At 61.0% G+C, this 56195-nt stretch carries 54 protein-coding genes and 4 pseudogenes (2 of these 58 only partly in view); 29 read left to right on the top strand and 29 right to left on the bottom strand.

Translation table 11 applies throughout. From position 1 onward, the window contains the following. Positions 1 to 1118: the 5' portion of a hypothetical protein gene (locus ACZZZP_RS14485; RefSeq protein WP_463383190.1), read on the bottom strand. It extends 58 nt beyond the left edge of the window; only the first 1118 of its 1176 coding nucleotides appear in the window; it begins with the start codon at positions 1116 to 1118; its stop codon lies off the left edge, out of view. Between the two features lie 241 nt (positions 1119 to 1359). On the opposite strand from ACZZZP_RS14485, the gene ACZZZP_RS14490 reads away from it, so the two are divergent. Next, a complete protein-coding gene (locus ACZZZP_RS14490) occupies positions 1360 to 2379 on the top strand; it encodes an NAD(P)/FAD-dependent oxidoreductase (protein ID WP_463536630.1) in 1020 nt (339 codons plus the stop codon). Here ACZZZP_RS14490 and ACZZZP_RS14495 read toward each other — a convergent pair. After that, positions 2376 to 2906 (bottom strand): SOS response-associated peptidase family protein, encoded by a 531-nt coding sequence (locus tag ACZZZP_RS14495; protein WP_463383193.1) that lies wholly within the window; start codon positions 2904 to 2906, stop codon positions 2376 to 2378. The two genes, ACZZZP_RS14490 and ACZZZP_RS14495, sit on opposite strands and share 4 nt — an antisense overlap. Before the next feature lie 303 nt (positions 2907 to 3209). Then, positions 3210 to 3899, bottom strand: a complete 690-nt coding sequence (locus ACZZZP_RS14500) for a GNAT family N-acetyltransferase (RefSeq protein ID WP_463383194.1) — start codon at positions 3897 to 3899, stop codon at positions 3210 to 3212. A 174-nt stretch (positions 3900 to 4073) separates the two neighbouring features. On the opposite strand from ACZZZP_RS14500, the pseudogene ACZZZP_RS14505 reads away from it, so the two are divergent. The 3 genes and pseudogenes from ACZZZP_RS14505 to ACZZZP_RS14515 all read left to right on the top strand — a co-directional run bounded on the left by ACZZZP_RS14505 (position 4074) and on the right by ACZZZP_RS14515 (position 5530). After that, a pseudogene (locus ACZZZP_RS14505) lies at positions 4074 to 4620 on the top strand (kinase inhibitor). Positions 4621 to 4625: 5 nt separating this feature from the next. Next, positions 4626 to 5282 carry a hypothetical protein gene (locus ACZZZP_RS14510; protein ID WP_463536631.1) on the top strand — a complete coding sequence of 219 codons (657 nt, stop codon included), beginning with the start codon at positions 4626 to 4628 and terminating at the stop codon, positions 5280 to 5282. 29 nt (positions 5283 to 5311) lie between these two features. Beyond that, positions 5312 to 5530: a helix-turn-helix transcriptional regulator gene (locus tag ACZZZP_RS14515; RefSeq protein ID WP_463536632.1), complete on the top strand. Its 219-nt coding sequence runs from the start codon at positions 5312 to 5314 to the stop codon at positions 5528 to 5530. On the opposite strand, the gene ACZZZP_RS14520 is transcribed toward ACZZZP_RS14515, so the two are convergent. After that, positions 5447 to 5848 carry a YkvA family protein gene (locus ACZZZP_RS14520; RefSeq protein ID WP_463383197.1) on the bottom strand — a complete coding sequence of 134 codons (402 nt, stop codon included), beginning with the start codon at positions 5846 to 5848 and terminating at the stop codon, positions 5447 to 5449. The two genes, ACZZZP_RS14515 and ACZZZP_RS14520, sit on opposite strands and share 84 nt — an antisense overlap. A 143-nt stretch (positions 5849 to 5991) precedes the next feature. Here ACZZZP_RS14520 and ACZZZP_RS14525 point away from each other — a divergent pair, with 143 nt between their 5' ends. Further along, positions 5992 to 7371: a hypothetical protein gene (locus tag ACZZZP_RS14525; protein ID WP_463383198.1), complete on the top strand. Its 1380-nt coding sequence runs from the start codon at positions 5992 to 5994 to the stop codon at positions 7369 to 7371. Between the two features lie 106 nt (positions 7372 to 7477). Here the strand turns inward: ACZZZP_RS14525 and ACZZZP_RS14530 are convergent, their stop codons facing one another. The 5 genes from ACZZZP_RS14530 to ACZZZP_RS14550 all read right to left on the bottom strand — a co-directional run bounded on the left by ACZZZP_RS14530 (position 7478) and on the right by ACZZZP_RS14550 (position 11097). Further along, positions 7478 to 7705 (bottom strand): type II toxin-antitoxin system CcdA family antitoxin, encoded by a 228-nt coding sequence (locus ACZZZP_RS14530; RefSeq protein WP_463536633.1) that lies wholly within the window; start codon positions 7703 to 7705, stop codon positions 7478 to 7480. 51 nt (positions 7706 to 7756) lie between these two features. Beyond that, a complete protein-coding gene (locus tag ACZZZP_RS14535) occupies positions 7757 to 8179 on the bottom strand; it encodes a hypothetical protein (protein ID WP_463536634.1) in 423 nt (140 codons plus the stop codon). A gap of 396 nt (positions 8180 to 8575) precedes the next feature. Continuing rightward, the gene (locus ACZZZP_RS14540; RefSeq protein WP_463383200.1) at positions 8576 to 9511 is read right to left on the bottom strand and encodes an NADP-dependent oxidoreductase; all 936 of its coding nucleotides are present in this window, start codon (positions 9509 to 9511) and stop codon (positions 8576 to 8578) included. A 117-nt stretch (positions 9512 to 9628) separates the two neighbouring features. After that, positions 9629 to 10054 carry a hypothetical protein gene (locus ACZZZP_RS14545; protein ID WP_463536635.1) on the bottom strand — a complete coding sequence of 142 codons (426 nt, stop codon included), beginning with the start codon at positions 10052 to 10054 and terminating at the stop codon, positions 9629 to 9631. A 149-nt stretch (positions 10055 to 10203) separates the two neighbouring features. Beyond that, on the bottom strand, positions 10204 to 11097 hold the full coding sequence (locus ACZZZP_RS14550; RefSeq protein ID WP_463383202.1) for a LysR family transcriptional regulator: 894 nt from the start codon (positions 11095 to 11097) through the stop codon (positions 10204 to 10206). Between the two features lie 103 nt (positions 11098 to 11200). Here ACZZZP_RS14550 and ACZZZP_RS14555 point away from each other — a divergent pair, with 103 nt between their 5' ends. After that, positions 11201 to 11968, top strand: coding sequence for a sulfite exporter TauE/SafE family protein (locus ACZZZP_RS14555; protein ID WP_463383203.1), 768 nt, complete (start codon positions 11201 to 11203; stop codon positions 11966 to 11968). A 9-nt stretch (positions 11969 to 11977) separates the two neighbouring features. Here ACZZZP_RS14555 and ACZZZP_RS14560 read toward each other — a convergent pair whose 3' ends face one another. Further along, positions 11978 to 12202, bottom strand: a complete 225-nt coding sequence (locus ACZZZP_RS14560) for a hypothetical protein (protein ID WP_122494893.1) — start codon at positions 12200 to 12202, stop codon at positions 11978 to 11980. 144 nt (positions 12203 to 12346) lie between these two features. On the opposite strand from ACZZZP_RS14560, the gene ACZZZP_RS14565 reads away from it, so the two are divergent. Together ACZZZP_RS14565 and ACZZZP_RS14570 are read left to right on the top strand one after the other, a co-directional pair. Further along, the gene (locus ACZZZP_RS14565; protein WP_463536636.1) at positions 12347 to 13141 is read left to right on the top strand and encodes an NYN domain-containing protein; all 795 of its coding nucleotides are present in this window, start codon (positions 12347 to 12349) and stop codon (positions 13139 to 13141) included. 13 nt (positions 13142 to 13154) lie between these two features. Beyond that, positions 13155 to 13934 (top strand): SDR family oxidoreductase, encoded by a 780-nt coding sequence (locus ACZZZP_RS14570; protein WP_122494889.1) that lies wholly within the window; start codon positions 13155 to 13157, stop codon positions 13932 to 13934. Positions 13935 to 14080: 146 nt separating this feature from the next. On the opposite strand, the gene ACZZZP_RS14575 is transcribed toward ACZZZP_RS14570, so the two are convergent. After that, positions 14081 to 14833 carry an SDR family oxidoreductase gene (locus ACZZZP_RS14575; RefSeq protein WP_463383204.1) on the bottom strand — a complete coding sequence of 251 codons (753 nt, stop codon included), beginning with the start codon at positions 14831 to 14833 and terminating at the stop codon, positions 14081 to 14083. A gap of 98 nt (positions 14834 to 14931) precedes the next feature. Between ACZZZP_RS14575 and ACZZZP_RS14580 the strand changes: the two genes are divergently transcribed. The 4 genes and pseudogenes from ACZZZP_RS14580 to ACZZZP_RS14595 all read left to right on the top strand — a co-directional run bounded on the left by ACZZZP_RS14580 (position 14932) and on the right by ACZZZP_RS14595 (position 17768). Continuing rightward, positions 14932 to 15873, top strand: coding sequence for a LysR family transcriptional regulator (locus tag ACZZZP_RS14580; RefSeq protein WP_463383205.1), 942 nt, complete (start codon positions 14932 to 14934; stop codon positions 15871 to 15873). A gap of 210 nt (positions 15874 to 16083) precedes the next feature. Further along, a complete protein-coding gene (locus ACZZZP_RS14585) occupies positions 16084 to 16386 on the top strand; it encodes an ArsR/SmtB family transcription factor (protein ID WP_122494877.1) in 303 nt (100 codons plus the stop codon). 62 nt (positions 16387 to 16448) lie between these two features. Then, positions 16449 to 17422: pseudogene (locus tag ACZZZP_RS14590) on the top strand (zinc-dependent alcohol dehydrogenase family protein). A 28-nt stretch (positions 17423 to 17450) separates the two neighbouring features. Beyond that, on the top strand, positions 17451 to 17768 hold the full coding sequence (locus ACZZZP_RS14595; protein WP_463383207.1) for an antibiotic biosynthesis monooxygenase family protein: 318 nt from the start codon (positions 17451 to 17453) through the stop codon (positions 17766 to 17768). Between the two features lie 108 nt (positions 17769 to 17876). Here the strand turns inward: ACZZZP_RS14595 and ACZZZP_RS14600 are convergent, their stop codons facing one another. Continuing rightward, positions 17877 to 18887, bottom strand: a complete 1011-nt coding sequence (locus ACZZZP_RS14600) for an aldo/keto reductase (protein ID WP_463383208.1) — start codon at positions 18885 to 18887, stop codon at positions 17877 to 17879. A gap of 91 nt (positions 18888 to 18978) precedes the next feature. On the opposite strand from ACZZZP_RS14600, the pseudogene ACZZZP_RS14605 reads away from it, so the two are divergent. Beyond that, positions 18979 to 19875 (top strand): annotated as a pseudogene (locus tag ACZZZP_RS14605) (LysR family transcriptional regulator). A 145-nt stretch (positions 19876 to 20020) separates the two neighbouring features. Here ACZZZP_RS14605 and ACZZZP_RS14610 read toward each other — a convergent pair. The 6 genes from ACZZZP_RS14610 to ACZZZP_RS14635 form a co-directional block, all read right to left on the bottom strand. Further along, positions 20021 to 20401 carry a hypothetical protein gene (locus ACZZZP_RS14610; protein ID WP_463536637.1) on the bottom strand — a complete coding sequence of 127 codons (381 nt, stop codon included), beginning with the start codon at positions 20399 to 20401 and terminating at the stop codon, positions 20021 to 20023. Between the two features lie 190 nt (positions 20402 to 20591). Then, entirely contained in the window at positions 20592 to 20984 is a 393-nt protein-coding gene (locus ACZZZP_RS14615; RefSeq protein ID WP_463383210.1) for a hypothetical protein, read from the bottom strand. Between the two features lie 118 nt (positions 20985 to 21102). Continuing rightward, entirely contained in the window at positions 21103 to 21495 is a 393-nt protein-coding gene (locus tag ACZZZP_RS14620; RefSeq protein WP_463383211.1) for a hypothetical protein, read from the bottom strand. 190 nt (positions 21496 to 21685) lie between these two features. Continuing rightward, the gene (locus tag ACZZZP_RS14625; protein WP_463536638.1) at positions 21686 to 22087 is read right to left on the bottom strand and encodes a hypothetical protein; all 402 of its coding nucleotides are present in this window, start codon (positions 22085 to 22087) and stop codon (positions 21686 to 21688) included. Then, the gene (locus ACZZZP_RS14630; protein WP_463536639.1) at positions 22059 to 22457 is read right to left on the bottom strand and encodes a polymorphic toxin type 44 domain-containing protein; all 399 of its coding nucleotides are present in this window, start codon (positions 22455 to 22457) and stop codon (positions 22059 to 22061) included. The genes ACZZZP_RS14625 and ACZZZP_RS14630 overlap by 29 nt, the downstream gene beginning before the upstream one ends. Positions 22458 to 22609: 152 nt before the next feature. Then, positions 22610 to 23146, bottom strand: a complete 537-nt coding sequence (locus ACZZZP_RS14635; protein WP_463536640.1) for a PAAR domain-containing protein — start codon at positions 23144 to 23146, stop codon at positions 22610 to 22612. Between the two features lie 210 nt (positions 23147 to 23356). On the opposite strand from ACZZZP_RS14635, the gene ACZZZP_RS14640 reads away from it, so the two are divergent. From ACZZZP_RS14640 to ACZZZP_RS14650, 3 genes are all read left to right on the top strand, one after another. Next, positions 23357 to 23761, top strand: a complete 405-nt coding sequence (locus ACZZZP_RS14640) for a hypothetical protein (RefSeq protein WP_463383214.1) — start codon at positions 23357 to 23359, stop codon at positions 23759 to 23761. Between the two features lie 103 nt (positions 23762 to 23864). Continuing rightward, positions 23865 to 25436: a gamma-glutamyltransferase family protein gene (locus ACZZZP_RS14645; protein WP_463383215.1), complete on the top strand. Its 1572-nt coding sequence runs from the start codon at positions 23865 to 23867 to the stop codon at positions 25434 to 25436. A 76-nt stretch (positions 25437 to 25512) separates the two neighbouring features. Beyond that, the gene (locus tag ACZZZP_RS14650; protein ID WP_463384724.1) at positions 25513 to 26205 is read left to right on the top strand and encodes a GntR family transcriptional regulator; all 693 of its coding nucleotides are present in this window, start codon (positions 25513 to 25515) and stop codon (positions 26203 to 26205) included. On the opposite strand, the gene ACZZZP_RS14655 is transcribed toward ACZZZP_RS14650, so the two are convergent. Genes ACZZZP_RS14655 through ACZZZP_RS14670 form a run of 4 tightly spaced genes read right to left on the bottom strand, consistent with a single transcriptional unit; the run spans position 26202 to position 31983 of the window. Beyond that, positions 26202 to 27431: an amidohydrolase family protein gene (locus ACZZZP_RS14655; RefSeq protein ID WP_463383216.1), complete on the bottom strand. Its 1230-nt coding sequence runs from the start codon at positions 27429 to 27431 to the stop codon at positions 26202 to 26204. The genes ACZZZP_RS14650 and ACZZZP_RS14655 overlap by 4 nt on opposite strands. Next, the gene (locus ACZZZP_RS14660; protein WP_463383217.1) at positions 27428 to 29920 is read right to left on the bottom strand and encodes a branched-chain amino acid ABC transporter ATP-binding protein/permease; all 2493 of its coding nucleotides are present in this window, start codon (positions 29918 to 29920) and stop codon (positions 27428 to 27430) included. Before ACZZZP_RS14660 ends, ACZZZP_RS14655 begins: the two co-directional genes overlap by 4 nt. Next, the gene (locus ACZZZP_RS14665) at positions 29917 to 30786 is read right to left on the bottom strand and encodes a branched-chain amino acid ABC transporter permease (protein WP_463383218.1); all 870 of its coding nucleotides are present in this window, start codon (positions 30784 to 30786) and stop codon (positions 29917 to 29919) included. The genes ACZZZP_RS14660 and ACZZZP_RS14665 overlap by 4 nt, the downstream gene beginning before the upstream one ends. 3 nt (positions 30787 to 30789) lie before the next feature. After that, positions 30790 to 31983, bottom strand: a complete 1194-nt coding sequence (locus ACZZZP_RS14670) for an ABC transporter substrate-binding protein (protein WP_463383219.1) — start codon at positions 31981 to 31983, stop codon at positions 30790 to 30792. Positions 31984 to 32160: 177 nt separating this feature from the next. Here ACZZZP_RS14670 and ACZZZP_RS14675 point away from each other — a divergent pair, with 177 nt between their 5' ends. The 9 genes and pseudogenes from ACZZZP_RS14675 to alaE all read left to right on the top strand — a co-directional run bounded on the left by ACZZZP_RS14675 (position 32161) and on the right by alaE (position 45504). Beyond that, positions 32161 to 32559: a nuclear transport factor 2 family protein gene (locus ACZZZP_RS14675; RefSeq protein ID WP_463383220.1), complete on the top strand. Its 399-nt coding sequence runs from the start codon at positions 32161 to 32163 to the stop codon at positions 32557 to 32559. 596 nt (positions 32560 to 33155) lie between these two features. After that, complete coding sequence (locus tag ACZZZP_RS14680) at positions 33156 to 34826, top strand: ShlB/FhaC/HecB family hemolysin secretion/activation protein (RefSeq protein ID WP_463383221.1); 1671 nt, start codon at positions 33156 to 33158, stop codon at positions 34824 to 34826. A gap of 40 nt (positions 34827 to 34866) precedes the next feature. Then, complete coding sequence (locus ACZZZP_RS14685; RefSeq protein ID WP_463536641.1) at positions 34867 to 39069, top strand: beta strand repeat-containing protein; 4203 nt, start codon at positions 34867 to 34869, stop codon at positions 39067 to 39069. After that, the gene (locus ACZZZP_RS14690) at positions 39056 to 41449 is read left to right on the top strand and encodes a beta strand repeat-containing protein (protein WP_463536642.1); all 2394 of its coding nucleotides are present in this window, start codon (positions 39056 to 39058) and stop codon (positions 41447 to 41449) included. The genes ACZZZP_RS14685 and ACZZZP_RS14690 overlap by 14 nt, the downstream gene beginning before the upstream one ends. Positions 41450 to 41623: 174 nt before the next feature. Next, a complete protein-coding gene (locus ACZZZP_RS14695; RefSeq protein WP_463383223.1) occupies positions 41624 to 42553 on the top strand; it encodes a hypothetical protein in 930 nt (309 codons plus the stop codon). Between the two features lie 167 nt (positions 42554 to 42720). After that, positions 42721 to 43116, top strand: a complete 396-nt coding sequence (locus ACZZZP_RS14700; RefSeq protein ID WP_463383224.1) for a DUF3302 domain-containing protein — start codon at positions 42721 to 42723, stop codon at positions 43114 to 43116. Between the two features lie 2 nt (positions 43117 to 43118). Beyond that, the gene (locus ACZZZP_RS14705; RefSeq protein ID WP_463383225.1) at positions 43119 to 44078 is read left to right on the top strand and encodes an HlyD family secretion protein; all 960 of its coding nucleotides are present in this window, start codon (positions 43119 to 43121) and stop codon (positions 44076 to 44078) included. A gap of 22 nt (positions 44079 to 44100) precedes the next feature. Continuing rightward, a pseudogene (gene ppk2 / locus ACZZZP_RS14710) lies at positions 44101 to 44924 on the top strand (polyphosphate kinase 2). A 115-nt stretch (positions 44925 to 45039) separates the two neighbouring features. After that, positions 45040 to 45504 carry an L-alanine exporter AlaE gene (gene alaE, locus ACZZZP_RS14715; protein ID WP_463536643.1) on the top strand — a complete coding sequence of 155 codons (465 nt, stop codon included), beginning with the start codon at positions 45040 to 45042 and terminating at the stop codon, positions 45502 to 45504. Between the two features lie 26 nt (positions 45505 to 45530). On the opposite strand, the gene ACZZZP_RS14720 is transcribed toward alaE, so the two are convergent. The 3 genes from ACZZZP_RS14720 to ACZZZP_RS14730 all read right to left on the bottom strand — a co-directional run bounded on the left by ACZZZP_RS14720 (position 45531) and on the right by ACZZZP_RS14730 (position 47613). After that, positions 45531 to 45851 carry a hypothetical protein gene (locus ACZZZP_RS14720; RefSeq protein ID WP_463383227.1) on the bottom strand — a complete coding sequence of 107 codons (321 nt, stop codon included), beginning with the start codon at positions 45849 to 45851 and terminating at the stop codon, positions 45531 to 45533. A 217-nt stretch (positions 45852 to 46068) separates the two neighbouring features. After that, the gene (locus ACZZZP_RS14725) at positions 46069 to 46872 is read right to left on the bottom strand and encodes a suppressor of fused domain protein (RefSeq protein WP_463536644.1); all 804 of its coding nucleotides are present in this window, start codon (positions 46870 to 46872) and stop codon (positions 46069 to 46071) included. A 129-nt stretch (positions 46873 to 47001) separates the two neighbouring features. Next, the gene (locus ACZZZP_RS14730) at positions 47002 to 47613 is read right to left on the bottom strand and encodes an LbetaH domain-containing protein (RefSeq protein WP_463383229.1); all 612 of its coding nucleotides are present in this window, start codon (positions 47611 to 47613) and stop codon (positions 47002 to 47004) included. 313 nt (positions 47614 to 47926) lie between these two features. Between ACZZZP_RS14730 and ACZZZP_RS14735 the strand changes: the two genes are divergently transcribed. Then, positions 47927 to 49462, top strand: a complete 1536-nt coding sequence (locus ACZZZP_RS14735; RefSeq protein ID WP_463536645.1) for a methyl-accepting chemotaxis protein — start codon at positions 47927 to 47929, stop codon at positions 49460 to 49462. 54 nt (positions 49463 to 49516) lie between these two features. On the opposite strand, the gene ACZZZP_RS14740 is transcribed toward ACZZZP_RS14735, so the two are convergent. Then, entirely contained in the window at positions 49517 to 49903 is a 387-nt protein-coding gene (locus tag ACZZZP_RS14740; RefSeq protein WP_463383230.1) for a nuclear transport factor 2 family protein, read from the bottom strand. 59 nt (positions 49904 to 49962) lie between these two features. Beyond that, positions 49963 to 50715 (bottom strand): 3-oxoacyl-ACP reductase family protein, encoded by a 753-nt coding sequence (locus tag ACZZZP_RS14745; RefSeq protein ID WP_463383231.1) that lies wholly within the window; start codon positions 50713 to 50715, stop codon positions 49963 to 49965. Between the two features lie 110 nt (positions 50716 to 50825). Here ACZZZP_RS14745 and ACZZZP_RS14750 point away from each other — a divergent pair, with 110 nt between their 5' ends. Beyond that, on the top strand, positions 50826 to 51752 hold the full coding sequence (locus tag ACZZZP_RS14750; RefSeq protein ID WP_463383232.1) for a LysR family transcriptional regulator: 927 nt from the start codon (positions 50826 to 50828) through the stop codon (positions 51750 to 51752). A 19-nt stretch (positions 51753 to 51771) separates the two neighbouring features. Here the strand turns inward: ACZZZP_RS14750 and ACZZZP_RS14755 are convergent, their stop codons facing one another. Further along, complete coding sequence (locus ACZZZP_RS14755) at positions 51772 to 53229, bottom strand: MFS transporter (protein WP_122494827.1); 1458 nt, start codon at positions 53227 to 53229, stop codon at positions 51772 to 51774. 120 nt (positions 53230 to 53349) lie between these two features. After that, the gene (locus ACZZZP_RS14760; RefSeq protein WP_463383233.1) at positions 53350 to 54144 is read right to left on the bottom strand and encodes an SDR family NAD(P)-dependent oxidoreductase; all 795 of its coding nucleotides are present in this window, start codon (positions 54142 to 54144) and stop codon (positions 53350 to 53352) included. Positions 54145 to 54340: 196 nt separating this feature from the next. On the opposite strand from ACZZZP_RS14760, the gene ACZZZP_RS14765 reads away from it, so the two are divergent. Together ACZZZP_RS14765 and arcD are read left to right on the top strand one after the other, a co-directional pair. Then, positions 54341 to 55087, top strand: coding sequence for a gamma-glutamyl-gamma-aminobutyrate hydrolase family protein (locus ACZZZP_RS14765; RefSeq protein WP_463383234.1), 747 nt, complete (start codon positions 54341 to 54343; stop codon positions 55085 to 55087). 186 nt (positions 55088 to 55273) lie between these two features. Next, positions 55274 to 56195, top strand: the 5' portion of a protein-coding gene (gene arcD / locus ACZZZP_RS14770; RefSeq protein ID WP_463383235.1) for an arginine-ornithine antiporter. It continues 506 nt past the right edge of the window; the window shows 922 of its 1428 coding nt (coding positions 1-922); it begins with the start codon at positions 55274 to 55276; the stop codon falls past the right edge of the window.

A 56195-nucleotide genomic window follows, 5' to 3' on the forward strand; every position in this document is an offset into this window, starting at 1 on the left:
GAGACGACGTTGGCAGGCACACCGCCTGAGTTGACCTCACTGCGGTAGTCCAGCGACGGCCGGCCTTCTTGTTCCTTGGGCACGTAGTCGATGCCATGGGCGCGCAAATCCACTTCGCGGGACAAGGTTTCGCGCACGAAATCGCGCTGGCTTTTGAACTCGATCATGCGTGGCAGCTCGCCGGCGAGCACCTCGGCCGGGTCACGGCGCTCGTATTTTTTAAACAGCTCGCAGGCCAGGTTGAGGTGGCCCAGTTCGTAGTCAACGAAGCGTTCCCAGAGCGCCTTGATGCGCGGATTTTCTTCCTGCTCGGCGCAGCTGGCGTAGGTGTAAACCTCCATCGCTTCGTGCACCAACCACTTCTCCATAAACGATTCGCTGGGGTCTTGCAGCGAGCCGTATTGGGTAACGTGCTGCTCTTCCACCGAGGCGATTTCGGCATACAACGCACGGGCCACCGGATCGGCAAACAGCGGGCCGATGTTCATGTAGTAGTCGTGGGTCTGGTACTCGGCGCCGGTGATCAACGCGGCGTGAATTTTGGTGATCAGCGCAGCGCTGTCTTTCTCATAGTTGTTGCGCAGGTCGTCGTCGGGCGCGCGGTGATGCTCGCTGGTGGGCCGGCCGGGAACCAGGTCGGTGTAGCCCTGCAAAATATTGTTGGCGTCTTTGCCCTCCAGCCGATCAAGCATCGCGGCGTAGCGATACAGGTGGTCGAAGTCTTCCAGCAGGCCGAAGCGGTAGGTTTGCGCCTGGTACGGATCCGGCTCGTTCTGTGCCACCGCAGCGGTTACCTCTATCGCCACCTGCTCATACGCGACGGTGGTTTCCAGCGGCGAATGGTCAGCCGACAACAGCCAGTTCACGGCGGTCATCTGATGCTGCTCGGCGCGGCGAACCTGGGCCAGCGGCAGTTGCAATTCCTTGTGGAAACGCGCGCCGAAATGCTTGAGCCGCAGCGCGTCAGACTCCACACCATTCATCAAAATCACCCTCACTCGGGTGAATGCATCGTCGTCCAGTTTGCTGATCGGTTTGCCGGCCAGGTCGCGCCAGGTGAAGGTTTGTTTGTCCAGGGGCGTTCCCCTGTTATCCAACAGTGAGTCGATTTTCGACATGGGTTGAAGTCCTCATCGGTGATCACGCAGCGCCTTCAGGGGCGCCGTAGAAAATCGACTGCGAGGTAAACGGCGGCATTCGGGGCGGGCGACGAATGGAGCGTGGGGGTGGCTTGTGTGGGAGCGACTTTAGTCGCGATGGGTTCGCACACCCAACGCTGAACAGCCGCTTGTCGTTTCGGCCAATCATGGGCCGCTAGCTGGAGGTCCGTTGCTAAGACGCAATGGCGAGGACCGGCTGATGAGCGCAGATGCACACGACTACACCGCCTTGTTTGATCAACCCGAATCCGCTCCGGTCGGTACCGGGCATGCCGAGCTGGATTGTTTAATCATCGGCGCAGGCCCGGCCGGGCTGACCACGGCGGTTTATCTGAGCCGCTACCACCGCCGCGTACTGGTGGCCGACGGTGGCCGCAGCCGTGCCAGCCTGATTCCGCTGTCGCATAACTACCCAGGTTTCCCGCCCGGCATTTCCGGTAATGAACTGCTCGCCCGTCTGCGTGAACAGGCCACGCGCTATGGCGCCGCCCTCGAAGCCGGCCGCGTGCACAGCCTGGAAAAAACCAGCACCGGGTTCGCTGCCCAACTCAACGGCCGCGCGATTACCGCGCGGCGCGTGGTGTTAGCGACGGGCATTGTCGATACCTTGCCGGACATGGACCGGCCCTACGACGGCGTGGCGCAGTCATCAATTCGGCTCTGTCCGATTTGCGATGGCTACGAGATTGATGGCGACGACGTGGCGGTGTATGGCGAGGCCCATTGCGCGATCAGTCATGGGCTGTTTCTGCGCAACTTTACCGACCGTGTGACCGTGTTGGTTCACGGTGACAGTCAGGCCTGCGAGGAAGCCGTGGCGGTGGCGCAGCACGCGGACATACGGCTGATCAGTGACCGTGTGGAGCATTTGGAAATTGCCGGCGAACAGGTGCGCGTGCTCACCTGCAAGGGCGAGCAATTTCATTTCGATATCGTCTATCCGTCACTGGGCTCACAGGTGTGTTCAGAGCTGGCCACTCACCTCGGCGCGCAGGCCACGGACGGCGGCTCGCTGCAGGTGGACGCACATCAACGCACCACGGTCGAGGGACTTTATGCCGTGGGGGATGTGGTGGATTCGCTGAAACAGATCAGTGTGGCGACCGGCCAGGCGGCGGTCTGTGCGACCGCCGTGCATAACAGCCTTGAGGTGCGTTTGTGGGACCGGGCACGGGACAAGAAAGCCGTGCCCGATCAGTGCGCTGGCATGCGCACTTAGCGCCGTGCCTGAAGCTGCCGGGGTGAGGTGAGAACGTGCTCCAGCTGCGGCTCGTCCACGGCCAGGTGCAAGGCCATATGTTGCGCCTGCTCCCATTGCAGATCCGGGTCCAGCCACTGCATGGCATGTTCGGCGGTGAAGGCCAGCAGCCGCTGGGAGTAATCATTGTGGCTGCAGGTCATAAATGCCATGCCATCACAGCCGCTGGGCTTCTCGCTGATTTGCGCAAGGCCGGCGAGGAATAACGGCGTGGAGCGGCGCGAGGTGGTGTAGCTAAGGCGCAGCGGCTGATCGAGCGGCGCGTCGGCGGGCAGGTCGTACCAACCGTCCACCGGCACCAACACGCGGCCATTGCTGCGCACGCGGTCGAACACTTTCGAGCGCATCACCAGGTGCAACGGCATCTGGGTACGCGGCGGCATCGTGCCCATCGCCCACACCGGCGACCAGCCCCAGCGCACTTTCACGCTTTCGATCTCGCCGTCACGCTGGCGTAAAACGCTGACCGGCATATTGGGTTTGATCACGCTTTTTCTGCCCAGATGTCGCGAACGTAGCCGCCGAATGCCGGCTGCCCATGGCTCTGGATTCGCCGCTGACCAGGCGAGTTTCGGTATGTGCAAATAACTCAGAAAAATCCGTGGATGAAGCGTGTTGAACAATACATTTACACATGGCGAAACTCCGGCAGTCGTTCGTAAAGACGTCGTCGGCATAGTCGCGCTTAGCGGCGGATGACGACGTTGTGTACGTACGAGCGGTTGCCTGCAGCGCCGGTTCGACACTTCCGACCAACAGCCGGTTGGCGAATGAACTTACCGCAACCCTGCTCAGTGAAACGTGGGGAACCGTTCTTTGACGAGCGCCTGCGCGTCATCGGCGAGCTGATCGAGCAGGCGGTCGCGCTCGTACTCCGCCTCGCGCATGGCCGTGTCGCCGTGCTGTTTAAGCAGATACGTGTGAATCTGCCGCACCTCTTTGGACTGATAGATGGGCGCCTGATCTTGTACCGCCACCATGCCGCTGGAGCGCTGCACGCGTGTGTTCATCAGCACCTGCGGGCCCTGAGCGGCCAGCACGCGAAAGCCCATTGCCTCGAAGGCCGGCACCTGGCTGGCCACGCACGCCAACTCCATATGCGGGCGCTGCTCGATGATTTTCGCCACCATGGCCCGCGCCATTCCGCGCCGCCGACCGTTGGCTTGTACTGCCATATACGCCAGGGTGCAGGCTTGGGCATCGTCATGGCTGGGCAAATACAAGGCAAAGCCCAACACCTGTGACGGGTCTTCATCATCCAGCGCCAACACCAACCGAGGCGCACTCGGTTGCGCCTCGCCCATGGCTTGCAGATACAAGTGCACCTCAAAGCCGATCACGTACTGGTACAGCTGAAACAGCGGATTTTCAGGCGTTAGCGGCACCGGACTGATATCGGTGAAGTAGTCGACCACCATTTGCAGCACTTGGCCTTTCAGCGACTCGGGCGGCGGGGTGTCCAGGTGTACAAGAGTGAACATGGGCGGCTGGGCTCCAGGGGCGGCAGGGGAAAAAACCGATGGGTCGCTATTGTAGCGTCGGCACCGCGCGCGCTCACAGCGAGCGTTTGCGCACAGGCGCCGAGCGTTTCGGCACAGTGCAGGTGGCGGCGCCATGTATTGATCGAGGCTCATCCAACGACCCTGAGTGAGCCTATGAACAGTCGTGTATTGATCGGCGCAATCGCCTTCACCGCCGCCAGCCTGGCCCAGGCCCAAGGCTTGACCCTGAGCAGCCCGGACATCGCCGACAACCGCCGCCTGGATACGCGCCAGGTGTACCAGGGCTTTGGTTGTGAAGGCGGTAACGTCTCGCCCGCATTGTCGTGGAGCCAGCGCACCGGCGGGCACCAAAGGCTTCGCCATCACCGTGTACGACCCGGACGCGCCCACCGGCAGCGGCTGGTGGCAACTGGACCGTCTTCAACCTGCCCGACTCTGTTAACGCGTTACCCGCCGCCGCCAACGCCAGCACCTTGCCGACCGGCGCTGTGCAAGGGCGCAGCGATTACGGCACCGCGCAGTTCGGTGGCGCGTGCCCGCCGGTGGGCGACAAACCCCATCGCTACCAATTCACCGTGTGGGCATTGAAGAAGTGGATAAACTGCCGCTCGACAACCAGGCCAGCGGCGCGCTCGTGGGCTACATGCTCAACGCCAATGTTCTGGAAAAGGCCACGCTCACCCCCGTGTACGGACGCTAACTGCCATGCCCTCTTCTGCCGGCATTCAACACCAGGAAAGCCGAATTTCTGCCTGCGTGATCAAGGCTCGCCAGCACCATGCGTTGCAGCGAGTCACCGTGTTCGTCACCACCTTGTGCCGCGTTCGACAGGGCGAAAAAGTGCTGCACTGGGACGGCAAAGAAATGCGCGGCGGGCCTCAGCATCTGGTGCTGTTGCCGGCAGGTTATGAACTGGCGGTCACCAATATTCCCGGCAAGCACGGCCACTACATTGCCGATGCCATCAGTTTCCCCACCGAGCTATTGCGCGATTTTCACGCGCGCTACCGGCAGCAACTGGACGCCCATCGCGGCTCGGCCCAGGACCTCAGCGTGCCGCTCGACGCCCACACCAGCCAAGCCTGGGATCACCTTTTACAGGCCGTGAACGCCGGCGCCCCCGATGCCCTGCGCACCTTATATGGCGAGGCGGTATTGCTTGGCTTGGGGCTAGCGGGCCTTGCCGGCCCGCTTTTCGAAAGACCGTCACGACCCGCTGAGCGAGCGCTTGCAGCACCTGATCATGAGCGCCCCCGGCAGCGACTGGACGGTAGAAAGCGCCGCGCGGAAACTGCACCTCGGCGCCTCGACATTGCGACGGCAATTGAACAGCGAACAGCGCAGCTTTCGCGAAATTCTTAAAGAAATCCGACCTCGGCACGGCGCTGCATTTGCTACAGACCACCAGCCGGCAGGTCAGCGACATCGCCGCGTGCAACGGCTACGCCTCGGCGTCCCGATTTGCCGTGAGTTTTCGCGCGCGCTTCGGCATTTCACCCAGGGATTTGCGCTCAGCCATCGGCCGCTCAGTTGACGAACCACTGCCCGCCATACCACCAGAGCCACCCGCCCAGCGCGAGCCAACTCAACACAATCACACCCGCCATTAACCAGCGACCCTTCAGCGCCAAGCGCTGCCCCGCCATCGCCTCGGCCGCGGGCCGACAACGCGCCTGCACAGCGGCCGGCGTCAGGCGCAGCGCCAAGGCAATGCCCAACGGCAACAGCAGCAGATCGTCCAAATAACCCACCACCGGCACGAAATCCGGAATCAAATCGATGGGGCTGGCCGCGTACGCCAGGGTGGCCAAGGCAACCAACTTCGGCAGCCACGGCATGGCCGCATCGCGGCAGCAGAGCCAGAGCAAAACCAGGTTGGTTTTCAGGCGATGGGCCCAGTGTTTGAGGCGAGTGACAAGGGCGTTCAAGGGAGAAGCCTCGGAGCGTGTTGATAGAGTCACCGATTTTTCCAGTTGGGTTGGGCCGGTGATCGGTGGGTAACAAACACTACCTGTCTCGGACGCCGTCTTGCCGATACAATCGCGCCTTTTTTCACCCTTGAGTTTTCAGCATGGACGCACGTAGTTCACTTCTGGCTGCACTATCGCTCGCTCTGGCGGCCTGTAGCTCAGCCCCGTCAAAACCCTCGAAGCAACCAGGTCTCACGGTCTTCGAGAGTGTGATCAACTCGGCGGCCAACCCCGATACGATCATGCGAGCCGGCGATCGCGTCACCTACCTCGTAATCTCTTCCGGCGAACACGCTGCATTGGCGCGCTTCGATGCCTCCTGCAGCGAGCCAACCGCCAGCATGTACTACCTGACATCTGGTGGTTACATGCACGCTTTTTCTGATGATGATTCGGCCCGCCTGCCTGACGCTCAGCTTCAGTTACTGCAACGCAGTGAACAACGTCGTGCAGCCTGTGACTATCGTGCGACACCAGACTGGCGAGCCTTGGATACAGCCGAGAACCAGGACTGGCTCTTGCTCGACCGCAACAGCGCGAAGACGGAAAACGGGCGCCTGATGCTATGGACCGCACGCTACCCGGCACGCTATCAAATGGGGGCTGAAAGAACCTTGGTAGCCCAACGGCATGAGCGTTTAGCCGTCGATTGCACACAACGCACATTCAAACGCTTAAGCCAGTTTTCAACCGATGCCAATGGCGCCGTGCTCACCGGCACGCTCTATGGCCAAGCCACGCCGCTGATCGCACCGCAGGGGCAAGATGACCAGCGCCTGCTCGACTTGATCTGTAAGCCGGCGGCCGAGTGGGCAATGCTGCCCAAGCCGCCGGCACGTACGCCACTGATGCCCCAATTGGATACCCCGGTAGCCCCGCCTGCTGTGTTAGCCGCAATCGACGCCCTTCAGCTTCCGCCACCACGCTTGACGTTGCAGGCTGTGGACTACCGTTACGATGCAACCGTGATGGCGAAGCACACAGTTACCGACGTCCATCGTGAAGACGTCTTCACTCACGATCCCCAAAGCGGCCAGCTCCTGGTGCAGCCCAACGATGCAGCGCTGGGTACAGAGCTGCGCCTGACCTTTCGCGGATTGATAGACCTCGCCAGTCGCTCGTTCGACCGCAGCACCGGCGAGCAAGTCAGCGACAAGTCTCCGGTTATCGGTTTGGACTTCAAAGGTGACTGGAAAAACCTGCCGCAAGGCAGTGAGGTCGCTTACTCGTTAACGCAAGCCACTGGCCCGAAGCCCTTCACCAGCACCGTGACCTGCCAGGTCGGCGCTGCGCGAGCGGCCAGCCAGATAAACGCGGCTCTGCAAGGCTCGGCTAAGCCGCTGACCTGCACCAAGATAAAAACAAAACGCATGGAATGGACGCAACGCTTCGACTATCTCGAGGACTACGGGGTGTTCGTGTTAGCCGCAGAGAACAGTCCGCTCGGTCAATGGACCTGGCGTGTGAAATCGGCGCGCTGAGCGAGCATTTTCAGCACGGTCGCCCCGCCACCCTGGCGGGATCGGACCGTCGGGGTTCGAACAAGGAATGGCGCTCGCCTTTATTTTTGCGTGGGGAACTGAGGCCTCAGAAGCTGCGCACGCTATCGCTGAACACGCCTTGCGCTTGCACGAATGCGTTGTAGGCATCAATAGCGGTGCGATTTTCGGCCGCCCCCTGTGGGAGCGACTTTAGTCGCGATGTTTTTTGAATCAAGGGCATCGCGACTAAAGTCGCTCCTACAGATTTGAGCTTCCCCGCTACCTGCGATGTCTTGTTCGCACTGTGTCTTGGCTGGCGCTTTGGCAGGCGCATGCACCAGCGTCGTGGAGATAGTGCTGTTCAATTCCTTGGCCTCGTCCATCGTCAAGCAGGCCCGAAGAACACAGGGGCGATCACGTACTCCTCGTACCCAACCCCAGCGCATCGCGTCGGCGTGAATACATACGAGCGCGCCACTTTGTAAGCGGCTTCGTCAAACCTGGAATCGGTCGATCCAACGACGCGCGCAGCCTTTGCCCGCCCCACCTGCGCCGGGGAAATCAACGCCACCCATACTTTTGCTTCTGCATACGCACTGACGCCGGCCGGGCGCAAGGCCGGTCCCATTGAGACAACAGAAAGAGACTCGCAGCCCGTTTCAGGACTGGGTGTCAGGGCAGTTTCGGGGAAGACCGTGCTGAGTTCGCAATCTGCGAATTTGCTGCATTGGTTTGCGTCCTCAAACAATCCGAAATCTTGTGTCAAGGGCTTCATAGGATTGGTGGGGCTGACTGAGTACATGTACATGGCGGGTGCTTCGCTTTGACAGCCGGGCAGTGCTGAAGCGAAACAAAAAAATGGCGATGGCGTGCATCGAACGCAGCATGGTTTTGTCTTCTTCGCGGAGGTGAGACACGGTAAGCGGTCAGGGCGCGTGAAGATGTCGGCTTTACCGGACGAAGGTGAAAGACCAATGTGCTGAGGTTGAATGATTCAAGTAAGAAAACGGAGTGTTCAACGCAGCGCAACGGCTTGAGCAGGCGTTTAGATGAGCGGACAAATCGGCACCGCAGCATAGGCATGGGTGAATGCCGCGGCAGTTGCGTGCCTTAAGTGTGGCGATGTGCACGCAACTGCTGATGCCGAAACCACCAGCCTGTTTGGCTAGTGCAACGAAATGCCTGAACGCAAGGAGCAGGAAGCTTATAAATCGTCGCCATTCACCCGCAACACCACCTTGCCATGCACATGTTCAGTAGCCAGGTAATCCAGCGCCTCAGCCGCCTGCGGCAGGTCAAAAACCCTGGCAATAACTACCGACACATCATCAGCCTCCACCAGCCCGGCAGTCTGCGTCAGCTCCAGGCCGTTGGGCTCGGCCATAAATCGCGTGCCGGTTTTACCGGCCGCATCGGGGTGATGGGCGTCGGGCATTTGCAGGGTCGACACCAGCCGCCCGCCCTCGCCCAGCACTTGCCACGAGCGCGCCTGGGTTTCGCCGCCGATGAGGTCGATGACCAAGTCGAAGTCTTGGCAAATGTCTTCGAAACGCTCCTGCTTGTAATCAATCGCACGGTCTACGCCGAGCGACTTGAGAAACGTGAGACTGTCGGTGGAAGCCGTCGCGTACACCTGCGCGCCCTTGATCTTGGCGAACTGAACCGCCAGATGCCCGACCCCGCCCGTGCCGCCATGGATCAACACTTTTTGCCCCGCCTCCAGGCTGCCGTGGGTGACCAATGCCTGCCAGGCGGTGTGACCGGCCAGCGGTAAGCCGGCGGCCTTTTCCCAACTGAGCGACGCGGGAATCTTCGCCAGATTTTTTGCCGCCACCGCAGCGAACTCGGCGAAGCTGCCGTCAGCTCCGAGCATGCCGAATACGCGGTCGCCGACGTTGAAATCGGTGACGCCATCGCCCAGTTGCTCGACAACTCCAGTGACTTCGCGGCCCAGCGTAAGCGGCAAGTCTTTCTCGGTAATGTCCGGAAATTCGCCTTGGCGAATCTTGTAATCAACGGGATTGGTACCCGCCACCACGACGCGTACCAACACCTCGCCGGAATTGGCCTGCGGCATGTCTACGTCTTCAAAAGACATGACATCCGAGCCACCGAATTGGGAGATTCTGATCGCTTTCATACCGTTCACCTTCTGGTTCGAGAGATCAGGTGTAGAAAGGCGGTGAGGCGCAGAGGTTTAGGGAGATTGCATTGGCCGCGACGGATGGCAGAACAGGCGCGCCGACCACCGTCAGCGCTATTCTCCTCGCGTCCGGTGCTGTTGCGTCTGCAACAAAAACCCGAAACAAGACGACAAGGTAAAAAGCACAACCGATTCGGCAATCCTGACCAAGGGATAGCCTATTTGAGCCAGCCGGACGCGCTCTGCATCGGGGTCAAGTTTCACCAGAACCAGTCCCAGCAAACAGAACAGCGATGTAAAAGCCGCGCCGGTGATGGCACCGTTTTGGATAGGCTTCTGGTTGCACACATATCCCGTCACAGCGCCACCTACTAGCCAGGGAAGCGCTCGCGCCAACTCGTACAACCCACCCATGAGGGTCCATGTCAGTTGCGAATCGATGTGTGAAATTACGGTGGTCTTAGTCGACAGAATCAGCCGAGCAAGGACATAAGCAACTGCCGCAGCTACAACGCCCATCGCCACTGCTCGCTTGTCCATAGACCCAGGCATATTGGAAAAAATTGGCACGATTCAAGAACGCATCCCCATCCAGATCACGGCTTGCGTCTTCGAAAGAAATGGATCGTGCCGTTTGCGTCTGCGGCGGCGACCATCTTGCCCATCTACACTCGAAAAAACACCCAGTATTACCCTGCCGCCATGCCTCGCATCACCGACACAAATCGCCCCACCATCTCCCCTTTTTCCTTGGTGCAGGCCAACGCCACGGTACTCGCCGTTCCCTCATCACTCAGCGGCACGAACACCACCGACTCATGTGCCAACGCGCGCATGCTGTGCGGCAGCAACGCCATGCCAAAACCTGCCTGAATCAACTGCAACTGCGTGGTCTTGCGCGACACCACTTGCGCGGCGCGCGGGAAGAAACCGGCTTGCATGCACAACGCCGCCGACAGGTAACTCAAGCCCCCGCGCTGGCCGTGGGGAATAGAGATAAAACGCTCTTCGCTGAGCTGACGCAGGTGCACGCTCTTGGCGCCCGCGAGCGGATGGGCAGCGGCAACGGCGAGGTACAGCGGCTCGTCGAACAGTGGGTGAATTTCTACACCGTCGCGCTGGCGAAGCACTGGCAAACGCAGCAGGCCCACGTCGAGCGTACCGTCCGCGATGTCCTGCAGTTGGGCTTCGGAAGATTGCTGGGCGATGTCCAGCGAGACGTCGGCGTTGTCGCTCAGGTAGGCGCTGATGCGTTCGAGCAGCAGGCCGGTAATCGGCACCGTGCTGGAGTGACTAAGCCGCACACTGCCGCGTAAACCCTCGCCAATTTGCTGGGCCAGGCGCTCGGCTTTCTCCAGCTCGGCCAGCACATGGCGCGTACGTTCATAGAAGGCTTGGCCCGCGGGCGTCAGACGCGGCTGCCTCGCCGTGCGTTCAAACAGCGAGGCGCCGAGGTGCTGTTCAAGCTCCTTGATGTGCCGGCTTAGCGCCGACTGGGCGACAAACAGGCGCTGCGCCGCGAGCGTGAAGCTGCCGCATTCGGCGATCTCGGCGAAGTAACGCAACTGACGAAGCGAGGTCATGGCGGCTATCTCTTTTCGAGATGACTTGTAAGGGTTTTGCATATTAGTCGGCATGGCTCGCCATTGGCTAACCTGTGCTCCATTCCTTAACCGTGGATTTTCCATGCTCGCCTCTGTCCTCGCTCAACTGCCCTTCTCTGCCCTCGATTGGCTTTTAATCGTCTCGGGCATTGCCGCGGCCTACGTGGTGTTTGGCGTTGCCGGTTTCGGCACGGCGTTAGTGGCTGGGCCGGTGCTGATTCACTTTATGCCGCTGTCGCGGATCATCCCCTTGTTGGTGCTGCTGGACTTCGTCGCCGCCTTCGGCAACTGGCTGCCCGCGCGCAAGGCGGTGGCGCGCAATGAACTGTTCCGATTGCTGCCGTGCATGGCAGTGGGCTGCACGGTGGGCGTGGTGTTTTTGCTGCGGCTCAAGGCGGATGTGCTGCTGTTGCTGATGGGTCTATTTGTCAGCGTCTATGCGCTGTACAGCTTGGCCGTGAAAAGCCGACCGGCTCAGCTCAGCCCCTGGTGGGCGGTACCGGCCGGCTCGGTAGGTGGATTATTTGGCGCGTTATTTGGCAGCGGTGGCTTTTTGTATGCGCTGTATTTAAACGCGCGGCTCGACTCCAGCGAACAGGCCCGGGCCACGCAGAGTGCGCTAATCAGTTGCAGCACCGTGGTGCGATTGGGGTTGTTTCTGCTGGCGGGCGTGTACGCCGATAGTGCGTTGTTGCTGCTTGCATTGGTGTTGCTGCCGGTGATGGCAGCAGGGCTTTGGGCGGGGCGGCAGCTCACGCGGCGACTGTCGCGCGAGGCGTTTATCCGGCTAGTGACGTGGTTGGTGCTGGCCAGCGGACTGGCATTGATTGTCCGCTACCTGAGTCTGTAAGGCCCGCGACTACGCGTTTGCGATTGCGCTGCCGCCCAGCAGCGCCACGCCCAGATACCACAGCCACAGGAATGGCTTGGCCTCAGGTTGTTTCCTGCCATACACGTAGACATAAAAAGGAATAACAAAGCAGAGCAAGGCGTGCAGAACCGAGTGTTTCGACGCGACGATGACAATCGCGATCTGCATCGCGATGATGAGTCCGAGCCCGGACAACACCAAGAACATAACCATCTGGAATCCCTTCCCTGAAAAAAGCCGGCGAGCTTAACAGCCATTGCTGCGTATCGACGCATTACGCGCGTTGCTTGCTTAAAAAAACCTGTCACACCTCGGCGCATTTCTCGGTATGTTGGCCGCTCACTTCAAGGAAGAACCATGGCCAGCCACTCGCCGAACAGCAACCAAAAACACCTCGCCGTCCTGATCGATGCGGACAACGCGCCTGCATCTATCGTCGAAGGTCTGTTCGAGGAAATTGCGAAATACGGGGTTGCCAACGTCAAACGGATCTACGGCGACTGGACCGGCCCGCAGCTAGGCGGATGGAAAAAAGTACTCCTCGACCACTCCATTCAACCCATCCAACAGTTCGCCTATACCAAAGGCAAAAACGCGACAGACAGTTCGCTGATCATCGACGCCATGGACTTGCTGTACACCCGGCGCTTCGATGGCTTTTGCCTGGTTTCAAGTGATAGCGACTTCACCCGCCTGGCCTCGCGATTGCGCGAAGAAGGGCTAACGGTGTACGGCTTTGGCGAAGACAAAACACCGCAGCCCTTTGTGTCCGCCTGCGATAAGTTCATCTACACCGAACTGCTGCGTGAGGACCTGGTGGTCGTCAGCGAAACCGCTGCCGTTGAGAATCCAGCGGCGTCCCCCTCTAAACCCAGCCCACCGGCGCAACCGAAGAAGCCGCCCAAAGCCCCCGTAGAATTCATCGCCAAAATTCTGGACGACATCGCCGACGAGGATGGCTGGGCGCACCTCGGCGCACTGGGCACAAACATCACCAAACTCAGACCCGGCTTCGATCCGCGCGCCCATGGTTTCAAAAAGCTGAGCGACTTGATCAAGGGCCATCCGCACGCCTTCGAATTGCAAACGCGCGGTGGCACGAGCACTGGCGGCCATGTGCTGTATGCGCGGCATAAGCAGCCGGGGAAATGATGGGGAGCAAACCATGAACGACAACCACAGCGGTCAAGTCGCGCTGGTCAGCGGCGCCGGCAGCGAGCACGGCATTGGCTTTGCCATCGCCAAGCGCCTTGGCGACGCGGGGGCGAAGTTGATCGTCACCGGCAGCAGCGCGCGCATCCATGACCGCGTCGCGCAATTGCGCAGTGAAGGCTACGAGGTAGAAGGTCGACCGGCCGACCTCACGCAAGCCGATCAGGTCGCCGACCTGGTGGCGTGGGCTGAATCGCTTTGGGGACGCATCGATGTGCTGGTGAACAACGCGGGTATGGCCGTTCAGGGCGAAGCCGAGGAATTCGCTGACCTGGCCGACATGAGCCTTGAGGCCTGGAACATCTCGATTGCACGAAACCTCACCACGGCGTTTCTGCTAACGCGCGCGGTGTTGCCGGGCATGAAGCACCGTGGGTACGGACGTATCGTCCAAATCAGCTCCACCACCGGCACCCGCGTCAGCAACCCTGGCGAGGCGGCCTATGCAGCCGCGAAAGCCGGCATGGTGGGCATGAACATGAGCCTAGCGTTGGAAGTGGCGCCTTATGGCATCACCGTGAACTCCGTGGCGCCTGGATGGATTGCTACCCAGTCGAGCACCGCTGAGGAATTGGTTGCCGCGCAGTACGTGCCAGTTGGGCGTGCCGGCAGGCCGGAAGAAGTTGCTGCAGCAGTGGCGTTTCTGGCTTCGCCTGAGTCGAGCTATATAACGGGCGAGGTGCTGGTGGTCGATGGCGGGAATTGTTTGGCGGAGAACAAGGGGCCTCGTTAACAGCGGCAGACAAAAAGCATTTTTCAACAGGCAGCGCTTGCCCGCGCTCCACATCTGTCCCTTGACTCCAGCCCCGTCGTGAGCAGCTTGGCAAAACGAGCTGCTCATGACGCGCTGATGCCTCGTCCACCGCCTGACTGGCTTCCTCAGACCAACCGTGCGCCGCCATCGATGTTCAGCGTGGCGCCGTTCATAAAGCCGTTGGTCATCAGGAAAACCGTGGCCGCACCCGCCTCTTCGGCGGTGCCGAGACGACGCAACGGCAAGGTTTTTTCCAGTGCACTCACGAACGCATCGCGGCCTTCGCCCAGCGCTTTGCTGAAGATGGGCGTGTCGATCGGACCGGGCGACAGGGTGTTCACCCGAATCGGTGCCAATTCCAACGCCAGGCCTCGGGCCAAGGCTTCCATCGCCGCCGACGCAGCCGCCAGCACCGCGCTGCCGTGGGCCGTTGGGCGCTCCGACAACATGCCGGAAATGAAGGTGATGGAGCCGTCTTTGGCCAGGCGCTCGCCCAAGGCGCGAATGGCATGCACGGACGCCCACATGCGCTCGTCGAAGGCGCGGTGCAGCAGACCGATTTCGGCGTCCAGCACGTTGCCCACCACGTAGGTGCCGGCCAGCAGAACCAAGTGATCGACGTGGGGGATATCTGCCAGTGCGGTGTAAATGGCTGCGCTGTCGGTCACGTCGGCGGCGCGCCAGGCGTCCAGGCCGTTGTCGCGGGCGGCGTTTTCGGCGCGGGCGGCATTGGAGCCGATCACGGTGACATGAGCGCCGCTGGCTTTGGCTTGAATGGCGGCGGCCAAACCGATGCCGGAAGTGCCGCCGAATATCACCACGGTGCGGCCGTGCAGGTTGCTGGGGAGTGAGGTGTTTAGAGCAGCGGTTGTGGTCATGGTCTATCTCCTTGAACGCCCGGATGGCGTCGATGGGAGAAAGCCTAAAGCTAAGCGCGAAGATTGATAATTAGGCCGTAAGTCGCTTTACTGATGCCATGAAGGAACAAATAGGGTTAGACCGCCTGACCGGTCTTATTGCCTTTGCCCGCGCTGCGTCGCTGGGCAGTTACACCGCCGCCGCGCGGGATTTGTCGGTGTCGCCCTCGGCAATCAGCAAAAGCGTGCAGCGCCTTGAACAGCACTTCGCGCTCAAGTTGTTTAGCCGCACGACCCGCTCGCTCACGCTCACACCCGAAGGCCGCGATTTATACGAGCGCGCCTTGCGTATTCTGCGAGAAGTGGAAGCCATTGATCAGGCCGCCGTGGCCTCCCGTGCCGAACCTGCGGGCACGTTGAAAATCACCGCGCCGCCACCGATTGGTTTGAACATCCTGGCTCCGGCCCTACCGCGATTCCGCCAGCGCTACCCCAAGCTCGCCATCGACCTGCGCCTGGGCGACTCGCTCGCCGACATCATCGAGCAAGGCATCGACGTGGCCGTGCGCGTCGGCAACCTGGCGGACTCTCGATTGATCTCGAAAACATTGGCGCCCCATCGCATCGCCGCATTCGCCTCGCCCGAGTATCTGGCCCGGCGCGGCACACCGCAGCACCTGAGCGAGCTGGAACAACACGACTGCGTGAACTTCCGTTATCAGAGTTCTGGCCTGGCCTTGCGCTGGCCGTTCAATGTGGAGGGCAACGTCAGCGAATGGGTGCCGGAATCGGGCATTACCATCGATGCCAGCGATGCAGTCGCCGCCGTGGTGGCAGCTGGCGGCGGCATTGGCATTTCGCCTACCTATGTCGCCGCGCCGTATGTAGCGCGCGGAGAACTAACGCCGCTGTTTCCCGAGCACGCGGTAGACCGTTCGTTCATCACCGCTTTATGGCCGGAAAGCCGACGCGGCAGCCCGAATGTGAAGGCGTTTGTGGGCTTTCTGGAAGAGCTGTTTCCCTCGCCTACGCCGTGGGATGAGCGGGTGCGTGGGGGGTGATTTTTAGTTTGCGGGGGTTCGCTAGCAAGCTAACGCCTACGGCGGTTTCGCCTCCTTCGTACAGACGGTTAACGGCTGTGTAGGAGCCACCTTGGTGGCGGACCCTGGAAACAAAATTCCCGCCCCTCCCTCAAGACCACAAAGCTCACGCCGAAACGATTACCCCAACCGTATTGACATATCTAATAATCTCGATATCCTCCTCTCCCCATGGAACTCGTCGAAATCTTCAAAGCCCTCTCCAACCCCATACGCCTTCAAATTTTGAAAGGCCTAAAGGACCCGGAGAAACATTTTCCTCCGCAAGATGAGGGCGACGTTCACACGGTTGGCGTTTGCGTCAGTAGCATTCAGGAAGGCATCGGCCTTTCGCAGTCAACGGTGTCGGCTTATTTGGCGACATTGCAACGAGTCGGTCTGGTCGACGCCACGCGCATCGGTCAGTGGACGTACTACAAGCGCAATGAAGCAAACATCAGCGCTCTGGCCGAGACCATAGGCACAGGTCTCTAATTTTTTTGCCCACGAATATCGAGATTCCTCGATATCCCTTTATCTAGATACGAGGATGCACCATGAAAGCAATGTTGCTCAACGCCTTCGGCGGCCCGCAATCGTTCCAATTAAGCGAAGTGCCCAAACCCGTACCCGGCGCCGGACAGGTGCTAGTGCGGGTGCACGCCACGTCCATCAACCCCCTGGATTACCAGGTTCGCCGTGGCGACTACGCCGACCTGGTGCCACTCCCCGCCATAACCGGCCACGACGTATCAGGCGTTGTCGAAGCCGTAGGTCCGGGCGTGACGAGTTTCGCGCCGGGCGATGAGGTTTGGTACACGCCGCAAATTTTTGACGGCCCCGGCAGTTACGCCGAATACCACGTGGCGGCCGAAGCCATCATCGGCAAGAAGCCAGCGTCGTTGAGCCATCTGGAAGCCGCCAGTCTCACCCTGGTGGGCGGCACGGCGTGGGAAGCCTTAGTGGTGCGCGCAGCGCTGAAGTGGGCGAAAGCGTGCTTATCCACGGCGGCGCGGGCGGTGTCGGCCATGTGGCCATTCAACTGGCAAAAGCCATTGGCGCGAAGGTGTACACCACCGCACGTGAGGAAAACGCCGAGTTCGTGCGCAGCATGGGCGCCGATGTGGTTATCGATTACGAGAAAGAAGATTACGTAGCCGCCATCAACCGGGAAACGGCGGGCCATGGCGTCAACGTCGTGTTCGACACCATCGGCGGCGACACGCTCACGCGCAGCCCCGATGTGCTCGCACAGCTGGGCCGTGTGGTGTCGATTGTCGACATCGCCAAGCCGCAAAACGTGATTCAAGCCTGGGGCAAAAACGCGAGCTACCACTTCGTGTTCACCCGACAAAATCGCGGCAAGCTCGACGAATTGAGCGCGTTGGTTGAACGCGGTCAGCTGCGACCTCACGTGGGCGCCGTGTATTCGCTTGCCGACCTCGGTGCCGCCCATGCCCGGCTGGAAAGTCCGAACAACGGTCTTCGAGGAAAAATCGTGATTGCCGTCGAGCCATCACTTATTGCCTAAGCCCGCTTGCGGCTATTGGAGGTACACCATGATTTACGAGATCGCTCTGCTGCCGGTCCACCCAGACCGAATCGACAGTTTCAAACGTGCTTTTGCCAGCGTCGCCCCGCTACTCACACGCGCCAAGGGCTACGGCGGCCACCTGCTGGCCCAAGGCATTGAACAGCCGGCGGTGTTCAACCTGATCGTGCAATGGGCGTCGCTCGAAGACCACACGCCGGGCTTCGAAGCGAGTGATGACCATCGGTTGTTTATGCAGGGGTTGGAGGATTATTTCTCTGACGAACCCAGCGTCTACCACATCGAGGGCGCGGCGTTTGCTGCGGGTGGCGGATTGTTCACGTGAGTTAAACGGGCCAGATTTTTTAACGATCCTGAGTAGTCAGGGTCGTTTACAAATCTGGCCCCGTTTACGCCTACCGGCAAAGCGGAGTACCGCCAACCGGCAAAATGATCACGCCACCCTTCCCGGTACGTTCACTCCGGTGCCTTCTGGCAAATACGGTCGTATCGCCTCCAGTTCCTCATCGTTAAGCCGAATGCGCGTGGCGTCGAGCAAGCCGTCCACCTGTTGGCGGCGACGTGCGCCCACAATCGCGCCGGTCACCACCGGCGTTCGCAGCACCCAAGCAATGGCAACTGCTGCCGCGCTCACGTTGTGCCGTGCGCCGATATCGGCCATCACCTGCACCAGTGCCAGGTTTTGGCTCAGGCGCGGCTCTTGGAAATCCGCGCTGCGCGCTTTGCGCCAGTCGTCGTCGGGAAGCTGGGCGATGCGCGCGCGGTTCATGCTGCCGCTGAGCAGGCCCGATTGCAGCGTGGAGTAGGCGATAACGCCGAGCTGCGACGCAGCGCAGTAAGGCAAGACCTCGGCTTCGATGTCGCGCATCAGTGCCGAGTACGGCGGTTGCAACGAGGCGATGTCGGTGACGGCTTGGGCGCGCTTGAGCTGCGTGACGTCGAAATTCGAAACGCCAACGGCTCTGATTTTTCCCGCTACCTTGGCCTCGGCCAGGGTGACCAACGCCTCCTCAATGCCCTCGCTACTGGCTGTGGCCGGGAACGCTGGCCAGTGAATTTGGTAGAGGTCGATGGCGTCTACCTGCAAGCGGCGCAGGCTGTCTTCGATTTCCTTGCGCAGTGAGTGTGGGGCCAGCGAGTGAGAGATAGCGCCGGTCGTAGCGCTCCATACGAGGCTGCCCTTGGTGAACACCAGGGGTCGACGCGACGCTGGCACCTGGCGCAGCAATTTACCCGTTAGCACTTCGGCATGCCCAAGCCCGTAAACCGCCGCCGTATCAATCCAGTTCACCACCTGCTCAACGGCGTATTCCAACGCTGCCAGGCTGTCACCGTCGTCCTGCGCGCCCCAGCTGAATTCCCAACCTTGACCGGCAATGGCCCACGTGCCCATGCCAATCGGCGAAATAAATAAGTCGGATGTGCCCAAACGGTGCTTCTGCATATAAACCTCAGCTCAGTTGAGGGCGCAGTATCGGAGCGAACGCTACCCTCGATAAGATGGCCAATCTCGCTTGAGCTACTGAATAGAATTCATGAAAGTACTTCCCGACCTGTCCGACCTCGACGCCTTTGCCGCCGTCGCTCGCCATGCCAGTTTTCGCAAAGCTGCTGACGAACGCGGCATCTCGCCCTCTGCCTTAAGCCATGCCCTGCGGACCCTTGAAGAGCGCCTGGGCGTGCGCCTGCTGAACCGAACCACACGTAGCGTGACGCCTACCGAAGCGGGCCATCAATTACTGGCCACGCTGGTGCCAGCCCTGGCGTAAGTGACCGGTGCCTTGCACGAATTGATCTCGCAACAACCCGTGCCCGCCGGCACGTTGCGCCTTAACGTGTCGCGGCCCGCTGCGCGCTTGGTGATTGGCCCTTTGTTAGCGCCCTTCTCGGCGGCGTACCCGCGTATCACCGTGGAGCTGCAAACCGACGACAGCTTGACCGACATCGTCGCCAGCGGTTTCGACGCGGGCGTACGCTTCGGTGAAAGCCTGGCCGCCGACATGATTGCCATGGCCATTGGCGCACCTCAGACATTTGTCACCGTAGCGACGCCGGGGTATCTCAAGCAAAACGGTGTGCCGAAAACGCCCCATGACCTGCTGCTACACGCCTGCATCGGCCGGCGCTTTCCGAGCGGAAAACTCTACAAATGGGAATACCTCGACGGTCGCCAGCCCCTGCGCCTGGCCGTGACCGGCCCACTCGTATTGGAAGACGACAGCCTCATGATTCAGGCCGCCAAAGACGGCGCCGGCATCGCTTACGTCTATGAGGAAATGGCACGGGAACACCTCGCCAACGGGCAACTGACAGAACTGCTCGCGGACTGCAAAGCACTACCCAGCCGATTTTTCATCTACTACCACAGCCGCCGACATGTGCCGCCGGCACTTAGGGCATTTATCGACTTTGCACGGGAATGGCGGCGTTGATGGCGCCCTTTTCGTTGCAGCGCGCATCGAACGGCTAGAAAGGCGTAGCCAGGCTTGATTGGGTATTAGCGGATGCAAGTCGAATAGCGCAGCTTTCAGGCCTCACAAAAGGCCAAGCTGTGGAGGTGTCACATCATGGTGGTGGTTAACATTTTTCAAGGACGTTGCCGTCAGTGCGGCTGCGATCAATAGCGCCGTCTGCGCCGATGTAAACGTCTGTATCAGGCCACCTCGGTTTGACCCTGGTGCAGTGCCACTTTCCGCCGTTAACCCAATAAAACTCGAAAAAAAAATGGTCGTCCGGAAAGATGTGACCGGGACCACCTGTGACTTGGCCAGGGTAGATTTCACCTTTGTAGATACTGTGCTGAACATTCAAAATGTAACCGAGGCGCCCCTGCCCCTTTTCAGAAAAATAGAAGTTCACTTGCGGTGTGGCGAAATACCAAAAGACGATTGGAGCCAGTAAAAGCATCAACACCCAGCGCCAGAAGTGCCGCTTCGGTTTATTCGCAAATGTGGACATGTTTGTAATTCCCAGCCTTGAACGTGGCAGCACTAAAGGCTGCATATTTAGGAGTTTATGAAGAATTAAGGCGCGGCTTCGGTCCGACAGCTTGATCTGCCAAGCCGTCGGTTTAACTGGATATCAGAGAATGCAAGTCGGATAGCTCGAAGCTTCAGGCTTCCCAAAGGGCATGCGTGGAGTTGTTCCGTCATGGTAATCGCCCGCACTCTTCAATGACTTTGCCGTCAGTGCGGCTGCGATCAATAGCGCCATCTGGGCCGATATAGATATTGATCTCGGGCCACTTCGGTTTGGCCATGATGCAGTGCGATTTCCCACCGTTGTTCCAATCCAACTCCATAAAGAATCGCTTGTTCGGGAAGATGTGCCCGGGACCGCCAGAGGTTTCACCGGGATAGATCGCACCTTTATAGTCGTCGTCCTGAACAATCAAAATGTAATGCAAACGCCCCTGGCCCTTTTCAGAGAAATGGAAGTTCACTTGAGGTGTGGCGAAATACCAAAAGACGATCGGAGCGAGTAAAAGCGCCAATACCCAGCGCCAAACGTGCCGCTTCGGTTTACTCGCAGATGTGGACATGTTTGTAATTCCCAACCTTAAACATGGCAGCACTAAAGTCTGCAGATTTCGGAGTTTATGATGTCGAGTAATTCGGAGCTTCACGCTTCCCAAAAAGGCAGAGCGTGGAGTTGTTCCGTCAGGGTAGTGGCCCGCATTCTTCAATAACCTTGGCATCAGTGCGGCTGCGATCGACGGCACCATCTGGGCCGATGTAAATATCGACTTTTGGCCACTTCGGTTTGACCATGATGCAGTGCGATCTTCCATCGTTGTTCCAATCGAACTCCATAAAAAATCCGCCGTTGGGAAAGATGTGCCCAACGCCACCAGTAGCTTCACCGGGGAAGATCTGGCCTTTCGAAATGGAGTGCTGAACATTTAAAATATAACCGAGACGCCCTTGCCCGTTGCTAGAGAAATGGAAGCCCACTTGGGGTGTGGCGAAATACCAAAAGAGTATGGGAGCGAGTAACACCGCCATCACCCATCGTCGAACGTACCGCTTCGGTTTATCCGCAGATGTGGTCATGTTTGTAATTCCCGGCCTTGAACGTGGCAGCACTAATCACTGCAGATGTCGGAGTTTAAGAAAGAGTAAGGCGCGGCTTTGGTCCGACGGCTTGATTAGCTAAGCCGTCGGATTAATTGGGTATTAGCGGATGCAAGTCCAATAGCTCGCAGCTTCAGGCTTCCCAAAGGCACGGCGTGGAGTTGTTCCGTCAGGGTAGTGGCCCGCATTCTTCAATAACCTTGGTGTCAGTGCGGCTGCGATCGATAGCGCCATCTGGGCCGATATAGATATTGATCTCAGGCCACTTCGGCTTGACCCTGATGCAGTGCGACTTTGCACCGTTGTTCCAATCGAAGTCGAAAAAGAAATGTTCATCTGGGAAGATGTGGCCAACGTCCCCAGTAGTTTCACCCGGGTAAATCCCACCTTTTGAAATAGAGTGCTGAACATTCAAAATGTATCCGAGACGCCCCTGCCCCCTGTCAGAGAAATGGAAGATGACTCTGGGAGCGGCTACATACCAAAAAACGAGGGGGGCAAATAAGACCATCAGCACCCAGCGCCAGAAGTGTCGCTTCGGTTTATTTGCACTCGTGGGCACGTGCGGCATCTCCCCAGCCTGAATAAGGGAATGATAAAACTTCGTCCATAAGCAGCTTTGCCGTAATACCGCCGTTAGGGTGCTGCCCGCAAAGTTTGACTCCAATGCTGATAGCGACTCGATCACCTATGTCGTCCCAGGCCCGAAATCCGTCAATGTCTGCCGAGCGGTGCGGCCCTTTAAATTTGTCCCACCTCTCCATTTTCCGAATGGAGTCTGAAGCAATCTGCTCAAGCCCGGCGCCATCCAGAAGCATGCCCTCGGAAAGCCCACCAATACGCCCCACATAGCCGTAGTGGATGTTCGACCAGATGTCGTGGTAGTACTCGACCTGACCATGCTTGTGCCAGATCCCGCCGAACAGCTGTTGAATCGTCAACTTGTGATCCCACGGCCTGTTTTTGCCCAACCCGCTCGGCCCAAAGCGCCATCGCAGCAACGGTGTTACCAAGCTCCATGGCTTGGAAATCCGGAGTTGAACGACGTAAATACCAAGGAAGCTTTTCAAACTTTTCCCGTTCCGCTGCCGCGTCAAAGCTTGTGAGTTCTTTCATTTTCAGGACGGAGGGATGGGTGATGTTGCGGTTCATTTCCTCGGCGATATAGCGGGCCACCGGTTCCATTACATCGGGGTGTTGGCAGGTGACTGGCTCCGCCTTCTTTTGCGCTGGCGCAGGTTCGATGGGAGGGGAAAAATCGGTTTGACCCGAATGGCCCGTTTGGGCTGGAACGGCATGGGCCAACGGCGGAGCGCCAGCCGAAGTAGTTCGTGCTGCAGGCGGTGCGTCGCTTTTTATGATAAATGGCGGTAAGAATCGAAGGGATCAAGCGAGCGTTGCATGGGCAACTGCTGAAGCTGTCCAACGTACCGGCCATAAGCTTGCCGTGGCTGACCATATGGGAAATGCCACCCACGATCCGGTAGATTTTCCCATCTTTCCCGCACGTAACCTGATCACCTTGGCGAGAGTGAATGACGCCGAACATGTTGATTCCGCTGTGACCTTCCAACACTTTCCCGCCGCAGGTGGTTTTATCACCCAGGCCGATGAAATGACCTTCGCTCATTGATTTCTCTCCGCTAATCCCGGGCAGCAGCCTGCGGCGGTAGTTAGCGGAAATAAATCGGACGGCTCCCAAGTTCACGCCCAACCGCCTCGGGTTGAGCTGCAGTACAAAGCCCGGCTGGCAAGCGAAAACACGGGAATTTTTATGAGAAATTTATCTGGCAAAAACCTAGAATGCCGGCTCTCAAACGCCCTTCTCTGGAGCCAAGCCGTGCCGCGTCTTCTCTCTTTGCTTCTTCTGCTGCCGAGCATGGCGATGGCAGGCACACCCCTTGAAAAAACCGAGCTTTATACAAAGCTGGCGAGCGACTGCCACGATGTAGACCTCACTACCTGGCAGCACCCGACGCGGTTGGTGTTGGAGAAAAACGGCATCAAGCTGAACCGTTTGCAGCTGTGCAACGGCGGCCACTATCCAATTTTCTTTGTCGATCTGCCGTACGACCCGCAAGGCCAGACGCTGGATTTCTTCATGCCGGTGTATGAGCAAATGCATAAAGCCAACGGCAAATGGCCCTATGCGTTTGTCGCCGGCAGCGACGGCCAAGTGGTGTACATCAGCTACCGCGACGACGGCACCATTGCGCGCGATTTCGAGTTTTTTGTAGAGCCGTAGGCTTAAGCGTCGGGCTGAACTGCGGCCGGGAAAAATGAGGGGCACAGTTATTGCTTTGCTAGCAATTAAAATAGGCATAGCTAGCAGCGAGACGCCCTCCCCGATGATTGCCAGTTCCAACCGAGCAGTAATTTGCACGCCCCATACCGAGGCCAGCGCCGCAGGCATGCGGGTTCTCGATGCGGGTGGCACAGCCATCGACGCGATGTTGGCAGCCAGCGCCATGCTGGGCGCGGTGTTCCCCCATATGACCGGACTGGGCGGCGATGCCCTGTGGATGATCCACGACGACAAAGTGCGCACCATCGTGGGGATTGGTCAGGCCGGCCAACGCCTGCCTGACGGCGGCGCCATCACCTTGCGAGGCCCAGGATCGGTTGCCACCACTGCCGGCGCATTGGCCAGCTGGCAGGTCGCGGCACAGATCAGTCGGCAACAGTGGGGCTCGAAACTGGGCTGGGCGGACGTGCTGGAAGATGCGGCGTTTAGGGCCGACGCCGGCTCGCCGGTGTCGCAGTCACAACTGTTTTGGCAGACGCTTCGCCAGCCGTTGATTGCGCAACTGCCGGATCTGCAACCGCTGTGCATGACCGAAGGCCGTTGGCTGCGCGAAGGCGATTCGCTGCGCCAGCCACAGCTGGCCGACACGCTTCGCCATCTGGCACGCCACGGTGTGCAGGATTTCTATCAAGGCGAACTGGCCCAGGCATTCGCGGCAGCCTTTGCCGAACTGGGCTGTGGCCTGACGGCGGCAGACCTGGCGGCCACTCGCGCCATGGAGCTGGCGCCCATTTCCGTACGCTACCGCAACGGTCATCTGTATAACGTGGCGCCGCCATCGCAGGGGCTTTATACGTTGCAGGCGATGGCGGCGTTACAGCACAAGCCGTTGGCGAGCGCCGGTAACGGCAGCGCGCGGTATTACCACTATCTGGTTGAAGCCATCAAACAAGGGCTGCTGCGCCGCAATGCGCAGTTGTGCGACCCAGTGAGTAATCCGTGGGATTTTGCCGGCACCCTTGAGCCTGCACTGGTCAGAACCTACGCCGACGCCATTGATGAGCAGCGTGCCGCCCCGTGGAACGAGCCCGGCCGCCCGGCGGATACGGCATGGATGGCGGCCACCGATGCGCAGGGCCGCACCGCCTGCCTGATCCAAAGTCTGTTCCATGATTTCGGTTCCGGCTGCGTGCTGGGCGACACCGGTGTGCTCTGGCAGAACCGCGCGGCGGGCTTCAACGCCGACCCGCAGCATGCCAACGGCTGGGCGCCAGGCAAGCGGCCGGCGCATACGCTGAATCCGTCGTGCTACCTGGCCGACGATGGCCGCCGCTGGTTTTTCGGCACCCAGGGCGGCGATGGTCAGCCGCAGACGCAAATGGTGCTGGCCAGCCAGCTGATCGATTTCCAGCAGCCCGTCGATGCCGCGCTCAAAGCCCCGCGCTTTCTGCTCGGCCGTAGTTTTTTCGACAGCACCGACAATCTCAAGCTGGAAGGCGATATGCCGCCGAGCACGATCGAAGGCTTGGCCGCGCTGGGGCACGAGGTGGAAATTATTCCTGCGCTCAGCCCGATGACCGGCCATGCTGGCGTGATTGCCATCGACGCGACGGGGCAACGCACGGCCATGCATGATCCCCGTGGCGAAGGCACCGCGCTGGGGCAGGCGGATTGAGCGATTTACGCGTATTTACCGGGCTCAGGCGGCTGGCGGATAATGTCGCCGTTTGCCCGTCAGCCGCAGAGGAACCATCAGGTTGAGCACTGTCACCGCCAAACAGCTTGAGGTGGAGCGCATCGTCGACAAGCTTTTCAAGGCGATTGCCCAGCATCGTCTGCCGCCGGGCACACGGTTGATCGAAGCGCAGATCGTCGAATCCTTGCAGGCCAATCGCAACCATGTGCAGGTCGCGTTGCAGCGCCTGGCGATGCAAAAAGTGGTGACCATCGAAGCCAACCGTGGGGCCATGGTGGCGCAGCCCACGGCCAAGGAAGCGCGGGATATTTTCAGCGCGCGCCGCGCGGTGGAACGGGCGATTGTCGAGGCCATTACGCCGGCAATCATGCGTAAGCACCGCCAGCGCATCGCCAGCCACATGAACAGCGAACGCAAGGCCACCAACGACACCGACCGCCGCGCCATCGTGCGCGAGCTCAGCGAATTTCATCTGCTTTTGGGCGAGATCAGTGGCAACACCGTGCTCAGCGATATTCTTGCCAACCTGATGGTGCGCAGCTCGCTGATCGTCGCCCTGTACCAACGCAACGACGTGCCCTCCTGCGCGTCCGACGAGCACCAGCAAATCATCACCGCCCTGGAAAACGGCGATAACCAGCAGGCCGTAGCGGTGATGATCGAGCACCTGGATGAGCTGGAAGCGCAACTGGCGCTGGAGCAAGGCGAGTCTGAAGAATTCAATCTCAAGCAAGCACTGAGCGACTAGGCTGCCGGCTTCAGCAACTGGCCGGCCGGCCGGCTAAAGGTTTGTCGCCCGCCTTTGAAGCCCATCAGTGGCGCGCTTATTTCAGCAATCACGGCGGCCGGCGAGTCGGCGTCGAAGACGATAAAATCCGCTTTGCAGCCCGGCACCAGGCCGTACGCTTTCAAGCGCAGCAAACGTGCCGACTCACTGGAAATCCAGGCCAGGCATTGGCCCAGTTCGGCCTGTGTGCCCAGCTGCGTGACGTTGGCAAACAGGTTCGCCTGGCGCACCAGCGACGCATCGCCATAAGGCGTAAACGGGTTGCCAATATTGTTGGTCGACAGCGAACAGGTCACGCCACAGGCGTGTAACTGCGCCAATGGCGCCAACCCGCGCGGCTTGTTGTGAAAGGTGTCGCGGCCGGTGAGAAATAAATCGGTGCTGGGCAAGCACGTCACCTGCACGCCGACCTCGGCCAGGTGCAGGCCCAACTGCATCAGGTGCGCTTTGGGCAGCGCTGAGAGTTTGGTGGCGTGGCCAATCGTCACCCGCCCGCCCCAGCCGTGCAGTGCGGTGCAGCGCGCCACTTCCAGGGCGGTCATGTTGTCGGGGTCGAGGTCGAAATCCAGGTGCAGGTCCAGGTCGCAGTCGTAGCGCGTGGCCAGTTCGAACAGACGCTGAATCTGGCCATGGGGGTTGCTGTCCATGTACGGGCAACCGCCCAGTACGCTAGCGCCGGTTTCCAGGGCCTGGCAGAGCAGCGTCTCGGTGCCGGGGTTGTTCAGCAACCCTTCTTGGGGGAACACGCAAATATCCAGGCCGATGGCCCAGGCGTAATCGGTTTGCAGACGGCGGATGGCGTTGAAGCCGATAAGGCCGATTTGCGGGTCCAGTTCTACATGGGTGCGCATGTGGGTGGTGCCTTGCAAAATGGCTTTCTCCAGCACCCGCGCACCGCGCTGGTAAACGTCTTGCTCGGTAAATTCAGCCTTCGCCGCGCGGGTTTGCGCCACGGCTTCCACCAGCGTGCCTTCGGTTAATTGGCAGCGCTGCATGATGCAGGCCTTGTCCAGATGGATATGGGTTTCGATAAGGCCGGGCAACACCAGCTGGCCGTTCAGGTCGAGGGTCTGCCAATCATGCGTGGCGGCGCTGAAGGCCTGGACGAAATAACCGTCCTCGACCAACAGTTCGGTCAAACCGCCCTCCTCGCCCAGCCTGGCATTAACGATTTTCAGCGCACTCATACCGCCACCGCTTCGCCCAGATACGCGGCGGCAAGCTCCTTGTCGTCACGCAGCTCGGCGGCACTGGCAGCTTTGACGATGCAGCCGGTTTCCAGCACATAGGCGCGGTCGGCCACTTGCAGCGCCAGGTTGGCCATTTGGTCGACCAACAGAATGGTCACGCCTTCATCGCGCAGCGCCGCGAGCGCGTCGTACAGCTCGCCGATCATGGCGGGCGACAGGCCCAGCGAGGGTTCATCGAGCAACAGAATCTTCGGCTTGGCCATCAAGCCTCGCCCTACCGCCACCATCTGCTGCTCGCCACCGGAAAGCAGCCCGGCCGGGTTATCGATACGTTCACGCAACCGTGGGAAGCGCGTGAGGATGGCCTCGATTTCCGCGTCGGCATCAAACGCATCCGGGCGCGAATAACCGCCCAGCAGCAAGTTGTCGCGCACGCTCAAATACGGGAACACCTGACGGCCTTCAGGCACCAGGGCCAAGCCGCGCGCGGCGATATGGCTGGCGCTGGCTTGCTCGATATTTTCATCGTCCAGCAGCACGCTGCCGCCGCTCGCCCGATGCAGCCCGGCCAGGCACTGCAAGATGCTCGACTTGCCGGCGCCGTTCGCGCCAAGAATGGCCACCAGCTCGCCGGGATTGACCAGCAAATTGACTTTGTTCACCACCGGCGAGGCGCCGTAGTCGATGATCAGGTCTTTAACGTACACGCGCGCGTCGCGGCTGCCATCCCAGGCGTGTGACCGTGGCGTTGCCTGGTATTCGGTGGCGCCCAGGTACGCCGCAATCACCTGCGGGTTTTGCCGAATGTCGGCCGGTGATCCGCTGGCAATCGGCTTGCCCGCGTCCAGCACCAACAGATGCTCAGACACCGACATCACCAACTGCATGTCGTGCTCAACCAACATCACGGTCAGGCCAAAATCGGCCAGCTTGCGCAGCAGCACGGCGAGCGCATCGGTGTCTGCGCGGCTCAGGCCTGCCGCCGGCTCGTCAAGCAACAGCACCAACGGCGCGGTGGCCAGCGCGCGGGCAATTTCCACGAGACGGCGGTCCACGTGGGGCAACTCATCAGCGGCAATATTCACTTCGCCGCGATAGCCCACCAAGGCCAGCAAGTCCATGGCCAGGCTGCGCTGCTCGGCAGTGGGCAGGCTGAAGGCGAGCCCGAGCCGGCCTTTCTGCATGGCCACCAGCACGTTGTCGAGCACCGACAATTCGCCAAAAAGCAGCGTGGTTTGGTAGGTGCGTGCAATACCGGCGCGGGCGCTTTTCCAGGCTGGCAAGCCCGCCAACGGCTGCTGCAAGTGGATCTCGCCGTTATCGGGTGCGTAGAAGCCGCTAATCATGTTCAGCACCGTGGTTTTACCCGCGCCGTTAGGACCGATGATGCTGGTGATGCTGCCAGCCGCAGCGCGCACATTCACATGCTGCGCGGCCTGCACGCCACCGAAGCGGATGCCGATATCGGTCACCTGCAAACCGGTCGCCGGACCTCGACTGCGCAAGTGCGCGGCGATGCGTTGTACGTTGATTTGGGTGGGCGGCAGCAGGCGGGTCGGTTTCAGCCAGCGCGCCGCAATGGCGCCGAGCAAACCGTTGGGGGCGATCCACAGCACCAGCAGCAACAGAGCGGAGAAAATCAGCAGCCGGTATTCGGCAAAGTTCGACAGCAGCTCGGGCACCAGCACGATCAACAGCGCGCCAATCAACGGCCCGAATAGCATGCCGCTGCCACCGACAATCACGGCCAGCACAAACAGAATGGACTGCGAAAACGGGAACGACTCGGGGTTGATAAACATCAACAGCGGCGCCAGCAAGCCGCCCGCCAAACCGGTGAAGGCCGCCGACAAGGCAAACGCCAAGGTCTTGCTCAATACCGGGTTAAAGCCCAGCGAACGCGCGGCAATTTCCGACGCTTTCACCGCGCGCATGGCCATGCCCCAGCTGCTGCGGCTAACGCGGTGGTAGAACATCAGCGCGGCAATCATCAGGCCGCCCGCCAGCAAGGCCAGCAGCACCATCGGATCAAGCCCGGCAAATTCCGGCATGGGAATGCCCATCAAGCCATTGGAGCCGCCCGTCACGCCGCGCCACTCAATCAGGCCGTGGTGCACCACAAAGGCGAAGGCGATGGTGATCATCGCCAGGTACGGCCCGCTTACCCGCAACGCGGGGATTGCCAGCAGCGCGCCGATCAAACCGCTGACTAAACCGGCCACTGGCAACGCCAACCACAACGGCCAGCCGGCCATTGTCAGCAGCGCCGACACGTAGGCGCCGATGGCGTAGAAGGCGATATGGCCAAAGGAAATCTGCCCGCTGAGGCCGATCAGAATATTCAGCCCAACGCCCACCACCGCCGCCAGGGCGCACAGGGTGAAAACCAGGAGCGAGTAGCTGTCCAGAGTATACGCCAGCGCAACGCAGGCTGTGGCGAGCAAGCCGATAAATACCGGAGCGGCAAAGGTTTTGAATGCATTCATACTTTCACCAGTGCCTGGCTGCCGAACAGACCGTTAGGGCGCGTGGCCAGCGCGAGAATAACCAACGCAAAGGTCACGATCTGGGTAAACGCCGAGCCGAAATACAACGTGATCAACGCCTCGGCCAAACCGAACAACAAGCCAGCGGCAAACACCCCGCCCGCACTGGTAATGCCGCCAAGAATCGCCACCGCGAACGCCTTCAGGCCAAACAACATGCCCATCTCCGCGCTCACGCTAAACAGCGGCGCAATGAGCAAACCGGCCACCGCCGCGAATACCGTGGACACTGCAAAGGCAATCGCCACCACCCGGTTCACGTTGATGCCCATCAGCATGGCTGCACGGGGATTTTGCACGCAGGCCTCCAGCACTTTGCCCAGGCGCGTGTAACGGCGCACCAGGTATAGCGCCAGGGCGATCGCCGCACCGGCCAGCGGAATCAGCAACTGCTGGGCACCGACGCTGCTGCCGAATATTTCCACGTTCAGGTGCACCAGGCTGCTTTCGAATTGCCGCGGTTCTTTGCCGAAGGTAAACAGCGCCAGGTTGTCCACCAGAATGCCGGCCGCCACCGTGGCCATCAGCCAGGCCTGCGAACCGCGACTATGAAACGGCCGCACCAGGCAGCGCTCGATCACCAGCCCGTAAAGCGCGCACAGGCTCAGCGTCAGCGGCAACGCCAGCCACAACGACCAACCCCAGTTGATGCAGAAGGTGTAACCCAGCACCGCGCCAACCATCATTGCGCTGCCCTGGGCAAAGTTGACGGTGCGCGAAACCACGTAGGTGAGGTGAAACCCCAACGCCAGTAACGCGTACATGCTGCCCAGGCCGAGCCCGGAAATAATGGCGGCGGTGAACATGGCTTACTCCTTGGGTGCCAGCGGTACGATCTGGCCGTCAACGAAGTGGGTGAACAGGTAGTCCTGTGGCCCCAGTGCGTCGTGCTTGCTGGCGCTGAACGGCTGCTGGTAATGCTTGATCAGCCCGTCGTATTCACCGATGGCGTAGAAGCCGTCGCGCACCGCTTTACCTTCGGTGCTGCCGGCCTTGGCGATGGCCATTGCGGTGAGGTGCAAGGCGTCGTAGGCGTTGGCGATTCCCACCGCAGGAGTAACGTCGGCCAGCGTCTTGATTTGCGGGTAAGCGCTTTTCAGCGCGGCCAGCAGCGCGTCGCCCTTGGCGCTGTTGTGCTCGGTGAACACGTAGGTCTGAATGAAATGCACGCGCGAGGCATTCGGCCCCGCCAGTTCGCCAAAGCGCCCGCCCGCCGGGCCCCAGTGCGACACCACGGGCACGTCCCAACCCATGCGATCCAGGGACTTGACCACCTGCGCCGACGGGCCGACGTTGCCGACCATCAACAAGGTGTCAGCGCCTGCGTTTTTCAGGCGCGTGAGTTGCGGCACCACGTCCAAGTCGCTGTCCTGAATACGCTCGACACCCGCATTGGCCAGCCCGCGCTTTTCCAGCGCGCGCTTGAAACCCGCTTCGTTGGATTCGCCCCAGGGATTGTTGATCAGGATCATCCCGGGCTTTTTCATGCCGTTGTCCACGCCGTACTTCACCAGCGCTTCGTCCACCAGTTCGTCGACGGCCGATACGCGGAACACGTAGTTATCCGCAGCGCCGTTCTCGGTGATTTTCGTGCCTGCTGCCCAAATGCCCATAAACGGGACTTTCAGCTGGTTAGCCAGGGGCACGATGGCCAGCGATACCGGCGTATCCAAGCCACCGAACAGCACGGTGACCTTCTCGCGCTGCACCAATTCGCGCGCCGCCAGCATGCCTTTGGACGGGTTGCTCTCATCGTCGCGGCGCACCAGCTCCAGTTGACGACCCAGCACGCCGCCACTGGCGTTCACTTCGTTGATCGCCATGGTCAGGCCACGGGTCAGTGCTTCACCGGATTTGGCCGATTGCCCGGACAGGGCCGCAACCAGACCGACTTTGATAGGCGGCTCAGCGGCATAAGCGCCGCCGAGCACTGCCACGTTGAGCGAGACGACTGCTGCTACAGGGCGTAGCAGACGTTGCAGGTGTGGAAATCGAACGGCCATCGTTTTTCTCCTGATTGCTAGCATTTGCATATTTATTGCTAGCAAGTACGATGCCAGTCGCCGCGCCCCGCTACACCGCGGCTTGCGCCCAAGCGTTTGCCTGTTTTGGCACTCAAATCAGGCAGGCTGCACCATGCGAAGGCGTTCTCAACGTACTTGAATCAGGAGTCAGTCGCTATGCCGGACCTTAACGAAGCGGTAAAAATTGTTAGCAATTTCCTCGAAGCCTCCATGGCGCCCGACCCGGTAAAAGCGGCGACCTTTATGAGCGACGACGTGAAAATCACCTTTACCGGCGGGCGCGTAATGCCGACGCCACAAGCCATCACCGCCTTTAATGGCAGCCGCTATGCCTGGGTCAAAAAAGCCTTGGGCAACTTTGACTGGATGGACCGGGGCGACCACACCGTGGTGTATTCCAACGGCACGCTGTTCGGCCAATGGCCCGACGGCAGCAGCTTTTCCGGCAACCGTTATCTGGACCGCTTCGAAGTGCGCGACGGCAAAATCACCCACATGGACGTTTGGAACGACAGCGCCGAGTGGCTGCTGACGCCGCAGATTGCCAAGGCGTAACGGCCCGTTTGCCGAGCTGGGCGTTGCGTTCGATTCACCGCTCGTCGCTTAACAGCGGCGAAGCGGTTACTCTTTGATCGCTAAATCGCTGCTTTTCCTCCTTCTGCGCTCAGTCTCAGCCTCCCTTTCTAACGATCGATAGCGTCCTGCCGTTCAGATTCCCCTCTCGTTTTTCCTATTTGCGACCTCGATTCATTCGTTGCGCTCGCAACCTCCTGATCGGCAAATCCCTACACGTTTGGCGTCGACTACCGCTTGATACCAACTTTTACGCATCAGCTCACCCTGTACGCGCCAACCCCCTTTTTGCTCGATTTTCTAGACAGGCCACCGCAGGGCGTTTGCAAAAAAACCCAATGAAATCAAGCGAAGCGGCCGTTTATCGGGGACGACTGTTTCGATTTAAAGAAGTTCAATTCAATGTCGAGAAATGCATAAGTGAATCTGGCGCCAATAAAAAACCATGTAGTAGCATCGTGCCATCATCCGATTCGCCTTAGCGCTTTTACCGCCTCAGAAACAGGAAGTTCGTCGCCGGATATCTGCCGGCTTCGAGAAGTCGCCCACTCGATTTGCCGTTTGGCATGCAGGATCTTATGCGCCCCACGTTCCCCCGCTCGTGCACCCTCGCTGTAAAACGAACTGTTCTCGCCGACGTATTTATTGTGATGTTGGGTGGCTTAACGGCATTGGATGTGGCGGCAGCGACCATTCCTACGCCAGGTTCGGTGCTGAATTCGGTACGCCCGGAAGAGTCGATCATTCCGGCCCCGCAGACTGACTCCATCGAGTTGCCCCAGGCAACGGATAGCCAAACGCTGGACCCCAACGGGAGCCGGGTGCACATAGCGGCGTTTCGTATTGTTGGCAACGACGAAATCGACAGCGCCACGCTGCACGGGCTGATTGATGGCCAAGCCGGCAAGCCGCTCAACCTGTATGAACTGAACCAGGTTGCCCGCCTGATTACCGATCACTACCGCAGCAATGGTTATCCGGTGGCGCGCGCGGTGATTCCGGCGCAGAAAGTCGAGTTCGGCAACGTGACCATCGAGGTCATCGAAGGCCGGATCGACCGTTCGACCTTCACTGGCAACGACCGTTACAGCGACGCTTTTTTGCAGCGGTGGACGCAGTCGCTTGAAGGCCACACGGCCAGAACTGACACCCTCGAAGAGCGTGTGCTGACGCTCAATGACCTGCCCGGCCTGTCGACCCGCGCCGTGCTGACGCCGGGCGCCGAGTACGGCACCACCACCACCGAATTCGTGACCACTGAAAAAGCCTATGAAGGCGAAGTCAGCGTGAACAATTACGGCCGTCGCGAAATTGGCCGGGCGCGTGTGGATGCCGCGCTGAATTTCAATAACCCATTGGGCATTGGCGATCAGGTTGGCGTGCGCAGCAGCTACTCCGAAGCCGGGTTGCTCAAGCTGGGCGGCGTGAATTACAGCCTGCCGCTGAACACCGCCGGCACCCGCCTGGCCTTGAGTTACACCGACATTCGCTACCGCATCGGCGGCGACCTCAGCGTTCTCGATATCAAGGGCAAAAGCCAGTTGGCCAGCGCCACCGTGGTGCACCCGTTCCAGCGCAGCCAGCAGCAGAACGTGTACGGCACGTTTGGTGCGCGCACTTTCCACGGTGAGCAAACCGTGTTGGGTTTTGAAACCTCCGACAACCGCGTTTCGGTCGCCGAATTGGGCACTGCGTGGAACCACGTGGACGATGGCCTTAACGTCGCCACGGCCAGCGCCCGCGCCAGCAGCAACTTCGCCAGCTACAGCGAAACCGACCGCAATGTCGGCCAACGCCTGAAGATTGATGGCGATGCCAGCTACCTCTACAACCTCACTGCGCTGTGGGCCGTGCGCCTCGCCGGTGCGGCGCAGTGGTCGGCCGACACCTTGGCCGACGCGGAAAAATTCAGCCTTGGCGGGCCGTCTTCAGTGCGCGGCTACCCGTCGGCGGACGTGCTCGGTGATCGCGGTCTGTTTGCCAGCCTGGAGCTGCGCTATCGCACCCGCATTCTCACCGCGCCGGGCTACTTCAGTGCCTTTGTCGATGGCGGCCATGTGTCGCGCATCGACCCGGCAGTGGGCAGCGACAAATCGAACTCCATCGGCAGTGCGGGCGTAGGTGCCACGTTCTTCCCGATCAGCGCGCTGCAGCTTGAGCTGCTGGCCGCCGTACCGACTGGCAGTCACGAAACCAGCGACTTCCATGACAGCGGGCGCCTCTGGGCCAACCTGACTACCCGTTTCTGAGCCGGCCTTTTCAAGGCACCTGACGTTCGCCGAGTACATCATGACTAAACACAGCAAAGTTTCCGCTCACGCCACCCTCCCTGTTGCTTCGGCGCTGAAGCCGTTGGTTCGCTCCATCCTTGCCTGGATTCACAGCCCTGTAACGTTGGGCCTGGCGTTCGGTGCCATGCCCATGGTCGCCTTGGCGCAAATGCCCACCGGCGGCCAGGTGATCGCCGGCTCGGCCAACATTGCCACGCCGGACGCCGCGCACACCGTCATCACCCAAGGCTCGGATAAAGCCGTTATCAACTGGCAGTCGTTCTCCATCGGCCAGAACGGCTATGTGCAATTCGTACAGCCAGGCAGCGGCGCGGTGACGTTGAACCGCGTGGTGGGCGTAGACCCGTCGCAAATTCTTGGCCACCTGACGGCCAACGGGCAGATTTTTCTGGTCAACCCCAATGGCGTGTTCTTCAGCCAGAGCGCGGTGGTCGACGTGGGCGGTATCGTGGCCACCACGCTGGACATCAACAACGACGATTTCATGCGCGGTGACTACCGTTTCCAGCGCGCGAACCAGGCGGCGGATCGTGCCACGGTCATCAACGAAGGCAGCATCACCGCGCGCAACGGCGGCTACGTGGTGCTGGCCGGCGACTACGCGGCGAACAAAGGCATTGTGCAGGCGCAGCTCGGCACCGCCATGCTCGCTTCGGGTGATGCCCTGACTCTGCAGACCTCCGGCAGCGGCCTGGTCAGTTACAAAGTCGACAAAGCCACCGTCGCGCAACTGGCCGGCGTGGAAAACAGCGGACAGATTCTCGCCAACGGCGGCCGCGTGATCATGACCGCCGACGTCGCCAATGATCTCGCCGCCACCGTGGTCAATAACTCGGGTCTGGTGCAGGCGCAAAGCCTCGTTGAAAAAGACGGCGCGGTGTATTTCGCGGGCACTGGCGGCAGCGTGGTGAACAGCGGCACCGTCGACGTATCGGCGCACGCAGGCGCCAACGGCGGCAAGGTGGACATCCGCGCCACCGGCGATATCAGCCACGAAGCCGGCAGCCTGATCAACGCCAGCGGCGCGGCCACCGGCACATCGAACGCCGGCACCGTGTACACCTGGGCCGACGGCACCAACCACTACAAGAAAGACGCCAGCATCGTCGCCCGTGGCGGCGCTGAAGGCGGCGATGGCGGCCAGGTCGAGCTGTCGGGCAACACCGTGCTGAACCGCAGCACCGTCGATTTGCGCGCGCCGAAAGGCAAGCTCGGCACCCTGACCCTCGACCCGACGGCCATCACCATCGCCAACGGCGCGGGCATCGATGCCGGCGACCAGAGCACGATTTATGAAGAAAATCTCGAAGCGCAGTTGAAGACCGGCAACATGGTGCTCGCCGCCACCGGCCCGAACGCCAGCATCACCCTCGCCGACCTCACCGACGGCATGCTCGATGGCAGCAACAACGGCGCCGGTGGCTCGTTGACCCTGACCGCCTCGGGCAGCGGCATGCCGACCATCCGCTTCGACAACGTAACCAACACCATCAAGGTCGATAGCGCGTTGAACCTGGCCGTCGACAACGGCGCCGGCAGCCATGCCGTGGGCTCGCTGGCCCTGGGCAATCTCGACGCTGGCACGTCCATCGACCTGAAAGCCGGCAGCATCAGTGCCGGCAACCTCAGCATCGCGAAAACCATCAACAGCAGCACCAACAGCAGCTACAACATCAATGCCCGCGCCTACGCCGGCAACCTCAACCTGGGCAACGTCAAGGTCGATGTCACCAACACGGCAGCAGCCGGCGTCAGAGCGGCGGTCGCCTTGCGTGCCGACGGCGTCATCACGACCGGCGACGTGTCGGCCAAAGCCAAAGGTCTGGGCTACTACAACTACGACTGGAGCACCGCCGGCAACGCCGCACCCAGCTACCTGGGTCAGCAACCGTGGACGCTCGACAGCCAGGGCGACCATGCCATCAAGGCCCAACTGAATATCGAAGCAACCGGCAACGTCAGCACCGGCGCCATCGACGTCAGCGCCATCGACACCAATACCGCGTTCGATACCGACCGCGGTGGTTACTGGCAAACCCAGACCGCCACTCAGCACAACTTCTGGCGTCCGACCGCAGCGTCGGCAAGCGCAACGATTCTGTCGGGCGGCAATGTCAGCATCGGCGGCAAAACCAGCGTCATCGCCGACGGCTACGCCATGAACAGCTACTCGGAAACCGAGAGCTGGCGAACCATGGTCGACAACTTCAACTACACCAGCGGCAGCCAGACGGTTAACACCACCACAACCGACGGCAACGGCCAGCCGGTCAATCAGCAGACGGTGAACAACTACAACAACCTCAAAGGCTCGGTAAAAGGCGCCGGTGGCGACCGCTATATCTGGCAATTCGGCTCGTACACGGTGATCAACGGCGCGAGCGTGAACAACAGCCCGAACATCAACGTGCGCACTGACAGCAGCACCAGCAACCAGACCACCACCCGTTACTCGGGCTTGAGCGGCTTGAGTTCCACACTGGACATAAACGCCGCCGGCTCGGTGAGCATGGATGGCATGGACGTGCGTTCGGTCAACCACTCGGCCTCCGGCAACGCCTCGTACACCGATGCAAACTGGGGCCAGCAAGACACCGCATACGGGTTGAATGGCACCGGTTCGAGCTTCACCTCGGCGAGCCGCGAAGTCGATTACTCCGACACCTTCAACACTGCCTATACCGCTGCGGCGTCCACCTCCACCGCCAACATCACCGCTGGCGGCGCCGTGAACATGGGCGGCGGTTCCAATTACGACGTCATCGCCGGCTTCCCGCAAAGCAGCGTGCCGGGCGCGGCCAGCATGAACGTGCTGGCGCACAACGGGCCGATCTTTATCGGCAGCGACGTCACGGTCAGTGGCTCCAGCGCCAACGACATCACGCTGACCATTCACGCTGACAACGGCGACATCATTGGCTCGGACATGGCCGCCAGCGTTTCCAACGGCTACTACAACGCCGATGCCCGCGCGACCATCAGCACCGATGCCGGCAACATCCACCTGGGCGGTGTGGCGGTAGCGGGTCAGCGCTCGGCATTTGTTGACGTGACCTCGGCCGGCAACCTGAGCATCGACGGCGCCACCAGCGCCGCCTCGATGACTGCCAGCAGCGACGGCATCGCGCAAGCCAACGTCAACCTGTTCGGCACCGGCAATGTGGCCCTTGGTGACGTACTGGCGACGTCCGATCACTTCGTCGACAGCACGGTGTCCGGCTACTACGACGCGGGTCAGGGCCTGGGTTATGACCACCGCGTCTATGGCGGTACTGCGGCTATCAACGTGGCCAGCGGCACCGGCAACGTCGCTCTTAATGGCGATGTAAAAGCCCAGGGTTACGAGACCGCCACCGTGAATGCCACGGCTAATGCGCCAGGCAAAACCCTGACCACCGCAAGCGGCAAAACGCTCAGCACCGCCGCAGTCGGCCAAACCTTTACCACCTCGTCTTACGCTCGCTACCTGCGAGCGCCCACCTACTCGGCCACCACCACGCTCATCGCCGACGGCGGCATGAGCCTGGGCAGCAGCGTTGGCGCGTTAGTCAGCAACGGCAACGGCGCCGGTCTGGTTAGCCTGACCACTAACGGCGGGCCAAGCGCCGCCATTTCTCAGGGCAGCGGCAGCCTGATCAAGGCCAGCGGCAGCACCGGTACGGTCAATGTGAACGCCGGCTCGGCGGCGCCAACGGTCAGCAATGCCGCCACCGTCGACATGCTCGGTGCCATCGTCGGCCAAGGCTCTACCGGCGCCGGCAGCGTGACCGTTAACGCAGCCTCGGGCACCGTCAGCGGCCTGGGCGCCAGCTCCGCCAGCAACACCGCCTCGGTCACCGTCAACGCACTGGACAGCAGCGGCTTGCTGGTACTGGGCGGCAACGGCAGCATCTCCACCAATCTCAACAGCGCCACTGGCGCCCTGCTGACCGTGAACGCCGCCGGCTCGCTGGATTCCAGCGCGGCGACACTCGGTCTGGTCAACTACAACAGCGGCAACGTGGCTGGCGCCCGCGCCGATCTGATCGCCGGCAACGGCTCCAATACCGTCGGTTCGATTGGCGTAAGTGGTTTCAAGGCCGCCGTGCTCAATGCCACCGGCACTGGCGCCGTCATGGCCGCTGGCGCGTCCACGGTCAGCAGCAGCACCCGCGCCGAAGCGAACCTGGACATCGAGCAACGCGGGTGTGGGCATCGCTGACGGCGGCTCGCTCGACGTCACCGCACTCAACGCCCTCGCCACCGCCGATGTGAATCTGAGCGGCGTAACCGGCGCCACCCTCAACGGCAACGCCAGCGCCACCGCCAACAACGGCACCGCCAACCTGGCCGTCACGACCACGGGCGGCAGCGGCGCGGCGATCACCCAGGGCGTCAACAGCACCCTGCTGGCACGCGGCGCCACCAGCCTGGTCGCCATCAATGCCGGTGACGCTGCACCCACCTCCGGCAACGCCGCCACCCTGAGTCTGCTGGGCGATGTGCAAGCGCGCAGCGCAGGCGGCACCGCTGGCATCGCCATCACCGGCAAATCGGGCAGCGTGCATGACTTCAGCGTGGAAGGCGGTGCGGCCACCGCCGACATCAACGCGCTGGACGGCGCCCTGGACCTTACCGGTACCGGTTCGATGACCGGGGTTTCGGTGGGCACCCTGAACGCCACCTCCACCGGCAACCTGAGCACCCGTGGCGCCCTCAGCGCATTGCTGAGCAGCCCGGGCAGCACCGCCCTGCTCAATGTCACCAGCACCAACGGCTTACTGCTGGTGGACGCCGGTTCGCACCTGTCGGCCAGCAGCGCGCAAGGCAAAGCGGACGTCAACCTCACGGGCGCCACCGGTCTGACCGTTAACGGCAATGTCACCGCGCAGTCCACTTCAAACGACGCCACGGTCGATCTGCTCACCACCGGCGGCACCAGCGCCACCGTCCGCCAGGGCGCCAACAGCACCGTACTGGCAGACGGTAACCGCGCGGCGGTCAGCCTCAACGCCGGCAATGCCACACCCACATCGGCGAACGCGGCAGACGTAGCGCTGGCTGGTAATCTGAAAGCGCAGGCCACTACCGGCACCGCCGATGTACGGGTTAAAGCAGCGTCTGGCAGCGTGCACGACGTCAGCGCGCAATCGGCCGGCAACGCAGCCACCGTCGCTATCACCAGCCTGGGCGCCAATACGGTGCTGACCCTGAACGGCGCCGGCAGCGTGACCGCCAACGCCAACAGCGGCAGCGCTGCGCTGCTGAACGTTACCAGCGCCGGCTCGCTGCACACGGGCGCCGCCACCCTGAACGCCACTAACCTGAACAGCGGCAGCAACGCCGGCGCGAAGGTAAACCTGGCGGCCAACGGCGGCAGTGCCACCCTGGGCCAGACCACCGTCACCGCTCAAGGCGGCGGTGAAGCTTCGTTACTGGCCAAAGCGGCCGCCAGCCTGACCACCACCGGCAACCTCAGCGCCAGCAACCTGGGCCTGGGCGCCAGTGCAGGCAAGGCTTTGATCGCCCTGCTGACCGTGGGCAACACCAGCGCTGGCGGCAGCATCACGCAGGCCGGCGGCACCACCATCAGCGCCACCACCGCCGGCAATGGCGGCAACGCCACGGTCGACATCCAGGCCAGCGACTGCTGCAGCGCTGCCGTGCAATTGGGCGGCACCGTGAAAGCCAGTGTCGAAACGGGCGCGGGCGATGCCACCGTGGGCGTACGCGGCAATACCGTGGCGGTGAGCACCGTCAGTGCCGCTGCCAAAGGCACCGGCAACGCCATGGTCAACCTTGGCGCGCCGACCTCGCTGGTGCTGAGCGGCCCGCTCAGTGTCAGCGCTGCGGATGCGAGCAAGCGCGCGGATCTGAAACTGGTTTCCGACCGTCTCACCGACAGCGCACCCACCATCACCCTGTCCACCGGCAACGGTCACGTGCAGTTGGCGTCGTTCAACACCAACAACATCATCGGCGTGAACTCCGCCCGCGACTTCGACGCCTCGGTGCAAACCAACTACACGCTCACCACGCTGAAAAAGCTGCTCAATCAGCAGGCCGAAGTGAACTTCGGCGGCGTGTACGATCGCAGCCGCTGGACCCAAGGCACCCCGCAAACCGCTTGGGTTCCAGGCATGGCAGCGTGGGCGAACCAGGTGCAGCAGGTTGGGGACATTCACGTCGCAGGCGACAGCAATATCAACCTGCGCGACGTGAAAATGGTCTTCGACACCACCGGAGTCACCTACTACCACGACAACAACATGAGCACCTGGAGCGTGCCCAACGGCCGCGTGGCAACCTTCGTACAACGGCCGGTGACCAACTACGACCGCTACCTGGACCGCACCGACTTCAGCGTGCAGAACCTCAACCGCGTGGCAGAAGATTCCTTCAACTCAGTTGGCAACAGCTCGTTCGTGGCAACGGCAGGCGGCGCCCAGCGCATTACAGGCAATCTGTTTATGAATGGAGACGGGGTGAACATGGTGCGCACGGCGCTCAAGTCGGATGCGTCGGGCAAAGCGGTAGAGGGCAAAGGCTCAGCGCAAGGCTGTTCCGCAACGGGCGAAGGCAGCGAGCACTGCGGGTTCTAACGCCGAACCCGCAGCTTCTGAATGCAGCGCCGTTTCTGTAGGAGCGGCTTCAGCCTCGATGTTCTTTTAGAAAAAATCCAGTCCCCCACGTGGTGACTGGATTTTTTTTGCCCTTCAAGCCGATGATCCAGCGGCCGATACGGTGTTCAGAACCACGTAGAAAGGAGGCTCAACGTGATGGACCGAGGCATTCGTAGCGCGGGATTCCAGCAGCTGGAAAACCGTTTTTACGCACGCTTGCTAAGCAAAGCGCCGGACCCCAACGCGAGCAAAATCGCGCCGGTGCCCGAGAACAAAATGCCCACCGTGGGCATCACCTTGTCCATTGGCACCATGCCAAAGGTGGACCCCTACTCCGACGAACCCAAACGGCTTGATGGCTGGCGCTCCAAGCCGCTGCCGGCCGAATTGCTGGCCTCGGTTAACCAGCAGAGTCTGGCCGAAGGCAAAGACGCCGAGGTGTTCAAAGAGAAGCCCGCCAGTGAAGACCCAACGCGTCTGGCGCTCGTCGAGCAGGCCAACCAGTTCCTTCTGGACAAAGCCGACAACCCCTTCTCTGGGCTGAGTCGGGAAACCTTGTCGACCATCAGCTACGACGACACCGGCACCTACACCACCAGCGAAATTGCCGCCGCCATGCGTGAAATGAACGCCGGCGACTCGCGTTTCTGGGACGAAACCTACAAGCGCATCAACGAAGCCGAAATCAAGAACGATAACGACAACGACACCAAACCGATGATGCTCAAAGCCCAGCTCAAATTGCTGACGGGCATGAGCGAGGCGGAAAAGTCCACGCTCGACTACACCACTTCGTCACTGACCATCGAGCTGGCCGATTGGGAAAAGGCAGGCTTCAAGACGCCCGACGCCGTCGACTATCCCCAGCTGGAAGAGCCCGAAGCCAGGGTGCTGGCCGCCACCACCGACAAAGAAGGCAAGGCCATCTGGAAGCAGTACGCGGTCAAGCTGCTTAGCGCCGACACCACCAAACTCTCGCTGCTAAACGCGATGCCCAAAGACGATGCCGCCGCTCAGCCAGAGGCCGGCGCCGCTGCCAAAGGCGAGTGGCTGCAGGTGTACGCGCAGATCGATAAGTTTTAAGCCGGTGCGAGCCAACGTGCTGCGCCGCCACCGCACGGCGGGAGCGGCTTCAGCCGCGATGCGTTAAATCAGCCGCAGAAATCCTCTAACCGCGAAAGCAAAACCTGAACGCTCGTCCATACTCAGCCAGCTTCGCTCTTGGAAGCGACGGAGACGGGAGGCTGCGTATGCTCGATTACATCGCGTTGGGAATTCTGTTTTTTGCGGGCTTGGTGTTGTTCTACGGAATTATCGTGATGCACGACATCCCGTACGAAATCGCCGTACACCGTAACCATCCTCACCAGGACGCCATTCATGCGGCAGGTTGGGTCAGCCTGTTTACCCTGCATGCGCTGTGGCCGTTCTTATGGATCTGGGCCATGTTGTACCGCAGCGACCGCGGCTGGGGCTTCAACCCGGCAACCGGGGCCGCCCTGCCCTCGTCCGACTTGGAACTGCAACTGAGCGAACTGCGCGAACGCATCGAGCGGCTCGAGCGCGACGCGGCTGAACCTGAGCCGCCGCAGGTGGAGATTCCTACTCCTACACCGACCCAAGCTGCCATCGACAAGGACGTTTAGCCATGGACCTGCTACTAATCCTGACGTACACCGCGATCTGCGTGGCCATCTTCAAAATCTTCCGAATTCCCCTAAACAAATGGACCGTTCCCACCGCCGTGCTCGGCGGCATTCTGCTGATCGGCGCGCTGATTTTTGTGATGAATTACAACCACCCCTACTCCGAGGTGGCGCGCTCGTATTTCGTCACCACGCCGGTGATTCCAGTGGTCACGGGCAAGGTCATCGAGGTGCCGGTGGAAGGCAACCGCATGATCGAAAAAGGTGACGTGCTGTTTCGCATCGATCCCAAGCCATTCGAATGGCGGGTAAAAGCCATCAAGGCGCAGTTGGTGTCCGCCCGCGCCGACCAGAACCGCGCCAGCGAATTGGTCAAACGCGAAGTGGGCAACCGCCGCAACGTCGACCTGGCCACCGCGCAAGTCGACAACCTTGAAGCCCAGTTGGGCCTGGCTCAGTTCGAACTGGACAACACCGTGGTGCGTGCACCCGCGCGCGGCTTCGTCACCCATGTGTCGTTGCGCCCCGGCATGATGGCCAGCCAGTTGCCGCTGCGCCCCTCCATGGTGTTCGTGCCGGATGAAGGCCCGTACTTCACCGCGTGGATGCGCCAGAACAGCCAGCTGCGACTGACCCCTGGCGATGAAGCCGAAGTGGCTTTCGATGGCATTCCCGGAAAGGTGTTCTCTGGCAAGGTCAAGCAGGTGCTAGGCGTAATTGGCGAAGGCCAGGTGCAACCCTCGGGCACCTTGATCAGCTACAGCGGCTCGCCGCCACCGGGGCGCGTGCCCGTGATTATCGAAATCACCGACCCCGCCTACGCCGAGTACGCCGCGCGCATGCCGGGCGGCGCCTATGGCCAGGCGGCGTTATACAGCCAGCACTTTCACCACGTGGCCATCATGCGCAAGATTCTGCTGCGCATGGCCGCCTGGATGAACTACATCTTCCCCTTCCATTAACAGCCCCGGCGGAGGAATCACCATGGCCAACGCGAAGAAAAAACCCAGCGCCGAATCGACCGCAGGCGCCGAAAGGCTCAAACGCAAGGTGTACGACGCCGAGCTGAAAAAGCTGCACGTAGAGCTGGTGAAATTGCAGCAGTGGGTGCAGCAGGAAGGCTTGAAGGTGTGCGTGGTATTTGAAGGTCGCGACGGCGCCGGCAAGGGCGGCACCATCAAGGCGTTGACCGAACGGGTGAGCCCGCGCGTGTTCCGCGTGGTGGCGCTGCCGGCCCCGACCGAGCGGGAAAAAGCCAAATGTATGCGCAGCGCTACATCACCCATTTGCCCGCCGCTGGCGAAGTGGTGATCTTCGACCGCAGTTGGTACAACCGCGCTGGCGTGGAACGGGTCATGGGCTTTTGCACCGACGAGCAGTCGCACACCTTTTTGAAAGTGGTGCCGCTGTTTGAAAAGATGCTCGTGCAGTCGGGCATCATCCTGCTCAAATACTGGCTGGAAGTGAGCGCCGAAGAACAAACCCGGCGCCTGCAAGAACGCATTACCGATGGCCGTAAGCTGTGGAAACTCACGGCCATGGACGTGAAATCCTATGGCCGCTGGGACGACTACACCCGCGCCCGCGATGACATGTTCGCTGCTTCAGACTCCTCTTGGGCGCCCTGGTACATGGCCCGCTCCGAAGACAAACGGCGCGTGCGCCTGAATATCATCAGTCACCTGCTCAAGCAGATTCCCTATAAAGCCGTGGTCGACAAACAGCCGGTGAAACTGCCCAAGCGCGGGAAGATCGGCACGTACAAGGCGGCGCCTTATCCGTTCAGGATGGTGGCTGAGAAATATTGAGGGGTAGCGGTAACCGACAAGCCGTCTAACAGGCCCTGCCGTTTTACCGGGAACGTTCGCCGTTTGCGTCGACTCCACTACGAGCGACCAATTTTGCAAACGGGGAACGCCTACGTTGTCTGACTCACCCAACGCCAACGGCACTCGGTGGCGGTCTTTTGTGGCCGACACGCTTGCTCTGCTGCTGTTCTTCACCACCACCGGCATCATCAACGAGCGCTTCGTCGCGGGCATGAGCTGGCAACAGGTGTTGGAGGCCCGACTTATTGGCGCTGCATTGATGGTGTTTTGCGGACGGCCATATGGCCTGTGGCGAGATTGGGTGATGCGCTTCGCCGGCGCTGGCCGCCTGTCGCAGCTGGCCTGGGATTCCTTTGCCCTGTTGAGTTTTCAGGTGCCCATCTACGCCGCGTTGCTGGCGTTGGCCGGCGCCGACGGCGAGGCCGTGTTGCGCGGCACCCTGGGCGTAAGCGTCATCATGCTGGTATTGGGGCGCCCGTACGGCGCCTTTCTAAACGTGGTTCGACGCGGATTCGGGTTGGCTGAGGGTGGCGAACGTCCAATGTCATTGAAACGTTGAGGGCCAGCCCCGGCCCTGCTCGCTGCTTACCGATCCTGAGACGAGTGATCCTGCACTGCCACGTGCGGCTGTTGCGAGGCCGCTGCGCTGAACATCCCTAACGAGTCCAGCGACGGAACGCGGCCCAGGCAGTTTCTGCGACACAGCACACCTGATTGCAATTCCAGAGAAATGCGGCTGAGCGTGTCGGCGTTTTCCATCAAGCCTTGCGCTACATCCCAGATGCGTGTCGCGGTCTGGTTGTCTTGGGCGTAGCGCGACAGCTCCATGAGCAACGTGTAGGCCCGACGGCTCTCTACCGCGTTCTGCTGCAATGACCGGAACATTAACCACGTGGAAGTTGCCATGGGATTCTCCTAAGACTGAACACGCACTGAGCAGCTGCTCGCGCTGATGTGCTTAGTTTTAGGGATGACGTCCGATCAGCTAGTAGGGAAACGCTCACGCACGCGTAGGGAACGCGGGATAGTTTGTTGATAGCGCACCAGCGCTCGGTAAGTTGCGCCAAACCATGCCCGCCTCGTAGCGCACCAGCCCGCTGGAACCCGAACCCGTGTGCAACCCTCACACCACGCTGTTTCGCTGCAAATCACTGACATGCCCAACGTCGGCCGCAACCAGTCGCTCCAGCAACTCAGCGCGGGCCTGGCCGCCGCCGGCGTGCACAAATTCCAGTTCCGCGGCGGTCAGCACCACGATGGGCACCAACCTCACGGGTGACAGCGGCATGTCCGCCAGCACGTCGTTGAAGTCCGGTTTAGGACCGCCAAGCAGCACGCCCAGAGCGTCGTCTGCGGTGACGAAAAGCGCCGGCAGTGCCGCACCGATGGCGCGCGATTGGCTGACGCCCGGCAGCTCCATCGACAACGCACCGTATTGCTCCAACTGCGCGGTAATGCCACCGGCGTCAGCCACAATCTGCGCGACGTGCTCAAGCAGTTCGAAGGCCCAGGAATCACTTAACGTCGACACATCGCCAGGCGTGCCGCGATGCGCCGGCGCAATGTCTGCCGTTTCAACAAACAGCTCCATTTCAAAGCCGTTGCCGAACCCTTCGGCATCATCGAACGGATCGCTCAGGCCATCGCTGGCCAGAATAATGCGCTCACCACGGCGCACCACGCGGTACGCCTGGCGTGTCGACGGCCACGCCGGCCCGCCTGTGAAGGAAGGACTGAGAAAATACCCCAACACATCCTTTTCTACCGATCCCACGCTCTGCCAGTGACGGTCCAGCGCGGCATGGGTGGCCCTGCGCGCTTCGTCAGCGCTGTCTACCAGAGAAGGCTCCGCCAGGCGGGTTGCCGGCTCGGCGGTGGATGCGGTGGAGGGGCGAAGTGCGTTACGCAATCTGTCGAATAAGCTCATGGGCAATCCTTGCATGAAGAAATGAAGAGCCGGTCAAACGCGGTCTCTGTAGGAGCGAGCTTGCTCGCGAAGCTTTTTAACCAACATAGAAGCGAGCTTGCTCGCGAAGCTTGCGATCAACAGCCGGGCTTAATCGTAAGCAAACTGGTCAACCAACCCCAGCCTGGGCACCCGGCTGTTGGGCAGCAGCAAAGCGCCGGGAGCGATAACGGCATTTGCGCCGATTTTGCTGCCATCGCCCACCAGCGCGCCGAATTTGTTTACGGCCGTGTCGATCACCTGATCGCCGTGGCGAATCTTAATGGCTGCACCATCCAGCTCATTGCGGTAATTAGCGATGATTGCGCCGGCTTCGATGTTCACGCCCTCGCCAATCAATGAATCGCCTACGAAGTTGAAATGCGCCAACTTGCTGCCCGCCAGCATAAAGCTGCTTTTGATTTCGCAGCTCGGCCCAACAATGCAATGACTGCCGAGGAAAACGCCCCCACGCAAGTACGCACCCGCCGCTACGAAAGCGCCTTTGCCAACAATGATGGCGCCCTTGAGCACGGCGCCTTCCTCGACGGTGGCGCTTTCATGAATGGCGCAATCTGCGTAGCGCCGATACCCCTCTGGCAGCCGCGTCAGCAGCGCCAGCACGTGTTCCTCGCATGCCTGCGTCACCTGCCAAGCGGCAACGGGGTCCAGGCCAAGCGTGTCCCATCGGGCAATGAATGTACGGATCTCGGGTTCGTTCAACGCAGCGCTTCCTGTCGAGTGGGGCTCGCAAACGTAGATCGGCGATTGGCCAATTAATTCATTTACCGCCTGCACCTGCGGGCCACGCTGCGCTGACCTCAGGCGCCTTCGCGCCGGCCCAGGGTTGTTCCACACGCACCGTCATGTCCCGCCAGACGGCACTCATGCTTGTTCCAGGCCGGACGATAATTTGCGTACGCCAACAACAAAAAACGGGAGCCCCCCTGCATGCGTCAGCTCAAAATCGCCCCTCGCGCCATCCTCAGTTTTTCCCTCATTGGGGTGCTGGTGATTCTGTTGGGTTTTGTTTGCCATGTATCAGCTGAAATCGGTACGTCAACAAGGGGAAGACCTCTCCGACAAAGGTATTCCCAGCCTTTCTGCGCTCAGTAGCCTGAACGAAAGCATGCTGCGCCTGCGCATCACCGCCTACCGTCTGCTCGTTGACCGCGACGCAGACAAACTCGTGGCAACGGTGGCGCGTATTGATGAGCTGAGCGGCCAGGTCGATCAGGCGTTGGCGCGCTATGAAAAACTTATCGACGACGACCAGGAGCGCGCCCAGTACCAAACCTTTCAGCGCGTGGTCAGCGATTACAAAGCGGCCAACCGGGAGCTGGTGCAGCTTTCCAACGCCAACCAGCCCGACGCGATGCGCGCGCTGTTGGGTGGCAACTACAAAAAAGCTTCGGATGAACTGGGCGTGCAGATGGCGCAGCTGATCAAAATCAACCAGGACGGCGCCGCCGATTCCGATAAAAAAGCGGACGACGGATATGCCGCTGCGATGACTGGCGTGATGGTGTTTATCGCCGTCGCCGCAGTGCTCACCGGTTTCATGGCGCTGCTGTTCACCCGCAGTATCACTCGGCCATTAACCGAAGCCGTGGCCGTGGCGCAGGTGATTGCCAAGGGCGATCTCACCGAGTCGTTCGAGGCGACCGGCACCGACGAGCCCGCGCAATTACTGGCCGCGCTGAAGGTGATGCAACAAAACCTGAAGCAGACCATTTCCGCCATCGCCGACTCCTCTAACCAGCTTGCTTCCGCTGCTGAAGAACTCAACGTCGTCACGGAAGATTCCACTCGCGGGCTGCACCAGCAGAGCAACGAAATCGACCAGGCCGCCACGGCAGTGAATGAAATGACCGCTGCGGTCGATGAAGTAGCACGCAACGCCGTCGCCACCTTCGAGGCGTCCAAAGAATCCACCCAGACAGCAAAACATGGTCAGCAACAGGTGACCAAAACCGTCGACTCCATTGGGCTGCTATCGGACGACGTCACCCGTACCGCCGAACAAGTGAGAAACCTGGGCGACGGCGTGAGCAGCATCAGCAAGGTGCTCGATGTGATTCGCGCCATCGCCGAGCAAACCAACCTGCTGGCGCTCAACGCCGCCATTGAAGCGGCGCGGGCAGGCGAAGCCGGACGCGGGTTTGCCGTGGTGGCCGATGAAGTGCGCGCCTTGGCACACCGCACGCAAACCTCGACGCAGGAAATCGAGCAAATGATCGGCACCATTCAGCAAGGCTCAGCAGGCGCCATGAGTGCGATGGAAACCAGCACCCAGCGTGCTCGTCAGACCCTTGAAATTGCCCAGGACGCCGGCGGTGCCTTGCAGCGCATCACCGATGCGATCAGCCAGATCAGTGAACGAAACCTGGTGATTGCCAGCGCCTCGGAAGAGCAAGCCCAGGTGGCTCGCGAGGTTGACCGTAATCTGGTCAATATCCGCGACCTCAGCGTGCAAACCTCAGCCGGCGCCAACCAGACCACCGCTGCCAGTCAGGAACTGTCCCACCTGGCGACCAGCCTGAATGGGCTGGTGAGCCGCTTCAGGGTGTAAACCTCGGCTAAAGCCCCACAAAAAAGCCCGGCCGACGCCGGGCTTTTTTTGTGGTTACACCGGCGCATCCAACAGCACCCACAGCTCGGTAATCTTGCCGTCCGTAACGTGCGCTACATCGACGCCACTGACCACCACCGGCCCGTTTTTCGGCCCGGCCTGCCAGCGCAAGTAGCCCAAACCGTGGTGGCCGATCGCGGGGCCGGTCGGGGTGAAAGCGAAGTCGTCGCCAAACTGTTCAAGCAACGCGCCCGCCACCTCGCTGATGGCGGCTTGGCCGTGGACGACGCCGGCCGGTTCATACAGCCTCGGCGCGCTGGCGAACAACTCGCTTACGGCGGTCGCGCGCGTAGCCGCGTTACGTTCGTTGAATACACGCTCAAGGTTGGCACGCAGGAGCGCGTCGAAGTCGGGTTCGTGGGTTGCTGTGGAGTCGGTCATAAGTCACCTGTTCAGAAGGTTGAAACGTCGCCGGGGTGTCGACGTTGAAAGGGTTGCTGTCAGGCGGTGAAGCCGCCGTCCACAAGCAGTTCAGCGCCGCTGATAAAGCCGGCCTCAGCGCTGGCCAGATAAGCCACGGCGCTGGCGATGTCTTTGCCTTCACCGTAGCGGCCCACGGCAATGTTGGGGCGAACAAAGTCGGCAACGGCGCCGTCGGCCGGGTTCATGTCGCTGTCGGTTGGGCCGGGGTGCACGGTGTTCACGGTAATGCCGCGCGGCCCCAGGTCGCGTACCAAGCCACGGCTGAAGCCGGCCACTGCGCCCTTGGTCAGGGTGTACACCGAGGCCGTGGGGAACGCGGCGTACTGCACCATCGAGCTGCCGATGTGAATGATGCGGCCACCCTCACCCATGTGTTTGAGCGCTTGCTGCGTGGCGACGAATACGCCGGTTACGTTGACGGCCAGAATCCGTTGGAAGTCGTCGAAGGCGATGTCTTGCGGTGCGCCGAGCACGCTGATGCCGGCGTTGTTAACCAGAATATCGATGCGACCAAAACGCTCAGCCACGTCCTCGATAGCAGCGCGAACCGCGTTGGCATCGCCCGCGTCGGCGCGCAGCGCCACCGCCTGGCCGCCCGCTGCGGTAATGGCGGCAACCACGGCTTCGGCACTGCTTGCCGAGGCGTTGTAAGTGATGGCGACCGTGGCGCCGTCGGCGGCCAGGCGCTTGGCAATGGCGGCGCCGATGCTGCGCGATCCGCCGGTAACGACGGCGATTTTGCCTGCGAGTGAGCGAGTGTCAGTGGTCATGGTTGAAGCCTCGTGATGGGTTAGTGAGGCTATAAGGCGCTTTTTATTCTTTCGTCAGTAGCGGGTAATCACTAGTATTGCTTTCAAGTAAAATTTGAAGGTAATCAGCCGTGGAAACCTTTGCCAACCTGTTGTCATTCGTACGCAGCGCTGAAAGCGGAAGCTTTTCAGCGGCGGCGCGGCGCCTGGGGCTGACGCCAGCGGCGGTCAGCCGTAACGTCGCGCAGTTAGAGGCCAACCTTGGCGTGCGCCTGTTCCAACGCAGCACCCGGCGCATCACGCTTACCGAAGCCGGCGAGCGTTTTTTACTGACTGTGGGCGGCGGCCTGGAGAGCGTTCAGGCGGCCATTGCCGACGTCACGCAAAATGCCGGCGAGCCAGCGGGCGTGCTACGCCTGTCGGCGGCGCCAGGTTTTGGTCGGGACATTTTGCTGCCGTTGATGCCGGCGTTTCTGCAGCGCTATCCGGGCATCGTTCCGGAGTGGTACCTGGAAAATCGCCAGGTCGATCTGGTCGCTGAAGGGTTCGATGCGGCGATTGGTGGCGGCCTGGAATTGGCGCCCGGTCTGGTGGCGCGTGAACTGGCGCCGGCTCATTTGATTCTGGTGGTGGCGCCCGACCATCTGGCAGCACGCGGGCGTATCAAGCGCTTGGAAGACCTGAGCAAACTGGACCACTTGGCCATGCGCTCGGTGCAAACGGGCAAGGTGAGAAACTGGCTGCTGCAAGGCCCGAAAGGCCAACAGGTTCCGCTTGAATTGACGCCGCGCCTGTTGGTCAACGACCCGCAGGCGCTGTGCCAAAGCGCCCTGCTGGGTCTGGGCGTGGCGCTGTTGGCGGTGTCGGATGTGCTGCCGTATCTGCAAGACGGCCGGCTGCAGCGCTTGCTGCCGGACTGGTATGTGGATGCCGGGCAGATCTCGCTGTACTTCTCCAGCCAGAAATTGCTGCCCGCGAAAACCCGGGCGTTTGTCGACTTTCTGGTCGAGCACGCCCGGGTTCAGCAATGGGCCACACGCTTTCGCGCGCGGCCTTGAGCGGCTGCGAACGGCGCGCTCAGTCCTTGGCTTGCGACAACGGCCGCGCCACTGTTTCCAGCGACTGACGCTCCGCCGCCACGCCCCAGAACGCCTGCACCACCGCCGCCATCACCATCAGCCCAGCGCCAATCAGGTAGCCAATAAACAGATTGCCGCGTTCGCCACTTTCAATCAGTCGGCCAAACAGCGTCGGCCCGATGATGCCGCCAAGGCCGGTGCCGAAGGCGTAAAACACGGCGATGGCCAGGGCGCGAATTTCCAGGGGGAAGGTTTCCGCCACGGTCAGGTACGCCGAGCTGGCGGCGGCCGAGGCGAAGAAGAAAATCACCATCCAGGCGATGGCCTGCTGGGTGACGTCGAACCAGCCTTGCTGGAAGCAATACCCGCTGATGACCAGCAACACGCCAGAAATCGCATAGGTAGCGCTGATCATCACGCGACGCCCGACTACGTCGAACAACCGGCCGAGCAACAGCGGGCCGCAGAAGTTACCCAAGGCCAGCGGCAACACGTACCAGCCCACATGCTCGGAAGGCACGTCGTAGAAGTCGGTGAGCACCAGCGCGTAGGTGAAGAAAATCGCGTTGTAGAAAAACGCTTGCGCGGTCAGCAGCGTCAAGCCGACCAGGGAGCGCTGGCGGAAGGTGTGAAACAAGGTGTGGAAGATTTCGCTCAACGGCGTGTGGTCGCGGGCGTGCAAGCGCAGCGGTGCGCTGGTGACGGCCGGCAACTCATGGCCGTGCTCAATCATGCGTTGCTCGATGCCTTCGACAATGCGCCGCGCCTCGTCGGGCTGGCCATGAATCAACAGCCAGCGCGGGCTTTCCGGCAGCCACAAACGCATCACCAGAATCACCAGGCCGAGCAGCGCGCCAATGCCGAAGCACAGGCGCCAGCCCATATCGCCGCCCACCACTTGCGGGTCGAGCAACACAATCGCCCCGCCCGCGCCCAATGCCGCGCCCAACCAAAAGGTGCCATTGATGGTGAGGTCAACCCAACCGCGATAGCGCGCCGGGGTGAATTCCTGAATGGTCGAATTGATCGCCGTGTATTCACCGCCAATGCCCATGCCGGTGAGGAAGCGGAACAACAGAAAGGTTTCCAAGTTGAAGGAAAACGCCGTCGCTGCCGTGGCGCCGACGTACAACCACAAGGTGATAAAGAACAACTTGCGCCGCCCGAGGCGGTCGGTGAGCCAGCCGAACAACAGTGCACCCAGCACCGCGCCGGCAATGTAGACGCCACCGGCCAGGCCGATATCGGCGTTGTCCATGTGCAGTTGCGGGCTGTCTTTCAGCGCCCCGGATACCGAGCCGGCCAGGGTCACTTCCAAGCCATCCAGTAACCAGGTGATGCCCAAAGCGAACACTAACAACGTGTGGAAGCGCCCCCAGGGCAACCGGTCGAGCCGGGAAGGAAGGTCCGTTTCAAATACTTCGCCAGGCTGGTAGGCACGTTCCACTGAATTCATCGCCGCATCCTTCAGGTCTTATTGTTAGGTTGGGGTCCTAAGGTTTAAGAGCCAGCGCAGCGAGCGGGAGTTCAGAGGTTCTTTGTGGGCCTGGCGTCGCACTGAAACGGGTCTGCCCGCTTATAAAATATCGTCCACCACCCCACCATCCACCCGCAGCGCCGCGCCGCTGGTGGCAGAGGCCTGCAGCGAGCACAGGTAGACGACCATGTTGGCCACCTCCTCCACCGTCGCGGCCCGTTGGATCAACGACGTTGGCCGGTGCGCCATCACAAATTCGGCGGCAACGGCTTCGAGGGTTTTGCCAGACTTGGCGCGCTGCTCTTCGAGCATGGTGGCCAGGCCGTCCGATAAGGTCGGCCCCGGCAGCACGCTGTTGACGGTGACGCCGCTGCCGGCAACCCGTTTGGCCAAGCCGCGCGAGAGCGCCAGTTGTGCGGTTTTGGTGACGCCGTAATGCACCATGTCGGCGGGAATGTTGCGGCCCGACTCGGACGAGATAAACACCACCCTGCCCCACTTGCGTTCGACCATCGCCGGCACCAGCGCGCGGCTTAGGCGCACGCCGGACATGACGTTGGTTTGCCAGTAATTTTCCCAGCAGGCGTCGTCGGTTTCGAAGAAATCCACCAGCCCATAAATGCCGGCGTTGTTGACCAGAATGTCGACGTCGGGCAGCGCGGCGAGCAAGGCGTCGGCGCCGCTGGCATCGCCCAGGTCGGCCGCCACGCCGGTGAGTGTCCCGTGCGGTGATGTTTCGCGCAGGCGCGCCAAGGCTTTGTGCACCGAGCCGTCGCTGCGGCCGTTAATGATCACGTTGGCGCCACTCGCCGCCAGGCCTTCGGCGATGGCGAAACCGATGCCGCCAGTGGAGGCGGTAACCAGGGCTGTCTTGCCGCTCAAGTCGATGTGCATAAGTGTTCTCCGCAAATGCCAGGCGCCGGCCCGGCGGGTGATTAAGTCGCTCACCAGCGTAGTCGCGCATGGGCCGTTCTGCCGGGGCACGCGGTGTCTGGCTCGTACACGTTGGCACCGCGCATAAAGCTTGTGCGTTTTTACCGTTTGCGTAATCCAAACGGGTAACGCGCAACGGAGAAAAACAGGAGGAGTTATGTCGCGTCTTCCGGTAATTGGCGTTACGGCCTGCTCGTATCAGATCGGCCCGCACGCGGTGCAAATCAACGACGATAAAAATTCACAAGCCATTGCCACCACGGCAAAAGGGATGCCGCTGATACTGCCGCAGTTCCCGGATTTGCTGGCGCTGACCGATATCATCGACAGCCTCGACGGGCTGTTTTTCACGGGCGCCCCATCCAATATCGAACCCCGCCGTTACGGCGGCCCACCGAGCGCGCCGGGCACCGAGCACGACCCTGCACGCGACGAACAAGCGCTGGCCTTATGGCGCGCGGCGGTGGATGCCGGCCTGCCCGTGCTCGGTGCATGCCGGGGTTTGCAAGAGCTGAACGTGGCCTTTGGCGGCACGTTGCGCCAGTCTCTGGAAAGCTCGCCGCTGCAGCACGAACCGCCTGATGACGAACCCATCGAAGCGCAATACGCGCGTATTCATACCGTCACCGTGCAGCCGGGTGGCGTGCTGGAACGGTTAGGGCTCAAGGGCGTGTTGAAGGTCAATTCGGTGCATGGCCAGGGCATCGCCGAGGTCGGCAGTGGCCTGCGTATCGAGGCGGTGGCCGAAGACGGCTTGGTGGAAGCGCTGTCGGTGGAAGGCAGCCGCGCGTTTGCACTGGGCGTGCAATGGCACCCGGAGTGGCAGGTGACTGATAACCCCGACTACGCGGTGATTTTCGAAGCGTTTGGGCGGGCGTGCCGGGAGCGGGCGAGTCGGCGCTGAGCTTGGAGAATACCGTTTGCACGTATCGAGGCTGAAGCCTCTCCTACAGGTGCGGTGTTGCTAGGCTATCTGGGCGTCGGGCTCGACAGTCGAGCCAATTTATTCGGCACGTTCGTACTTTCTGTGCTTGGTTACACTAGGGTCACGCCGCGCTTATGGGAGCGCGCGCGAGCAGAGAGACAGGCGATGTCAGAACCGACGCAGAAGCTTCGATTGAGCGCCTTGGTGGCGCTGGTGGTGGGCTCGATGATTGGCGGCGGGATCTTTTCGCTGCCGCAGAATATGGCCGAGCGCGCCGACGCCGGGGCGGTGATGATCGGCTGGTCGATCACGGCGGTGGGCATGTTGGCCTTGGCGCTGGTGTTTCAAACCCTGGCCAACCGCAAGCCGGAGCTGAACTCCGGCGTCTACGCCTACGCCAAGGCGGGCTTTGGCGACTACATGGGTTTTTCCTCGGCGTGGGGCTATTGGATCAGCGCCTGGCTGGGCAATGTCGGCTACTTCGTGTTGCTGTTCAGCACGCTCGGTTATTTCTTTCCGGTGTTCGGCCAAGGCAATACGCCAGTGGCCATCGGCTGCGCGTCAGTGCTGCTGTGGTCGGTACATTTTCTGGTGCTGCGGGGCATTAAAGAGGCAGCGTTCATCAACCAACTGACCACCGTGGCCAAGGTGGTGCCGCTGGTGACCTTCATCGGCATCACCATGATGGCCTTCGACGCCAACATTTTTACCCGCGATATCTGGGGCCGCAGCAGCCCCAACTTCACCAGTGTGATGGACCAGGTCCGCAACATGATGATGGTGACGGTGTTCGTCTTTATCGGCATCGAAGGCGCCAGCGTGTATTCGGCCCGCGCCGAGAAACGCTCGGACATCGGCCGCGCCACGGTGCTGGGTTTTCTCGGCGTGCTGGCGTTGTTGGTGCTGGTCAACCTGTTGTCGCTGGGCATCATGACCCGGCCCGAACTGGCTGCGTTGCAGAACCCGTCGTTGGCCGTTGTGCTGGAACACGTTGTCGGGCCATGGGGCGCGTTATTCATCAGCGTCGGCCTGGCCATTTCGCTGCTGGGTGCGTTGCTGTCGTGGGCCCTGCTGTGCGCTGAAATTT

Source organism: Pseudomonas sp. AC211 (assembly GCF_979258055.1).

Bases quoted from the DNA above. Each gene is read 5' to 3' on its own strand.
- ACZZZP_RS14490 (WP_463536630.1), top strand. From the start codon at position 1,360: ATGAGCGCAGATGCACACGACTACACCGCCTTGTTTGATCAACCCGAA.
- ACZZZP_RS14500 (WP_463383194.1), bottom strand. From the start codon at position 3,899: ATGTTCACTCTTGTACACCTGGACACCCCGCCGCCCGAGTCGCTGAAA.
- ACZZZP_RS14510 (WP_463536631.1), top strand. From the start codon at position 4,626: ATGCCCTCTTCTGCCGGCATTCAACACCAGGAAAGCCGAATTTCTGCC.
- ACZZZP_RS14525 (WP_463383198.1), top strand. From the start codon at position 5,992: ATGGACGCACGTAGTTCACTTCTGGCTGCACTATCGCTCGCTCTGGCG.
- ACZZZP_RS14530 (WP_463536633.1), bottom strand. From the start codon at position 7,705: ATGCGCCTGCCAAAGCGCCAGCCAAGACACAGTGCGAACAAGACATCG.
- ACZZZP_RS14535 (WP_463536634.1), bottom strand. From the start codon at position 8,179: ATGTACATGTACTCAGTCAGCCCCACCAATCCTATGAAGCCCTTGACA.
- ACZZZP_RS14540 (WP_463383200.1), bottom strand. From the start codon at position 9,511: ATGAAAGCGATCAGAATCTCCCAATTCGGTGGCTCGGATGTCATGTCT.
- ACZZZP_RS14545 (WP_463536635.1), bottom strand. From the start codon at position 10,054: ATGGACAAGCGAGCAGTGGCGATGGGCGTTGTAGCTGCGGCAGTTGCT.
- ACZZZP_RS14550 (WP_463383202.1), bottom strand. From the start codon at position 11,097: ATGACCTCGCTTCGTCAGTTGCGTTACTTCGCCGAGATCGCCGAATGC.
- ACZZZP_RS14555 (WP_463383203.1), top strand. From the start codon at position 11,201: ATGCTCGCCTCTGTCCTCGCTCAACTGCCCTTCTCTGCCCTCGATTGG.
- ACZZZP_RS14560 (WP_122494893.1), bottom strand. From the start codon at position 12,202: ATGGTTATGTTCTTGGTGTTGTCCGGGCTCGGACTCATCATCGCGATG.
- ACZZZP_RS14565 (WP_463536636.1), top strand. From the start codon at position 12,347: ATGGCCAGCCACTCGCCGAACAGCAACCAAAAACACCTCGCCGTCCTG.
- ACZZZP_RS14570 (WP_122494889.1), top strand. From the start codon at position 13,155: ATGAACGACAACCACAGCGGTCAAGTCGCGCTGGTCAGCGGCGCCGGC.
- ACZZZP_RS14575 (WP_463383204.1), bottom strand. From the start codon at position 14,833: ATGACCACAACCGCTGCTCTAAACACCTCACTCCCCAGCAACCTGCAC.
- ACZZZP_RS14580 (WP_463383205.1), top strand. From the start codon at position 14,932: ATGAAGGAACAAATAGGGTTAGACCGCCTGACCGGTCTTATTGCCTTT.
- ACZZZP_RS14585 (WP_122494877.1), top strand. From the start codon at position 16,084: ATGGAACTCGTCGAAATCTTCAAAGCCCTCTCCAACCCCATACGCCTT.
- ACZZZP_RS14595 (WP_463383207.1), top strand. From the start codon at position 17,451: ATGATTTACGAGATCGCTCTGCTGCCGGTCCACCCAGACCGAATCGAC.
- ACZZZP_RS14600 (WP_463383208.1), bottom strand. From the start codon at position 18,887: ATGCAGAAGCACCGTTTGGGCACATCCGACTTATTTATTTCGCCGATT.
- ACZZZP_RS14610 (WP_463536637.1), bottom strand. From the start codon at position 20,401: ATGTCCACATTTGCGAATAAACCGAAGCGGCACTTCTGGCGCTGGGTG.
- ACZZZP_RS14615 (WP_463383210.1), bottom strand. From the start codon at position 20,984: ATGTCCACATCTGCGAGTAAACCGAAGCGGCACGTTTGGCGCTGGGTA.
- ACZZZP_RS14620 (WP_463383211.1), bottom strand. From the start codon at position 21,495: ATGACCACATCTGCGGATAAACCGAAGCGGTACGTTCGACGATGGGTG.
- ACZZZP_RS14625 (WP_463536638.1), bottom strand. From the start codon at position 22,087: ATGCCGCACGTGCCCACGAGTGCAAATAAACCGAAGCGACACTTCTGG.
- ACZZZP_RS14635 (WP_463536640.1), bottom strand. From the start codon at position 23,146: ATGAGCGAAGGTCATTTCATCGGCCTGGGTGATAAAACCACCTGCGGC.
- ACZZZP_RS14645 (WP_463383215.1), top strand. From the start codon at position 23,865: ATGATTGCCAGTTCCAACCGAGCAGTAATTTGCACGCCCCATACCGAG.
- ACZZZP_RS14655 (WP_463383216.1), bottom strand. From the start codon at position 27,431: ATGAGTGCGCTGAAAATCGTTAATGCCAGGCTGGGCGAGGAGGGCGGT.
- ACZZZP_RS14660 (WP_463383217.1), bottom strand. From the start codon at position 29,920: ATGAATGCATTCAAAACCTTTGCCGCTCCGGTATTTATCGGCTTGCTC.
- ACZZZP_RS14665 (WP_463383218.1), bottom strand. From the start codon at position 30,786: ATGTTCACCGCCGCCATTATTTCCGGGCTCGGCCTGGGCAGCATGTAC.
- ACZZZP_RS14670 (WP_463383219.1), bottom strand. From the start codon at position 31,983: ATGGCCGTTCGATTTCCACACCTGCAACGTCTGCTACGCCCTGTAGCA.
- ACZZZP_RS14675 (WP_463383220.1), top strand. From the start codon at position 32,161: ATGCCGGACCTTAACGAAGCGGTAAAAATTGTTAGCAATTTCCTCGAA.
- ACZZZP_RS14680 (WP_463383221.1), top strand. From the start codon at position 33,156: ATGCGCCCCACGTTCCCCCGCTCGTGCACCCTCGCTGTAAAACGAACT.
- ACZZZP_RS14685 (WP_463536641.1), top strand. From the start codon at position 34,867: ATGACTAAACACAGCAAAGTTTCCGCTCACGCCACCCTCCCTGTTGCT.
- ACZZZP_RS14700 (WP_463383224.1), top strand. From the start codon at position 42,721: ATGCTCGATTACATCGCGTTGGGAATTCTGTTTTTTGCGGGCTTGGTG.
- ACZZZP_RS14705 (WP_463383225.1), top strand. From the start codon at position 43,119: ATGGACCTGCTACTAATCCTGACGTACACCGCGATCTGCGTGGCCATC.
- ACZZZP_RS14720 (WP_463383227.1), bottom strand. From the start codon at position 45,851: ATGGCAACTTCCACGTGGTTAATGTTCCGGTCATTGCAGCAGAACGCG.
- ACZZZP_RS14725 (WP_463536644.1), bottom strand. From the start codon at position 46,872: ATGAGCTTATTCGACAGATTGCGTAACGCACTTCGCCCCTCCACCGCA.
- ACZZZP_RS14735 (WP_463536645.1), top strand. From the start codon at position 47,927: ATGTATCAGCTGAAATCGGTACGTCAACAAGGGGAAGACCTCTCCGAC.
- ACZZZP_RS14740 (WP_463383230.1), bottom strand. From the start codon at position 49,903: ATGACCGACTCCACAGCAACCCACGAACCCGACTTCGACGCGCTCCTG.
- ACZZZP_RS14745 (WP_463383231.1), bottom strand. From the start codon at position 50,715: ATGACCACTGACACTCGCTCACTCGCAGGCAAAATCGCCGTCGTTACC.
- ACZZZP_RS14755 (WP_122494827.1), bottom strand. From the start codon at position 53,229: ATGAATTCAGTGGAACGTGCCTACCAGCCTGGCGAAGTATTTGAAACG.
- ACZZZP_RS14760 (WP_463383233.1), bottom strand. From the start codon at position 54,144: ATGCACATCGACTTGAGCGGCAAGACAGCCCTGGTTACCGCCTCCACT.
- ACZZZP_RS14765 (WP_463383234.1), top strand. From the start codon at position 54,341: ATGTCGCGTCTTCCGGTAATTGGCGTTACGGCCTGCTCGTATCAGATC.